This is a genomic window from Streptomyces lavendofoliae, assembly GCF_014649735.1.
Classification (GTDB): Bacteria; Actinomycetota; Actinomycetes; order Streptomycetales; family Streptomycetaceae; genus Streptomyces; species Streptomyces lavendofoliae.
The window spans coordinates 170750-228420 of the sequence record NZ_BMTP01000006.1 but is presented as its reverse complement, the minus strand read 5'-3'; the positions used below and the strand labels follow the sequence as shown (position 1 = coordinate 228420).

Sequence of the window (57671 nt, the reverse complement as noted above, 5' to 3'; positions counted from 1 at the left end):
GACCGCGCGCCTGAAGGTGCGCCTCGCCCAGGACGCCTGGAACACCCGCGACCCGGAGCAGGTCGCCCTCGCCTACACCGAGGACTCCGAGTGGCGCAATCGTGACGTCTTCCTGACCGGCCGGGACGAGATCGTCGCCTTTCTCACCGCCAAGTGGCGGCGGGAGCTGGACTACCGGCTCCGCAAGGAACTGTGGGCCTTCACCGGCGACCGCATCGCCGTGCGCTTCGCGTACGAGTACCACGACACCGCCGGACAGTGGTTCCGCGCCTACGGCAACGAGAACTGGGAGTTCGACCCGAACGGCCTGATGCGCAAGCGCTACGCCGGGATCAACGACGTGCCCATCGCCGCGCCGTCGGCCCGCATCCCCGTGTGACCGGCCGACGGACCACCGCCTGATTCGCGGGGAATGGTTCGGTCCGTGAGTCTTGGGAACGCGAGAAGTCGACCCTGACCGACCGCTGACCACACGAAAGGCGGACCATGACCGACCCCCGCGAGCCCCAGGACCCCGTCACCCGGCACCCGCGGCCGGATTTCCCGGAGCAGGAGCAGCAACACCCCGGCTGGACCGGCCCGATGGACCCGCCGCCGGACCACGGCGAGGACTCCTACCGGGGCACCGGACTGCTGCGCGACCGCGTCGCCGTCGTCACCGGTGGCGACTCCGGCATCGGGCGCGCGGTGTGCCTGGCGTACGCGCGCGAAGGCGCCGACATCGTGTTCACCCACCTCCCCGAGGAGGAGGAAGAGGCGCGCGAGACCGCGAGGCTCGTCGAGGAGGCCGGCCGCAAGGTCATCTCCACCCCCGCCGACAACCGCGACGAGGAGCAGTGCCGGGCCCTGATCCACCGGGTCGTCGAGGAGTTCGGGCGCATCGACATCCTGGTGAACAACGCGGCGTACCAGATGGCCCAGCCGGACGGCATCGAGGCCATCACGACCGAGCAGTTCGACCGGGTGATGAAGACCAACCTGTACGGCATGTTCTGGCTGACCAGGGCGGCCCTGCCGCACATCCCCCGGGGCGGCTCCGTCATCAACACCACGTCCGTGCAGGCGTACCAGCCCAGCCCGCCGCTGCTCGACTACGCCATGACGAAGGCGGCCATCGTCAACTTCACCCACGGCCTGGCCCAGATGGTCGCCGAGCGCGGCATCCGGGTGAACGCGGTGGCCCCCGGACCGGTCTGGACGCCGCTCATCCCGGCGACGATGCCCGAGACGGCCGAGTTCGGGAAGCAGTCGCCGCTCGGACGCCCCGCCCAGCCGGCGGAGATGGCGCCGGCGTACGTCTTCCTCGCCGCACCGGGGGCGAGTTACATCACGGGGGAGGTCGTCAACGCCACCGGCGGCACCCCGCTGCCGTGAACCCGGCGGCCCGCGCGCGAGAGCTGTGGCACGGGGCCGGCTGGGAGGCCGCCGCCGTCGGAGGGTCCGTACGCCGGGCCCTCACCGGCCCCGGCCCGGAGCGCGACCTGGCCGTCCAGGCCGTCAAGGCCGCCGGGGCGGCGATCCTCGCCTGGGCGGTGGCCGGCTGGTGGTGGCAGGCACCGCTGGCGCTCATGGCGCCCTGGACGGCTGTCGCGCTCGTGCAGAGCACCGTCTACCGCTCGGTGCGGACCGGCGTCCAGCAGGTGGTGCTCATCGCCGCCGGTACCGTGCTGGCGGCCGCCGCCGCCGGGCTGACCGGCGGCAACACCATGGCGGCCATGGCGATCGTGCTCCCCGTCACCGCGCTGCTCGGCAACTACTCCCGCTTCGAGGGCCAGGGCGTCTACGCCTCCACCACGGCGCTGTTCGTGCTGGTCTACGGCTCGTTCAGCGGGTTCGACATCCTGCACCGGCTGCTGGAGACGCTCCTCGGCGCGGTCATCGGCATCGGCGTCAACGCGCTCGTCCTGCCGCCGGTGCACCTGCGGCACGCCCATGAGTCGCTGTGCCGGCTGCCGAGGGAGGGCGGGGAACTGCTGCGGTCGATGGCCGAGGAGATGGAGCGGGGCTACGAGCGGCGCCAGGCCCAGGAGTGGCACGCCCGCGCCCGGCGGCTGCCGCAGCGGCTCGCGGACCTGCGCAACGCCCGGATGTGGACCCGGGAGAGCCTGCGCCTCAACCCCGGACGCCGTATCCGCAGGCCCGGCCCGGAGCTGCCCTCCACCCAGTGGGACGCGGCCTGGGAGCGCGTCGCCGACCACCTGACCGCGCTCACCGGCATGCTCGCCGAGGCCGCGGGGGACCGCCCCCGGCTCAGGCCGCCGCCGGACACGGTGCTCGGCGAGGTCCCGGCACTGCTGCACGCCCTGGCGGACGTGTGCGAGGCGGACTGCGAGACCCTGGCCGGCGGCCCCGGTGCCGGGTCTCCCGACGCCGCCCGTGACGGGACGCGTGACGCCGTTCGCGACGACCCCGGGGACGGCGGCGGCGTCCGGGGCGAGGCCCTGGAGCGGGCGTGGGCGGCGCAGCGGCGCCTGAAGGCCCGCCTCACCGAGCACGACGACGAGACCGCCACCTCGGTCGGGGGACTGGCGGCGGAGACCCAGCGTCTGCTCTACGACCTGGACGACGCCCGGCCCGTCCCGCGAGGAGTGTGAACTCCCGGGTACCACCGGCCGGCCGGTGGTACCCGGGCGGCGGCGTCAGGCCGGGCGGGAGTCGTCGCCGCGGCCGGAGCGCTCGTCGTGCGCGATCTCCTCGCGCATCTCCTCGGGCCACTTGCGGGTGTCCCGCGGCTCCACGTACGGCTCCTCCGACTCGGGCATGCCGCTGCTGATCGCCCGCTGCCGCGCCAGTTCCGCGTCCAGCTCCAGCCCCAGCAGGATGGCCAGGTTCGACAGCCACAGCCAGATCAGGAAGGTGATGACACCGGCCAGCGTGCCGTAGGTCTTGTTGTACGAGCCGAAGTTCGCCACGTACAGCGCGAAGCCGGCCGAGGCGATCAGCCACAGCAGTACCGCGAGGACGCTGCCCGGGCTCAGCCAGCGGAAGCCCTGGCCGTGGACGTTGGGCGCCCGCCAGAACAGCAGCGCGATCATCACGATCACCAGGACGATCAGCACCGGCCACTTGGCGATGTTCCACACCGTGAGCGCCTCGTCGCCGAGGCCGATGGCCTCACCCACGCGCGCCGCCAGCGGACCGGTGAAGACCACGATCACCGCGCTCACCGCGAGCAGCACCATCAGCACCAGCGTGAGCCCGATCCGCAGCGGCGTCAGCTTCCACACCGGGCGGCCCTCCGGCAGGTCGTACACGGCGTTCGCGGTACGGATGAAGCCGCCCACGTACCCCGAGGCCGACCAGATCGCGCCGATCAGGCTGACGACGGCCACCGCGCCACTGGCGCCCGGACTGTCCTGGAGCTGTTTCACGGCGTCCCCGAGGATGTCCCGCACCGGCCCCGGCGCCAGCTTCTGGAGGTTGTCCAGCACCGTCCGGGTCGCCGAATCGCCGATCACACCCAGCACCGAGACCAGGACCAGCAGCGCGGGGAAGATCGACAGGACGCTGTAGTACGTCAGGGCCGCCGCCCGGTCGGGGAGCTCGTCGTCCATGAACTCCTTGCCGGTCCGCTTGAGGACCGCCCGCCACGAACCCGCGGACAGGTCGGTCGGCTGGTCCGGCGTCCCGGCGCGTTTTTCCCTGTCATCACCTGTGTGTGCCATACCGCCACGGGTTACCCGACAGACCCGTCATAACCCGCCGCCGTCGCGCCGCGGACGCTCGCGTTGCGGCGCCGCGACCGGCGCGGCAGGGTCGAGGCAGCGACTGCGAGGAGACCCCCATGCCCATCGCGACCGTCAACCCCGCCACCGGCGAGACGCTCAAGACCTTCGACGAGCTCACGCCCGACGGGATCGAACGGCGCGTGGCCGCCGCCGACGCGGCCTTCCGCGAGTACCGCAGGACCACGTTCGCCGACCGGGCCCGCCTGCTCGACCGCGCGGCCGGCCTGCTGGAGGCCGACCAGGACGACATCGCCCGCACGATGACCACGGAGATGGGCAAGCCCCTCACCGCCGCCCGGGCGGAGGCGGCCAAATGCGTGAAGGCCATGCGCTGGTACGCGGCCAACGCCGAGCGGCTCCTCGCCGACGAGCGGCCCCCGGACGACGACGTCCGGGACGCCGGAGCGGCCCACGCGCGTGTGCACTACCGTCCGCTCGGCCCGGTGCTGGCCGTCATGCCGTGGAACTTCCCGCTCTGGCAGGTCGTCCGCTTCGCGGCGCCCGCGCTCATGGCGGGCAACGTCGGACTGCTCAAGCACGCCTCGAACGTTCCGCGGACCGCGCTCTACCTGGAGGACCTCTTCCGCCGCGCGGGCTACCCCGAGGGCTGCTTCCAGACCCTGCTCGTCGGCTCCCGCGCCGTCGAGGGCATCCTGCGCGACGACCGGGTGGCCGCCGCGACCCTCACCGGCAGCGAACCGGCCGGACGCTCCGTCGCCGCCATCGCCGGCGACGAGATCAAGAAGACCGTCCTGGAGCTCGGCGGCAGCGATCCGTACGTGGTGATGCCCTCGGCGGACGTCGAGAGGGCCGCCGAGGTCGCCGTCACCGCCCGCGCCCAGAACAACGGCCAGTCCTGCATCGCGGCCAAGCGCTTCATCGTCCACACGGACGTGTTCGACGCCTTCACGGAACGGTTCACCGCCGGCATGGCCGCGCTGACCGTGGGCGACCCCATGGACGAGTCCACCGACGTCGGGCCGCTGGCCAGCGAGGCCGGGCGCGACGGACTCCGGGAACTCGTCGACGACGCCGTGCGCCAGGGCGCGACCGTCCTGTGCGGCGGTGGCCGGCCCGGGAACCTGCCGCGGGGCATGGAACACGGCTGGTTCTACGAGCCGACCGTGCTGAGCGGCATCACTCCCGGGATGCGCATCCACCGGGAGGAGACCTTCGGACCGGTCGCCACGCTCTACCGGGTGGCCGACCTGGACGAGGCGGTGAAGGTCGCCAACGACACGTACTTCGGGCTCAGCTCCAACGTCTGGACACGCGACGACGAGGATGTGCGCAGGTTCGTCCGGGACCTGGAGGCGGGCGGCGTGTTCGTCAACGGGATGACCGCCTCGCACCCCGCGCTGCCGTTCGGCGGGGTGAAGCGCTCGGGGTACGGGCGGGAGCTGTCCGGGCACGGCATCAAGGAGTTCTGCAACGCCACCACCGTGTGGCAGGCCGCGTCCTAGGCGCCGTCACAGCGGCTGGACGACCTCGTGGGGCGGGGGAGGGGGCGGCGGCGTCCCGTCACCGAACGGGCGCCCGCCCAGCTCCTCCCGGTGGTGCGGGGCCCGCCAGCCGCGCAGGTCCGGGCCACGAGGCACGATCCGCGTCGGGTTGATGTCCTCGTGCACCACGTAGTAATGCCGCTTGATGTGGTCGAAGTCCACCGTGTCGCCGAAGCCGGGCGTCTGGAACAGGTCCCGGGCGTACGCCCACAGGACGGGGTCCTCACCGAGCTTGTTGCGGTTGCACTTGAAGTGGCCGTGGTAGACGGCGTCGAACCGCACCAGCGTGGTGAACAGCCGGACGTCCGCCTCGGTGATCGTGTCGCCCACCAGGTAGCGCTGCCCCGCGAGGTGCTCGGACACCTGGTCCAGCCGGGCGAACAGCCGCGAGTAGGCCGCGTCGTACGCCTCCTGGCTCTTGGCGAACCCCGCCTTGTACACGCCGTTGTTGACGTCCTGGTAGATGCCCTCCATCCGCTCGTCGATCTCGTCCCGGAGCTTCTCCGGGTAGAGGTCGGGCGCGCCCTCGCGGTGCATGGCCCGCCACTCGGTGGACAGGTCCAGCGTGATGCGCTGGTAGTCGTTGGTGACCACCTGGCCGCTCGGCACGTCGACGATCGCGGGGACGCTGACGCCGCCGTCGTACCCCGCGTCCCTGGCCCGGTACGCCTCGCTCAGGAAGCGGATGCCGAGGACAGGGTCCCGGCCGTCCGGGTCGAGGGTGAAGCGCCAGCTCCGCTCGTCCTGCACGGGGTCGGCCACGGCCAGTGACAGGGCTTCCTCCAGGCCCAGCAGCCGCCGCACCACCAGCGCACGGCTCGCCCACGGGCACGCCCGGCTGACGACGAGCCGGTACCGGCCGGCCTCGACCGGCCGGCCGTCCCGGCCGCCGGCGGTGAACCGGTCCGTGAATCGGCTCTCGGACCGCGTGAACTCGGCGGAATCGCGCACGGCGCTGTCCTTCCTCGTGACGGGAGCGTGCGCTCCGGGTACCCACCCGCGCCGGGGTGACCCGCGCCCGCCCGCCGTCTAGTCCGCCGCCGGGGCGCGCAGCGGCGCGGGGCGGCCGCGCCGGCGGCGGGCGCCGGGACGGAAGACCAGGATGATCAGCCGCGACCCGGGGGCCGCCAGGGGCTGGGCGGCGGTCATGGTGACCCAGCCGCGGCCGAGCGCGGGGTGGCACAACGGCCGCTCGTCGCCGTCGAGGTGGCTGTAGGCGCTCGCCGACTCGTAGAGCGGGGCCGCCACCGGGTCGGCCAGCACGTCCTGCTCGATCGCGCACAGGGTCTTGTCGGACGGGTCGGCGGCCAGCGCGACCCGCAACTGCGGCAGCACCACCGGCGCCCAGGCCGTCTCCCAGTCCGCCAGGACGGTGCGGGCGTCCGGCTCGACGGTCATCCACCGCATCGCGTTGGCGGGAACCCGGCGGTGCGGGAAGAGCGCCTCGAACGGGGCGTTGTGCGCGAGGACGTTCCACGAGCGGTCGTTGACGTACGCCGGATGGGAGACGCCGCCGAGGATGTCCCCCCACACGCCGGGCAGTTCCGCCCCGGAACGGAAGTCGAGCGGGCGGGGCGGGTCCTGGCCCAGGGCGTACCGCCAGAGCGCGATCCACTCCTGCTCGTTCATCCGGAACAGCCGTGCCACGTCGTGGAGGAGGTCGACCGGAGGATTCGGGTAACGCCCGGACTCCAGGCGCCCGTAGGTGTCCGGGGCGCGGTGCAGGATCTGGTCGATCTGCGCCTGCGAGAGCCCGCGTGCCCGTCTGCCCTGCCGGGTGGGGCGGGACAGGCCGTGGCTCTCCGGCGCGATCGACGCCCGGTGCTCGCTGAGCAGGAGACGCAGTGCAAGCTTGTCCATGACGCTTTTCTTCCCCAAGGGGCGGCCGCCGGTGATGCCGTGGCCGCCGTGGTGTGCCTCGGGCCGTTCCGGGGACGAAGCCGGAAGGGCCACACCGGTACGCTGGTCCGTCGTACGTCGGCGATCAAGCGTTCGCGTGGTGCGTACATGCGCACGGCGCACACACGCAGGCGTAAACGGGGGCAAGGGTCATGGACGAGGACGATTCCGCGCTCGTCGCCGCAGGGACCGGGGAGGGCACCGCGACCGGCGGCCGGGACGGGTTGTCGGCGGCCGCGAAGGCGCTGTACGCCGGGATCACCAGGGGCGAGCCCCTCGGCCCGGCGGACGGCCCCGCGCTGCGTGAGCTGCTCGCCTGGCGCCTGGTCACCGTCGACCCCGACCGGCCCGGAGCGCCGATAGCCCTCGATCCGCAGGAGGCGGGCCGGCGCCGGCTCGACGAGGGGCTGCGCGAACTCGCCGCCGGGGCCGCCCGCATGGCGGCGGTCCCGGACGTCGCCGACGAGCTGGCCCTGCACTTCGAGCGCGCCAAGTGGCGCTCGGGCGCGGGCAGTGAGTTCCTCGCCGAGCCCGAGCAGGTCGGTGCCCGCATCGGTGAGGCCGTCGGCGGGGCGGAGACGGAGCTGCTGACCGCCCAGCCGCTCGGCCCGCGCGGCGCCGACGCCCTGGAGGCCGCCGACGCCCGCGAGGCGCGCGCCCTGGCCCGGGGCGTGAGCGTGCGGACGCTGTACCGCGACGGGGAGCGGGACGACCCGGCCACCCGCGACCGGGTGACCCGGCTGACCGCGCGCGGCGCCCGCTTCCGTACGCTCGCCGGGTCCTTCCAGAGCTGTGTCGTGGTGGACCGGCGCCAGGCGTTCATCCCGGACCACGTGGTCAACTCCAGCCCCACGCACGCCGCCTGGCACGTGATGGACCGGGCCCTCGTGGCGTTCATCGCCGAGGGCTTCGAGGACGCCTGGCGCCGCGCCGACATCTGGCACGGCGACCCCCGGCGAGCGGCGCCCGCCGGAGGCGTCGGGCTGACCCACCGGCAGCGCGAGATCCTCATCGACACGGCGGCCGGGATCGACCAGCGCATCACCGCCCGGCGCCTGAACATCGGGCTGCGCACCCTGACCAAGGAACTCGGCGTCCTGAGGGCCCGGTGGGGCGCGCCCACGCTCGCCGCCCTCGCCTACCAGTGGGCCCTGTCCGCCGAACGCCACCGGATGACGGACGGGGCCACCGGCCGCCCGGAGTGACGGATCCGGCCAGGCGGGCGCGGTGGGAGCGCCCCGCGATGGCCGAGCTTTTTCACCGAAGAAGCATCAGAAGAAATCACCGGGGGATTGCTGCATCCTGGACGAGTTGATCGGCCCCCGTCCTCCCGGGCGCCGGCCGGTCCGCGAAACCGCTATTACGGGGGGCGTTGTCCGCGCCTCATGCCAGAAACGGGCAACGCAGGACACGGGCAGCGTGTCCTGCCGGGCATCGCGTGGATACCGCAAGGTCGAGCCAGGGCCTTTCGGGCCGCACCACCGGATCTTCGGTACGTCCCCCGTGATAGGGCGGCTTCCGGGCGCCCGGTCCACGCGGTCGTCTGCGGTGGTGCCCCCGTACGGCCGGGGGACGCAACGCCTCGCCCCGACGCCGCCGATGGTCCCCGCCGGGCACCGGGCGCCACAGGCCGGCGGCCCGCCCGCCGCCCCGCCCGGACGCGCCCGGGGCCGCCGTGGCGCGGTGGCGGTCAGCGGCTCACCGGTGCCTCGCGCGTACGGGTCCAGTGGAGCAGCTCCTCGGCGTGCCAGGTGTTGATCACCCGGTCGGCCGGTACACCGCACTCCTCGGCCCGCGCGCAGCCCAGCACCTGCCAGTCCAGCTGCCCGGGCGCGTGCGCGTCGGTGTCGACCGCGAGGAACACCCCCGCCTCCACGGCCTGCCGCAGCAGCCGCCGGGGCGGGTCCAGCCGCTCCGGGCGGCTGTTGATCTCCACCGCCGTGCCCGACTCGGCGCACGCCGCGAAGACCCGCTCCGCGTCGAACTCCGACTCCGGGCGCCTGCCGCCCACCAGCCGGCCCGTGCAGTGCCCGAGCACGTCCACCAGCGGGTTGCTCACGGCCCTGACCATGCGCCGGGTCATCGCCGGGGCGTCCATCCGCAGCTTGGAGTGGACCGAGGCGACCACCACGTCCAGCCGCTCCAGCAACTCGTCCTCCTGGTCCAGCGCCCCGTCCAGCAGGATGTCGCACTCGATGCCCGTGAGCAGCCGGAACGGCGCCCACTCCTCGTTCAGCGCCGCCACCACGTCCAGCTGCTCCCGCAGCCGCTCCGCCGACAGGCCGCGGGCCACCGTCAGCCGGGGCGAGTGGTCGGTCAGCACCGCCCACTCGTGGCCCAGGGCCGCCGCCGCCCGCCCCATGACGTCGATCGGGCTGCCGCCGTCCGACCAGTCGGAGTGCAGGTGGCAGTCGCCGCGCAGCGCCGCCCGCAGCTCCGCGCCCCGCTGCGGCGCGGCCTCCGCCTCGCCCTCCAGCTTCCGCAGGTACTCCGGTACCTCCCCGGCCAGCGCCTCCCGCACCACCTGCGCGGTCTTCGGGCCGACGCCCCTCACCTGCTCCAGGGTCCCGGCCGCCGCCCGCCGGGCGGCCTCGCCCTCTCCGAGCGCCGACAGCGCGGCCGACGCGGTACGGAACGCCCGCACCCGGTACGTCGGCGCCAGCGACCGCTCCAGCAGGAAGGCGATCCGGTCCAGTGCCTCGACGGGATCCATCACCAGGACCTCCTCGTCCCGCCCGACCGTGACGACGGGCCGATCTCGCACCACACCGCCTTGCCCTCGCCGCGCGGCTCCACGCCCCAGCGCAGTGCCAGGGCGTCCAGCAGCAGCAGCCCCCGTCCGGAGGTGGCCGCCTCTCCGGGTGTACGCCGCCGGGGCCACGCGCTGGAACGGTCCTGCACCGTGAGGCGCACCCGTCGCACCGGTTCCGGCAGCACCTCCAGTGTCAGGACCGCGCCGCCCTCCGTGTGCAGCAGCACATTGCCGAGCAGCTCCCCGGTCACCAGCTCCGCGTCGTCCGCGTAGGCGCGCATGCCCCAGTCCCGCAGCGCCCGCCGCACCACCGCCCGCGCCTCCGACAGGCCCTGCGGGTCCGCCTGGTGGATGTACTGGTGGATGCGCGGCGCGCGGGGCGTGCCCGGGTCCGGGCTGCGCCGCAGCACCAGCAGCGCCACGTCGTCCCCCGCGCCCCACCGCTCCCAGAACCGCTGCGAGAGGTGGTCGGCCAGCGCCTCCGCGCCGGGCGGCCCGCTGCTCACCGCCGCCTCCAGGGCGTCCATCCCCTCCCCGATGTCCGTGCCCGGCTGCTCGACCAGCCCGTCGGTGCACAGCACCAGCGTCTCGCCGGGCACCAGGTCCAGCCGGGTCTCGGGGAACTCCTCGTCGCCGAAGACGGACGCCACGCCCAGCGGCAGGCCCCCGGGCAGCTTCGGCCGGCCCACCCGCCCGTCGGTGTGCCGGATGAGGGGGCCCAGATGACCCGCCCGGACCGCCCGGACCGTGCCGGAGTCCAGGTCGACCTGCGCGTACGTGCAGGTGGCGAACCGTTCGGTGTCGAGTTCGGCGAGGAAGCGGGACGCCCGGGCGAGCACTGTGGACGGGGCGTGGCCCTCGCCCGCGTACGCCCGCAAGGCGATGCGCAGCTGGCCCATGATGGCGGCGGCGTGGGTGTCGTGGCCCTGGACGTCGCCGACCACGATCCCCACCCGTCCACGGGGCAGCGGGATCACGTCGTACCAGTCGCCGCCGACCTGCCGGCCGCTCCACGCCGAGTGGTACCGCACGGCGATCTCGCCGCCCTCGACCGACGGGATGCGGCGGGGGAGCATGGTGGCCTGGAGGCCGGTGGCCAGCTCCCGCTCCTCGTCGAAGAGGATGGCCCGCTGGAGCGACTGGGCCACGATGGCGGCGAGACCCAGCGAGAGGTTGCGCTCGTCGGCGCTGAACGCGGTGCGCCCCCGGTAGAAGAGGGCCATGCCGCCCAGGGTCCGCGCCTGGGCGACCAGCGGCAGGTAGGCCGCGGCGCGGAACCGCAGCCGCCCGGCGAACGGGGCGAGCACCGGATAGTCCTCGACCAGTTCCTGGAACGAGCTGCTGAACAGCGGGCGGCCGCTGAGCACGGTCTCGGCCAGCGGCATACCGGGCTCCAGGCGTCGCATCCGCAAATGTTCCAGGACGTCGAGGGACTCGCCGCTGAGCGCGATGATGTTCAGGGACCCGTTCTCGACGAGGCCGAGCGCGAAGCCGTCCGCGCCGAGCCGGGCGAGACCTCCCGGGCCGGTGAGCGCGGCCGTGACGTCGTCCACGGTCACCGCGCGGGACAGCGCCTGGGTGGTGCGCTCGACCATGTTCGTCTGGCGCTGCCGGCGCTTCTCCAGCTCCAGGACGAAGGCGGAGTGGGTGATCTCCGGTGTGGCGTCCCGGACGATGCCGACGATCCGGTGCGCCCGCCCGTCGCGGTCGCGGAGGATGCGGGCCTGGACGTGTGTCCACTGCGCCGATCCGTCGTCGAGCGGGACCTGGAAGCGCGCGGCGTAGGAGGACCTGCCGCTGCTCAGAGCCTCCTTGATCACGGCGTCCAGGCGGGCGCGCTCGTCGGGTTCCAGGCGGTGGACGAGGGAGGCGGGCCGGGAGTCGAAGGTGCCGGGTGCCAGGCCGAACACCAGCAGGCCGGCCTCGTCGATGTCGATGGTGCCCGCGTCCAGGTCCCAGTCGAAGCTGCCCGTGCGGTTCATGGCGAGCCGCTCGGTCGGCCCGATCTCACCGCTGTGTGCCCGGTTGTCCGTCATCCCCCTCATTGTCGAGCCGGTCGCGCGGGAACGCCAAGGCGTCGGCACCTCCCGGTGGGCCGAGCGGGCGCGGGCAGGGGCTCACGGGCGGTGCGGTGGCCTTACCGATGGGTAATCGGCGTCGGCCGGTCAGGAGGGTTGACGCCCCAACGGCCCCTCCCTATCTTCCTGTTCGAAGTGCTGGTCAATGTCCGATATCTCGAACAACTGAAGAATTCCTGGAGCACACACATGGCACCCATACGGCCGAGGCTCGTCCTCGCGCTGGCGGCCCTGATGGTGGGCACGCTCATGGCCGCGCCCACCCGGGCCGACGCACCACCCCCGGCCGACCACGCGATCACCGTCACCCCCGGCCGGCCCGGTCCGGCGATCGCCCCGACCATGTACGGCGTCTTCTTCGAGGACATCAACAACGCCGCCGACGGCGGCCTGTACGCGGAACTCGTCCAGAACCGCTCCTTCGAGTTCGGCCCCGCCGACAACCGGACCTACACCCCGCTCACCGCCTGGCAGCAGACCGCGACCGGCGGCGCCACCGGCACCCTCCAGGTCGTCGACGACGCCGAGCGCCTGAACACCCGCAACCGCAATCACCTCCGCCTCGCCCTCGCCGGCACCGGAAGCGGGGCCGCCCGCTTCGGCATCGTCAACAGCGGCTACGGGGCCGGCATGGCGCTGAGGGAAGGCGCCCGGCACGACTTCTCCGTCTGGGCCCGCACCGACGCCGCGGCCGGCACCCCTCTCACCGTCGAGCTGCGCACCGCCGACGGCACGGCCGTCTCCGCGCCGCTCGGAATCACCGTGCGCGGCGACCGCTGGACCAAGTACACGGGCACGCTCACCTCCCGGTTGACCACCACGAGTGGACGCCTCGCCGTCACCGCCGCCGGCAGCGGCACCCTGCGCCTCGACATGGTCTCGCTCTTCCCCCGCGACACCTACAAGGGGCGGCCCAACGGGCTCCGCGAGGACCTCGCCGAGAAGATCGCCGCCCTGAAGCCCGGCTTCCTCCGCTTCCCCGGCGGCTGCCTGGTCAACACCGGAAGCCACCAGGCGTACGAGGCCCCGAACTGGGAACGCCGCCGCTCCTACCAGTGGAAGGACACCATCGGCCCGGTCGAGCAGCGGGCCGTCAACGCCAACTTCTGGGGCTACCACCAGAGCTACGGACTCGGCTACTACGAGTACTTCCAGTTCGCCGAGGACATCGGCGCGATGCCGCTCCCCGTCGTGCCAGCCCTGGTCACCGGCTGCGGCGAGAACAAGGTCACCGACGATCCGGCGCTGCTCGAGCGGCACATCCAGGACACGCTCGACCTGATCGAGTTCGCCAACGGCCCCGTCACCTCAGAATGGGGCCGCAAGCGGGCCGCCATGGGCCACCCGAAGCCCTTCGGCCTGACCCACCTGGGCGTGGGCAACGAGGAGAACCTGCCCGACGCGTTCTTCACCCGCTTCACCGCGTTCCGCGAGGCCATCGCGGCCAGGTACCCGGACATCACGGTGATCGGCAACTCCGGCCCCGACGACTCCGGGAGCGTCTTCGACCGCGCCTGGCAGCTGAGCCGGCAGGCGGGCGTGGCCATGGTCGACGAGCACTACTACAACAGCCCGCAGTGGTTCCTGGAGAACAACCACCGCTACGACGCCTACGACCGCCACGGCCCGAAGGTCTTCCTCGGCGAGTACGCCTCGCGCGACAACCGGTTCCACAACGCGCTCTCCGAGGCCGCCTTCATGACCGGCCTGGAGCGCAACGCCGACGTCGTCCGACTGGCCTCCTACGCCCCGCTGCTCGCCGACGTGGACCACACGCAGTGGCGCCCCGACATGATCTGGTTCGACAACCACCGCTCCTGGGGGTCCACCAGCTACGAGGTGCAGAAGCTGTTCATGAACAACACCGGCGACCGCGTCGTACCCAGCCGTGCCACCACCACGCCCGCCGTCTCGGGACCGATCACCGGGGCCGTCGGCCTGTCCACGTGGGCGACCAGCGCCGCGTACGACGACGTGGAGGTCACCGCCGCGGACGGCACCGCCCTGCTGAAGGACGACTTCTCGGCCGGTGACACGCGCTGGACGCGGACCGCGGGGCGCGGCGACTGGGCGGTGCGGGACGGCGCGTTCGTCCAGGCCGACACGGCCGCCGAGGACACCCTGGTCACCGCGGGCGACACCGGCTGGCACGACTACGACCTGCGGCTGAAGGCCACCAAGAAGTCGGGCCGGGAGGGCTTCCTGATCGCCTTCGGCGTCCGGGACACCGGCAACCACTACTGGTGGAACCTGGGCGGCTGGAACAACACCCGCTCCGCCGTCGAGGAGGCGGTGGACGGCGGCAAGGAGACGCTGACGGAGAACGGTACGACCATCGAGACGGGACGCACCTACGACATCCACGTCAGGGTGCGCGGCCGCCAGGTCACCCTGTACCTCGACGGACGGGAGTGGGGGCGGTTCACCGACGACAAGGCCGCCGAGCCGTTCCGGCAGGTGGTCACCCGGGACAAGGGCGACCTCGTGGTCAAGGTCGTCAACGCGCAGGCCACGCCCGCCCGCACCCGCATCGACCTCGGCACCGCGAAGGTCGCCCCCACCGCCCGGCTCACCACCCTCACGGGCGCGCCGGACGCCGTGAACACCGCCGACGACCAGCCGGTCCGGCCCCGCGCGTCAACCCTGCGCGGGGTCGCTAAGGAGTTCACGTACACCTTCCCGGCCCACTCCGTCACCTTCATGCGGATCAGGGCGGGATAGCCACGGGGGTCCCCCGCACCGGCGAGGGCGGCGACGGCCCGCCCCCACGCGGTACGGCCGGGAAGGGCGCCACCCTTCCCGGCCCACCGCGCCGACCGGAGATCCCCACCGAGTCGTACGGCGCCACGCGCTCGAAGGGGCCGCGCAGGGGACACCCGTCCCCGGACGTACCCGGCCCACCGCGCCGACCGGAGATCCCCACCGAGTCGTACGGCGCCACGCGCCCGAAGGGGCCGCGCAGGGGGCACCCGTCCCCGGACGTACCCGGCCCACCGCGCCGACCGGAGACCCCCACCGAGTCGTACGGCGCCACGCGCCCGAAGGCGCCGCGCAGGGGGCACCCGTCCCCGGACGTACCCGGCGCCCGGTTGCGCCCGTTCCCCGAGGGCACCCCGAGGGCACCCGCGCCCCGAGGGCGCCCGGGTCGCTCCGCCCTACTCCGCTTCCGGCTCCTTGCGCAGGGCGCGGGAGAGGCGCTCGCCCACCGCCCGGTCGACGCCCCCGGCGCAGTCGACGCCCAGCGCCGCCGCCAGGTCGCGCAGGTGCAGGTCGGCCAGCGCCTCGGTGAGCTCGCCGAACGCCTCCGCCGCGGCCCGTCCACGCCGCACCCCCGAGACGATCGCGACGCCGCCCGCCACCCCCGCAGGCCACCACCAGAACGCCAGCACCAGGTATCCCGCGCCCCAGGCGCACAGCCGCGCCGCCGCGCTCAGCCGCAGACGGGCGGCGTGCAGTTCGGCACGCGTGCCGTCGGCGGCCAGGAGCCACAGGTGAGGCCAGGCCGCGTTCAGGTCCAGCCGGTGGGCGCGCCAGAGCCGCTGCCCGGGCGCCGCCAGCCGGTCACCCGTCCCGAAGGGGTGACGGGGCGGCGCCGAGGCGATGCGGCCCCGCTCGGCGTGGCGGCGCTCCGCGAGGGCGACGAGCCGGTCGGCCTCCTCCGCCCCCTCGATGCGCGCCCGGCCGGCCGTGACCAGCGCGTCGCGGAAGGCCGCGTCGGCGGCGCGCCAGCGCCGCAGCCGGCGGTCGGCGAGGCGCCGCAGCAGCGGTCCGCGCGGCTCCGCGCACCACAACAACTCCACGCCCGCGCCGAGGCTCTGCGCGGCCGCGCCCGTCACCGCGGCACCCGCCAGCACCCCCAGCGCCACCAGGACGACGGTGCCGGTGCTGCGCGAGGCGGGGGAGGAGGCCAGGGCGTCGAGCCAGGCCCGCAGCCTCCCGACGTCGGACCAGTGCTCGTGGCCCAGCACCCCGGCCGTGGTGAGCGCGGCGAGGAAGAGCAGCCCGGGCAGGGCCAGCAGGGTGAGCCACCGCTCGGCGATCCGGCCGCCCAGCGCGCTGAGGAAGGCGCTGGTCACCGCAGGGGCACCGGTCGCAGCGGCCGGTCGAAGACCCGGCAGCCGGGGTGCGGCGCCTCGGCGTCGGGCGCCTCGACCCGCCCGCAGCGACCGAGCGGGCAGGCCAGCACGTGCAACGGCGGGTGGCCCGGCCCCGCGACCGGAAGCGGCTGGAAACCGGGCGGAGTCGGCGGTGTCGTGCGGAAGGAGCCCAGGCCGGCGCTGTGCCCCGCCGCCAGCAACTCCTCCTCCAACTCGTCGAACACGTCGTCGAGTTCCTCGGGGTCCCGGCCGTCCCGCAGGCCGGAGGTGAGGGATTCGACGAGCCGCTGCCCCCGTGCACCGAGCCGCAGCGATCCGGAGGTGTCCGTCAGCCGCCGGCACAGCTCTCCCAGCCTGGCGTGGCCGGTTCCCCGCTCCCCGCGTCCACCGGTCTCGATCTCCACCGCTCCCCCTCGGATGCAGGATGCCGGACGCCGGATGCCGGACGTGGGACGCCGGGCGCCGGACGGCCGGATGTAGGTCGACGCGATTGTACGGCCGCCGAACCGCCGCGGTCCGGCGAGTCGTTCGCTATCGTGAGCAAGGGCCGCGCGGACCCGGAAGACCGCGGTCACGACCACGTGACACCGGGGGGTGGGCGTGTCCCGCACGAACCACGTACCAGCGGCGGACGGACCCGGCGCGGGAGCGCGGGCCGACCGGCTGATGACCCACCACCTCCGGACGGGGGACCGGCAGGTCCTCGGCGAGGCGATCGAGCTCTACCGGCAGTACCTCGCATCCCCCGGGCTCGTGGCGGAGGAGACCTCCGTCCGGGCGGGCAACTTCATGGTCGCCCTCATCTGCCGCTACCAGTGGCTGCAGGACCCGGACGACCTGGACGCCCTGGTGGAGCTGGGCGGGTGGCGGACGGCCCAGGAGCCGGTGCGCGCCCAGGACGTACGACTCCTGGCCCTCGCCCACCAGCAGCGGTTCGCCGTCCACGGGCGGCCCGGCGACCTCGACCGGGCGGTGGAGCTGTTCGAGTGGGCGGCCCGCCTGCCCCAGGAGGCCGAGACGGTGGCGCAATCACTGGCCGGACTCGTCGAAGTGCTCGACCTGCGGCACAGGCTGGCCACCCGGACGCCCGGCCGACCGGGCACCTCCGACCCGGCGGCGGACCTCCGGCGCGCCACGGAAGCCGGGCGCCGCGCGCTCCGGGAACTGCCGGCCGAATCGGGCGACCGCGCGGCCTACCTGAGCAACCTCGGCCGGACCCGTCACAGCGCGTATCAGCTGGAGGGGGACGCCGCCGCACTCCGCGAGGCCCTCGACCTGTGGCGCGCCGCGCTCCGGGCCGCGCCGCCGGGGGACGCCCACGCCCGGCCGGTCATCCTGCGCGCTCTGGCCCAGGGCCTGCGGGAGTGGTACGAACACGCCCCCGAAGAGGCCCACCGGTCGGAGATGCTGGGGGTCAACCGGGCGGCCCTGGCCGCATGCCCCGAAGGGCACCCGGACCGTGCCGAACTGCTCGCCGGCCTCGGCGTCGCCCTGCGCCTGGCCGGCGAGACCACCGACGACGCGGCGCTGCTGGAGGAGTCCGCGGCCCTGTTGCGTGAGGCTCTGACCCTGTCGCCCACCGGCACCCCCGAGCGCGCCTCGCGGCTGAACAGCCTCGGCAACACCCTGCACGCGCTGGCCCGGTGGACCGGAGACGCGGCGGTGCTCGACGAGGCCGTCGCCACCCTGCGGGCCGCGCTGGCCGCGCACGAACCCGGTACCGACCCGTACGCCGGGACCCTCGCCAACCTCGCCATAACCCTGCGGCAGCGCGCCCTCCAGACCGACGACCCGACCTCGCTGCGGGAAGCCGCCCACCTGGCCAGGGAAGCGCTGCACGCCACCCGGGCGGCCCCCGCCGCGCAGGCCGCACGGCTCGGGAACCTCGGAGTGGTGCTGCAGAGCTGGTACGACGCCACCGGGGACGCCGCGGCCGCCGACCAGGCGGTCGACGCCGCCCGGCAGGCCCTCGCCCTGTCGCCCGCGACCGGCCCGCCCGGCGCCCACCGGCTGAACCATCTGGCCAACGCCCTGCGGGCGCGCTGCGCGACCGGCGTGGACACGGCCGACCTCGACGAAGCCGTCGAGCTGCTGGAGGAGGCCGCCCGGCACGCCCCGTACGGCGACCCGGCGCTCGCGCTGGTCCTCGCCAACCTGGGCTCGGCCCGGCTGACGAAGTACCACGCCACCGGCGTACCCGGTCAGCTGGAACAGGCCCTCAGCGAACTGGGCCGCGCGGTGTGGGCGGTCACCGAGCGCACCTCGGCTCACGGCACGTACCTGCGGATGTACGGCGACGCGCTGCGCGCCATGTTCCACAGGGACGGCGACCCCGGAGTGCTCCGCGCCGCCGAGGACGCCTACCGGCAGGCCGCGGGAACCACGGCCCTGCCGGCGTACGAACGGGTGTCGGCGGCCTGGGAGTGGGGCGCGGCCGCCGCCGACGGCCACCGGTGGGCCGAGGCGCTGCCGGCCTACGAACTCGCCGTGCGGCTACTGCCCTTCGCCGCGTCCGGCCGGCTGCTCCGCAGCGACCAGGAGCGCGGCCTGTCCCGGGTGCGCGGTCTGGCCGCCGAGGCCGCCGCGTGCGCGGTCAACGCGGGGCGGCCGGAACACGCGGTGCTCCTGCTGGAACAGGGCCGGGGCGTCCTGCTGGGCCGGACCATGGCCACCCGCGACGGCCTGGTACGCCTGCGCGGCGCCCACCCCGCCCTCGCCGAACGCTTCGCCCGGCTGAGGGAACGGCTCGACGCCCTGGAGGCCATCGGCGCCGCGGACACCGCCCAGGGCCTGCTGCCCCCCGACACCACCGACCGGCGGCACGCCCTCGCGGCCGAACTGGAGGAGCTGGTCGCCCGGATCCGCTCCCGGCCCGGTTTCTCCGGCTTCCTCGCCCCACCGGCCCCCGAAGACCTGGCGGCGTGCGCCGACCGGGGCCCGGTGGTGCTCGCCTACTGCAGCGAGTACCGCAGTGACGCCCTGGTCCTGCGGGAGGACGGGGTCCTCCTCGTCCCGCTGCCCGGCGCCACCCCGGAGGCCGTCGGCGAGCAGGCGGACCGCCTGGCAGGCGCGCTGGCCGACGCGGCTGACCCCGCCCGTGACCGGGCGGCCCAGCAGGCGGTCCACGAGGTGCTGCGCTGGACCTGGGACCACGTCACCGGGCCCGTGCTCGACCGGCTCGGCCTGCACGGCCCCCAGCCGGGCGGCGAGTGGCCCCGGCTGTGGTGGTCACCGGGGGGCGCGCTCGCCTCCCTGCCGCTGCACGCGGCCGGGTACCACGGCCGGACGACCGGCGCGGTGCCGGACGGCGGAGCCGCCCCCGGCCCGGCGGTGCCCGGGGCGCGGACCGTGCTGGACCGGGTGGTCTCCTCGTACACCCCGACCGTCGCCGCCCTCCGGTACGCCCGGGTCCGCGCCGCCGCCCCGCGCCCGCGCGGCCGGCTGCTCGCCGTGGCCCTCCCGCGAACCCCCGGAGCCCGGCCGCTCGGTGGCGCGCGGCGCGAGGCGGAGGTTTTGCGCGGCCTGGTCCCGACCGACGTGCTGTACGGGGAGGAGGCCACCTTCGAGCAGGTGATGGACGCCCTGCCCCGCCACCCCTGCGTCCACTTCGCCTGCCACGGGGTCAGCGAGCCCGACGACCCCTCGAACGGGCGGCTCCTGGTGTACGACCACCCGGACCGTCCGCTGACCGTCCGGGCGATCTCCCGGCTGGACCTGCCGGCCGCGCGCCTCGCGGTGCTCTCCGCCTGCGAGACCGCGCGGGGCGGCGGCGAACTGGCCGACGAGGCGATCCACATCACCTCGGCGTTCCAGCTCGCGGGGTACCCGAGCGCCGTCGGAACGCTCTGGCCGGTGCACGACGCGGTGGCCGTCCGCGTCACGCGCCTCCTCTACCAGGGACTGCGCACCGGCGGGGCCGGCGGCCCGGAACTCGACGACACCAGGGCGGCCGTCGCCCTGCACGAGGCGGTCCTGCGCTGCCGCGCCGCCTTCGCGGCCGGCCCCAGCTTGTGGGCCGCGCACGTGCACGCGGGCGCCTGACGACACCGGCAGCGACGAGGAGGCGGTCACGATGACCCGATGGTGGCGGCGGGGAGCCGCGCGGGACGGCCAGGAGGCCGGCGCGCGGCCGCCACGGCCCCGGCACGAGCCGGGGAGCGGGGAGGGCGGCGGTCAGGGCGGCGACGGGGGCCGGGGCCGGGACGGCGGCCAAGACAGCGGGGGACACATCACCTTCTCCGAGGTCACGGAGGACGGGGAGCACGAGATCTTCCGTGTCGGCATCTCCCGCGAGCAGGCAGCCGCGATGCGGGCCCGGTCCGCCATCGACCGGCTGGGCCCCGAACACCCGGAGGCGCTCACCGCCATGCGCGCGCTCGCCCGGGTCCTCGCCTCGACCCCGGGGCGGGGCGAGGACGCCGTCGAGCTCTACCAGGCGGTGGCACGCACCCAGTGGACCGTGCTCGGCGACCGCCACGAGGAGACCCTGAGGACCTCCGCCGAACTGGCCGCCGCCCTCCACGCGACCGGTGACCTGCGCCTGGCCGAGGCGGCGTGGCGCGACACCTTCCGCGCCCGGGCCGAGACGCTCGGCCGCGACCACCCCGACACGCTGGCCTGCGCGGCCGCACTCGCCGCGGTCCTGGACGACCTGGACCGCGCCGCCGAGGCCGAGCCGCTGCTGCGGGACGTCCTGGAACGCCGCGTCCGGCTGCTCGGCCCCGACCACCCCGACGTCCTGACCTCCGCCAACGCCCACGCCGGCGCGCTGATCCTGTGCGGCCGGCACGAGGAGGCGGAGCGCGCCCTGCGCGCGCTCGTGCCCCGGCTGGAGGACCGGTACGGGCGCGACCACGAACGCACGACCGCGGCCCGGAGCAACCTCGGCGCCGTCCTGTGCCGGCTGGACCGGTACGCCGAGGCGGAGCAGCAGCTCCAGGCGGTGGTGCGGTCGCTCGACGCGACGGTCGGGCCGCACCACGAGACGACCTTCAGCGCGCGCAACAACCTCGCCGCCGTCCTGCACGGCATGGGGCGCTACCAGGAGGCCGTGCCCCTCCTGCGGGCCGTCCTGGACGGCCGCGTGGTCCTGAACGGCGACGACCACCCGACGACCGTCGCCACCCGGGACAACCTCGCCAACGTCCTGATCGACGTGGGCCGCCACGCCGAGGCGGCCGAGCTGTTCGAGCGGTGCGTCCGCGACTACCACCGCGTGTACGGCCCCGGCCACCCCCGCCTGCGGGCCGCGGAGGAGCAGCTCGCCTGGCTGCGCGAGGGCCCGGCCGACGACTGAGCCCCAAGATGCCCCGTGCCGACCTGCGCGTCGTGGCACGGCGGGGCACGCTTGAAGCGTGAAGAACCCCGAGGAGGCGGGCGCGGGCCTGCGGTCGCTGGGCTCCGCCCTGTCCGACGTCTTGCGGCGGACGGGCGCGGCCATCGGCATGGTCTACCTGCGGCCCCCCGGGGAGGGCGCCCTGCGGCTGGCGGTGCTCAGCGGTGTGTCCCTGGAGTTCGCCGCCCCCTGGATGCGGGTCGCGCCGCACGACCCCGTGCCCGTGGCGGACGCCGTGGCCGAGGGGCGCCTGGTGTGGATCGGGGACCGGGAGGAGATGGCCCGCCGCTACCCCCGGCCGGGGCTCGTCCTGCCGTACCCGTTCTCGCTGGCCGCCGCCCCCCTCGCCGCCGGCGGCACCACCTGGGGCGGCCTGGTGCTGCTGTGGCCCGGGGGTCACGCGCCGCGGCTGGCCGCGTCCGAGGAGGACGCCGTCCACGACGGCTGCGACCGGATGGCGCTGGTCCTGGCCCGGGCCGAAGCCGAGGGGCGGCCCGTGGTGCCGGGGCGCCAGCCCCGCATCGTCCGCCCCACCCGGCGCACCCCCGGGCCCATCGAGGCCACGGCGGCGGTGGAGTTCGTCCACCGCCTGCCCGGGGGGAGCTGCGCCCTGGACCTGAACGGCCGCGTCACCTTCCTCACCGAGGAGGCGGCCGACCTCCTCGGGGTGGACGCCGAGGAGCTGACCGGCGCCCTGCCGTGGGAGGTCCTGCCGTGGATGGACAACCCCGCCGTCGAGGACCGGTACCGCGCCGCGGTCATCAGCCGCCGGACCACGTCGTTCACCACACTGCGCCCGCCCGGCCACTGGCTCCGCTTCGAGCTGCACCCGGACGCCACCGGCATCAGCGTCCGCATCACCGCGGCGGCCGGCCCCGGGGGCGAGACCCCCGGCCCGGGGACCGCGGGGCAGCACGAGGAGCCGGAGCACACCGCGCAGTCGGCCCTGCCGAGCCGCGCGACCAGCCTCTACCACCTGATGCACCTGGCCGCCACGCTCACCGAGGCCGCCGGCGTGCAGGACGTGGTCGACCAGGCCGCCGACCAGATCACCCCCGCCCTCGGCGTCCACGCCCTCGCCGTACTCACCGCCGAGGACGGCCGGCTGCGGGTCGTCGGCCACCGCGGCTACGCCGACGCCGTCGGCCGGTTCGACTCCGCGCCGCTGGCGTCCGACACCCCCGCGGCCCGCGTCCTGGTCACCGGGACGCCGCTGTTCTTCGGCAGCCGGGCGGAACTCGAACGGGAGTTCCCGTCCGCCGTCGTCCTGGGCAGCGCGGGCGCCGCCTGGGCGTTCCTGCCGCTGATCGCCTCCGGCCGCCCGGTCGGCTCGCTGGTCCTCGGCTACGACCGGCCGCGGAACTTCCACCCCGGCGAGCGGGCCATCCTCAGCTCGCTGGCGGGCCTCCTCGCCCAGGCACTCGACCGGGCGAGGCTCTACGACAGCAAGCACGAACTCGCCCGTCGCCTCCAGGCCGGCCTCCTCCCGCACACCCTTCCGCACATCCCCGGCCTGGAGGTCGCCGCCCGCTACCTGCCGGCCGGCCACGGCACGGGCGTCGGCGGCGACTTCTACGACCTCATCCGGCTCAGCGGCACCACCGCCGCCGCGACCATCGGGGACGTCCAGGGCCACAACGTCGAGGCGGCCGCCCTCATGGGCCAGGTGCGGGCGGCCGTCCACGCGAGCGCCGGCGCGCCGCCCGGTGAGGTCCTCGCCCGAACCAACCGCCTGCTCACCGACCTCGACCCGGGGCTGTTCACCAGCTGCCTCTACGCGCACATCGACCTGAGGCACCACCGCGCCCTCCTCGCCACCGCGGGCCACCCGCCTCCGCTGGTGCGCCACCCGGACGGGCACACCGAGGCGCTCGACCTGCCCCCCGGCCTGCTCCTCGGGATCGACCCGGCCGCCGACTACCCGACGGCCGGGGTCACCCTGCCCACCGGCACCGTGCTGGCCCTCTTCACCGACGGCCTGGTCGAGGCACCGGGCGTCGACATCGACGACGCGACCGCCGAGCTGGCCGGCCAACTCGCCTGGAACGGGGACGCGAGCCTGGACGACCTGGCCGACGCGCTCATCGGCCACGCCCGGGAGTCGGCGCCCCGCCACGACGACATCGCCCTGCTGCTGCTCCGCACGGTCGCACCCGGCTGAGGCGCCGGCTCAGCGCGCCGAGAAGCCGTGCACCGTCGTCGAGCGGTAGGTGTCGCCGGGCCGCAGCACCGTCGACGGGAAGGCCGGCCGGTTGGGGGAGTCGGGGAAGTGCTGCGTCTCCAGGCACAGTCCGTCGCCCTGCCGGTAGGTGCGCCCGGACGGCCCGGCGAGGCTGCCGTCCAGGAAGTTGCCCGAGTAGAACTGCACACCCGGTTCCGTCGTCGCGATCGTCATCGTGCGCCCGGAGCCCGGGTCCCGCAGCGTCGCGAAGGGCTGCGGACGGGCCGTGAGGCCCTTGTCCAGCACCCAGTTGTGGTCGTACCCCTTGGCGAGCACCAGCTGCGGGTGCGCCGCGCGGATGTCCTCGCCGATCGCCCTGCCCCGGCGGAAGTCGAACGGGGTGCCCGCCACGCGGGCGAGTTCACCGGTCGGGATCAGCGTCGCGTCGGTCGGGGTGTAGCGGGAGGCGGCCAGCCGCAGCTCGTGGCCGAGGACGTCACCGCGGCCCTCGCCCGCCAGGTTGTAGTACGTGTGGTTCGTCAGGTTCACCACCGTGGCCCGGTCGGTGGTGGCCGCGTAGTCGATGCGCCAGTCCCCGCGCGGGGTGAGGGTGTACGTGACCGTCACCTTCAGCGTGCCCGGGTAGCCCATCTCGCCGTCGGCGCTCACGTACCGCAGCACCAGCCCGACGCCGGTGCGGCCGCTGAAGGGCCGTACGTCCCACACGCGCTTGTCGAAGCCCTCGGCCCCGCCGTGCAGGCTGTTCGGCCCGTCGTTGACGGACAGCCGGTGCTCGGTGCCGTCCAGGGTGAAGCGGCCGCCCGCTATCCGGTTGCCGTACCGGCCGATCAGCGCCCCGAAGAACGGCGACGACGAGACGTACGCGTCGAGGTCGCCGAAGCCCAGCGACACGTTGGCGTACCGGCCGTGGCGGTCCGGGATCTCCAGGGACTGCACGATGCCGCCGTAGGACAGCACCTTCAGCCGCGTGCCGCCGTTCTCCAGCGTCCAGCGGTGCACCTTCGTGCCGTCGGTGAGGGTGCCGAACGGTTCCTGCACCGGTTCACCGCCTGTCGAGGCGTGCGCGGTGGCCGGGGCCGCCGCCGTGAGTCCCGCGGCCGCCGCGGCCGCGAGCACCGTCCGTCTGCTCGTTTCCATCCGAACTCCCGAAGTTCTCGAAGGGGTGAACTACTTGCCGGCCCTGCGCTTGTTCCAGACGTCGAACCCGACCGCGGCGAGGAGCACCAGTCCCTTGATGACCTGCTGGTAGTCCGTGCCGATGCCGACCAGCGACATGCCGTTGTTCAGCACGCCCAGCACCAGGCCGCCGATCACGGCGCCCATCACGGTGCCGACGCCGCCGCTCATTGAGGCGCCGCCGATGAACGACGCGGCGATCGCCTCCAGTTCGAAGTTCAGGCCCGCCTGCGGGGTGCCCGCGTTGAGCCGGGCCGCGTACACGCAGCCCGCCAGCGCCGCCAGCACGCCCATGTTGACGAAGACGAGGAAGGTGACCCGCTTGTCCTTGACGCCCGACAGCTTCGCCGCCGCCTTGTTGCCGCCCAGCGCGTACACATGGCGCCCGATCACCGCGTTGCGCATCACATAGCCGAGGGTGATCAGCAGGGCGCACATGATGAGCATGACCACCGGGACGCCGTGGAAGCTGGCCAGCGTCAGCGTGAACGCGACCACCGCGGCCGTGATGGCGGTGCACTTCAGCGCCCACAGGCCGAACGGCGGCACGTCCAGCGCGTGGGCGAGCTGCCGCCGCCGGTCCCGCCACTCGCGCAGCAGCAGGAACACCACCGCGAGCAGACCCAGCAGCAGCGTGGGGTTGTGGTACTGCGTGTAGGGACCCGCCTCGGGGATGAACCCCTTGGCGATGTTCTGGAAGCCGTCGGGGAACGGGGCGATGGACTGCCCCTCCAGCACGATCTGCGTGAGCCCCCGGAAGAGCAGCATGCCGGCCAGCGTCACGATGAACGACGGGATGCCCACGTACGCGATGAAGAAGCCCTGCCAGGCGCCCGCGACCGCGCCGATCAGCAGCGACAGCACCAGCGCGAGCACCCACGGCATGTCGTGCCTGACCATCATCACCGCCGACATGGCGCCGACGAACGCGACGACCGAGCCGACGGACAGGTCGATGTGGCCGGCGATGATGACGATCATCATGCCCATGGCCAGGATGAGGATGTAGCCGTTCTGCTGGATCAGGTTGGAGACGTTGTTCGGCAGCAGCAGCGTGCCGTCGGTCCAGATCTGGAACAGCACGACGATGAACGCGAGCGCGATCAGCATGCCGTACTGGCGCATGTTGCCGCGCACCGCGTCGAGCAGCAGCGTGAGCGCCGTCGGTCGTGGCGGGTCCTCGTGTGGCCGGGAGCGCGGGGGAGTGGTCGTGGTGGTCATGGCGGGCCTCAGCTTCTGTTCATGGTCATCTGGCGCATCAGGAGTTCCTGGGTGGCGTCGGCGCGGGCGACCTCACCGGTCAGCCGGCCCTCGGCCATCGTGTAGATCCGGTCGCACATCCCGAGCAGCTCCGGCAGTTCGGAGGAGATGAACAGCACGGCCTTGCCCTGCGCCGCGAGCCGGTCGATGACGGTGTAGATCTCGTACTTGGCGCCCACGTCGATCCCGCGCGTCGGCTCGTCGAGGATCAGCACCTCGGGGTCGGCGTGGATCCACTTGCTGAGGACGACCTTCTGCTGGTTGCCGCCCGACAGCCGTCCCACCTGCTCGAAGACGGTCGGCGCCTTGATGTTCATGTCGGCGCGGTACCGCTCGGCGACGCTGCGCTCGTGGTGCTCGTCGACGACGCCCCGGCGCCGCATCCCCGGCAGCGAGGCCAGCGAGATGTTGCGGTTGATGTCGTCGATCAGGTTCAGGCCGTACCTCTTGCGGTCCTCGGTGACGTACGCGAGCCCGGCGTCGATCGCCGCGGGGACGGTCTTCGTCACCACCTCGCGCCCGCCCACCTCGACGGTGCCGCGGACGTAGTTCCCGTACGACCGGCCGAACACGGACATCGCCAGCTCGGTGCGGCCCGCGCCCATGAGGCCCGCGACGCCCACGATCTCGCCGCGCCGCACGGTCAGCGACACGTCGTCGACGACCGTGCGCTGATGGTCGACCGGGTGCCGCACGGTCCAGCCGCGCACGGCCAGCGCGACCTGACCGGCGTCCTCGCCCTCGTACGGAGTGCGGTCGGGGAAGCGCTGGTCGAGGTCGCGGCCGACCATGCCGCGGATGATCCGGTCCTCCGACAGCCGCGGTTCGGCGTCCGGGCTCTCGCGGACCGTCAGGGTCTCGATGGTGCGCCCGTCGCGGAGGATCGTCACCGAGTCGGTGATCCGCCGGATCTCGTTGAGCTTGTGCGAGATGATGATGCAGGCGATGCCCTGGTCGCGCAGCTCCAGGATCAGCTCCAGCAGCTTCGCGCTGTCCTCGTCGTTCAGCGCGGCCGTCGGCTCGTCGAGGATGAGCAGCCGCACCTCCTTGGCCAGCGCCTTGGCGATCTCCACCAGCTGCTGCTTGCCCACACCGAGGTCGGCGACCGGTGTCTGCGGTTTCTCCCGCAGTCCCACGCGCTTGAGCAGCGCGCTCGCCCGTCGCAGCGTCTCGTTCCAGTCGATCAGCCCGCGCGTCGCCCGCTCGTTGCCCAGGAAGATGTTCTCGGCGATCGACAGGTAGGGGACGAGTGCCAGCTCCTGGTGGATGATGACGATGCCGCGCCGCTCACTGGCCCGGATGTCCCTGAAGGCCACCGGCTCGCCCTCGAAGCGGATCTCGCCCTCGTACGAGCCGTGCGGATGGACCCCGCTGAGCACCTTCATCAGGGTGGACTTGCCCGCGCCGTTCTCGCCGCAGATCGCGTGCACCTCCCCGGGCCGTACCGTCAGGTTCACCTCGGAGAGCGCCGTGACCCCGGGGAACGTCTTGGTGATCCCGCGCATCTCCAGTACGGGCCCGGTCACTTGAGCTGCCCGGCGGTGAAGTAGCCCTCGTCGACGAGGAGCCGGGTGTTGGACTTGTCGATGCTCACCGGGTCCAGCAGGAACGACGGCACCGTCCTCTTGCCGTTGTTGTAGTCGGTGGTGTTGTTGACCTGCGGCTTCTTGCCGTTGAGTACGGCGTCGCCCATCCTGACCGCCTGCGCGGCCAGCTTGCGCGTGTCCTTGAAGACGGTCTGCGTCTGCTCGCCACGGATGATCGACTTCACCGACGCCAGCTCGGCGTCCTGGCCGGTGACCACCGGCAGCGGTCGGCTCTTCGTGCCGTAACCGGCGCTCTTGAGGGCCGAGATGATGCCGATGGATATCCCGTCGTAGGGCGAGAGGACCGCGTCGACGCGCTCCTCGCCGTAGTTCTTGCTGATGAGGTCGTCCATCCGCTTCTGCGCGGTGCCGCCGTCCCAGCGCAGCGTGGTCGCCTGGTTCATCCGGGTCTGCTTGCTGCGCACCACGAGCCGGCCGTTCGCGAGGTACGGCCGGAGGACCTTCATCGCGCCGTTCCAGAAGTACTTCGTGTTGTTGTCGTCGGGGGAGCCCGCGAACAGCTCGATGGTGCGGGACGGGCCCCCGGCCGTCGCCGGTCCGAGCTTCAGCGCGTCGACGATGTACCTGGCCTGCAGCTCGCCGACCCGCTCGTTGTCGAACGACGCGTAGTAGTCGACGTGCTCGGTGCCCATGATGAGGCGGTCGTAGGAGATCACGGGGATGCCCGCGTCCTCCGCCCGCTGGAGCACCTCGGTGAGGGCGGAGCCGTCGATCGCGGCGACCACCAGCAGCTTGCGCCCCTTGGTGATCATGTTCTCGATCTGCGCGATCTGGTTCTCGACCTTGTCGTCGCCGTACTGGAGGTCGGTGTCGTACCCCGCCTCGCGGAACTGTTCCGCCATGTTCTCGCCGTCGGCTATCCAGCGCTCCGAGGACTTGGTCGGCATGGCGAGCCCGATGGTGCCGCCCTTGCCGCCCGCGGGCTTGTAGCGGCTGCCGCCCCTGGCCTCCTGGCCGCAGGCGGTGAGCGAGACGGTGAGCAGGGCGGCGAGCGAGGCCGCCACCGCGGTTCTGCGGGAGATGCGCATGGATCAGTCGCCTTCCGGAGCGGTGGCCGGGACGGGGAATCGCGGGAGCTCACCCGGCAGCCGCGAGCCGAGCGGGGACATCCCGCCGTCCGCGCCGTGCCGGGCCAGCAGGTCCAGGACGAGCCGGCCGCGGCGGACCCGCTCCCGGGCGGTGGCGAGCGCGGTGTCGCGCAGCTGCGCGCCGTACGGGTAGATGCCGGGGGAGCGGCTCAGGCCGAACTTCAGGTACAGCGGGGCGCCGCGCCGGATCAGCTCGGCCACCTCGTACATCCGGACGTAGCCGCCGAGGTCGTCGGGCGCCTCGACGTACATGTCCATCGGGGCGCGGGCGGCCAGCCGGATCTCGGTGAGGTGCTCCAGCGTCAGGTCGGAGGGCACGTTGACCGAGTCGGCGCCGAGCCGCTCGTACACGGTGAACGAGGCCGGGTTGACCGGCCCGGTGAGCGCGGACAGCTTGAAGGTGGTGTCGGCGGGCAGGTGCCCGGCCGTACGCAGCCGGTGCAGCGTCCACAGCACCCCCTCGTCGGCCACGAGCAGGCAGCGCACGCCCAGCGCCGTGGCGCGGCACGCGTCCTCCACGCAGCCGGCGAGCGCGTCGTGGCCGCGGGCGCGCAGCCCGGCGCCGCCCGAGTCGGTGCGGGTCCCGGCGCCGATGTCCCAGGTGCCGCGCGGGCCGGTGAACAGGCACAGCTCGATGTCGCGTTCCGCGCAGGACTTCACCATCTCGGTGATCTCGGCGTCGGTGAGCATCCACACGCCGCTGCCCTGGCTGATCCGGTGTACCGGTACGTCGAGGCGGGCGCTCTCCTCGAGGACGACGGCCAGCGCCTCGGGGCCCTCCACGGAGGGGATCTCGGTGCGCCAGGTCCCGCCGTCGGGGAAGGCGTGCGGCGAGGTGTCGGCCGGGTCGGCGGCGGGCGCCGGATGGCCGATGGCGGCCAGGGCCTCGGCGCCGGGGCGGCGGGGCGCTGGTGCGGACGGGGCGGTCACAGGACTCCTTGGGTGTTCGGTATTCCGGACGTCGTTCGTGACGTTGGGTGTACGGCGGTACGGGGGCGGACAGGGCGCCCCGTACCGCCGTACGGTTCGGGGAGGCGCGGCGGGCGGCGCGGGGAGGCGCGGCGCGGGCCCTCAGGGGCGCAGCAGCACCTTCCCGGTCTTCGGGTCGCCGCCGCCCACCAGGGCGACCGCGTCGGCGAACCGCTCCAGCGGATATTCGTGAGTGATCAGCGGCGCCGGGTCGAGCAGCCCGAGCCCGAAGGCCCGTACCGCGTCGGACCAGGCCGAGGAGGGGGCACCGAAGACGCTGCGGATCTCCAGCTGGCTCAGCGACAGGTGCACGGGGTCGATGCCGGCCGCGCCGGGCGTGAACATCCCGGTCAGCACCACCCGGCCACCGCGGCGCGCCAGCCGGCACGACGAGGCCGCCGTGGTGGGCGCCCCCGCCGTCTCGACCACCAGGTCGAACCGGCCCTCCAGCCGGGCCGCGCCGTCCGGGTCGAGCGACCGGCTCGCACCGCACCGCAGCGCCTGGTCGCCCCGCGCCGCCCTCGGGTCGACCACCGCCAGCTCGGCCGGCGACGAGGCGGCCAGCAGCTGCACGGCCAGCAGCCCCAGCGTCCCCGCGCCCACCACCACGACCCGCTCACCGGGTTGTGGCCGCCCCGCCCGAACCGCCGCGGCGATCACGGCGGCGGGCTCCAGCAGGGCCGCGGCCCGCAGGTCGGCGTCGTCGTCCAGCAGGTGCAGCAGCCGCGCCGGGACGATGACGTGGTCGGCGAACGCACCCGGCTCGGTGAAGCCCGTCTCGGCGTACCCGCTCGCGCACAGGCTCGTCTCGCCGCACCGGCAGCGCTCGCACGCCCCGCACGCGCGGAACCCCTCCGCGACCGTCTTCCGGCCGGTGAGCGCCGGGTCGACGCCCTCGCCGACCGCCTCGACCGTGCCGGCCCACTCGTGGCCCGGGACGACCGGATACCGGACGTACCCGGGGTCCCGGTGCCCGTCGTACACCTCGCGGTCGCTCATGCAGATCCCGGCCGCCGCGACCTTCACCAGGACCTCGCCCGGCCCGGGGGCGGGGACCTCCCGCTCGACGAGCCGGTGCGCGCCGGGCCGCTCGACGAGCACCGCGCGGCTGGTCCGGGTGCCGGACTCGCCGCTCGGGGGGCGGCTCACTTCGGCGCCCTCTTCTCCCAGCCCTCGGCCCACAGGTCGAACCGGGCCCGCTGCTGCGGGAATTCCGCCGCCGCGTCCACGTCCAGTTCGACGCCGAGGCCGGGAGCGTGCGACACCTCGAAGCACCCGGTGGCCGGATCGACCTGCGGGGCGCCCTTGACGACCTTCTTGATCTCCGCGTCCGCGAAGTCGTTGAAGTGCTCCAGGATCTTGAAGTTGGGGGTGCAGGCCGCCAGCTGGAGGGAGGCCGCGGTGAGCACGGAGCCGCCCACGTTGTGCGGGGCGACCAGTGTGTAGTGCGTCTCCGCGGTGGCCGCCAGCTTCCGGGTCTCCAGGATGCCGCCGATGTGCCCCAGGTCCGGCTGGATGATGTCGGCCGCCTGGGACTCGAACAGCTCCCGGAACTCGATCCGGTCGTGGATGCGCTCACCCGTGGCCACCGGGATGTCCACCTTCTCGGCGACCTTCGCCAGCGCCTTCAGGTTCTCCGGCGGCACCGGCTCCTCGAGCCAGGCCGGCGCGAACGGCGCGAGTTCCTTCGCCAGCCGCACGGCCGTCGCCGGGCTGAAGCGCCCGTGCATCTCCAGCATCAGTTCCGCGTCGGGCCCGATGGCGTCCCGCACGGCCTCGATCAGCGACACCGCGTACCTGGTCCGCTCCGCGTCCAGTTCGAGGTGCCCGGTCCCGAACGGGTCGATCTTCAGCGCCCGGTAGCCGCGCGCCATGACCCCCTTGGCCGCCCGGTGGTAGGCCTCCGGGGTCCGCTCGGTGGTGTACCAGCCGTTGGCGTACGCCTTGACCTTGTCGGTCACCTTGCCGCCGAGCAGCTGCCAGACGGGCACCCCCAGCGCCTTGCCCTTGATGTCCCAGCACGCCATCTCGACGACCGCGATGCCCGACATGACGATCTCGCCGGCCCGGCCGTAGTCGCCGTACTTCATCCGGCGTACGAGGTCCTCCACCGCGAAGGGGTCGGAGCCCGCGATGTGGTTGGCCTCGGCCTCCTTGAGGTAGCCGACCAGCGCGTCGGTGTGCCCCAGCATGCGCGTCTCACCGACGCCGGTCAGCCCCTCGTCGGTGTGGACGAGTACATAGGTGAGATTGCGCCAGGGGGTCCCGACGACATGAGTGCTGATTCCCGTGATGCGCACGGCAGTTGCCCTCTCCAGGTCGTTCGATATTTCGTCACACGTTCGAAATCTTGGCGTGACCGTAATCAGCCGTCCGGAAGGTGTCAATGGTTCGCGCGGCTTCGCCCCGAACGGGTTTCGCGTCCGGCCCATTGCCCGCGAAGTCGCCGGTGGTTAGCCTGTGTTCGTCATACCGATCAAAGGCCGAAGTTTCGAACGAAGGGGTGGGTGGACGGTATGGGACGTCTTGTCCCCGCTGTGACCAGGGCGCTCGACATCCTGGAACTGTTTCTGGAGGGTGACGGCACCCTCTCCGCGCCGGAGGTCACCCGCAGGCTCCAGCTCCCGCGCACCACCGTCCACGAGCTGCTCACCACCCTCGCCGCCCGCTCCTACCTGGTGCCGCTGCCCGAGCAGCCCGGACGCTACCGCCTGGGCGTCCGCACCTACCAGCTCGGCAGCCGGTACGCCGAACAGCTCGACCTGGCCGCCGAGGGGCAGCGGGTGGCCCGCGAGGTCGCCGAGACCTGCGACGAGACCGTCCACGTGGCCGTCCTGGAGGACACCGACGTCATCTACATCGCCAAGGTCGACTCCACCCACGCGGTACGTATGGTGTCGGCGGCCGGACGCCGGCTCCCCGCCCACTGCACGTCCGTCGGCAAGATGCTCCTCGCCTCCCTGCCGCAGCACGAGCTGGACGCCCGCATCGAAGGGCGCGACCTGGTCGCGATGACGGCCAACAGCCTGACCGACCCCGACGCGCTGCGGGCCGAACTCACCGCCGTCCGCGAGCGGGGCGTCGCCACCGAGCACCGCGAGTCGAACCCGGACGTCAGCTGCGTCGCCGCCCCCGTGCGCGACGGCGCGGGCCGGGTCGTCGCCGCCCTGTCCATCTCCGTGCCCATGATCCGGTGGACCGAGGAGCGCGAGGCCGAGCTGGCCGAACTCGCCGCCAAGGGCGCCGACGACCTCTCCGCCAGCCTCGGCCACCGGGGCGCGGCCCGGTGACCGCCGTCGAGGTCGCCGTGCGGGAGCACGCCGAGCTGGGCGAGGGCCCCACCTGGGACCCGGCCGCCCGGCGGCTGGTCTGGGTCGACATCCTCGGCTCCCGCGTGCACACCTACGACCCGGCGAGCGGCCGCCGCACCGTCATGGCCACCGAGCAGCACGTCGGCGCCGCCAAGCCGCGGACCGGCGGCGGACTGGTCGTCAATCTCCGGGACGGCGTCGGGCTGTACGACGAGGGCGGCGCCGCCTTCCGCTGGCTGGTCCACGGCCCGGTCCCCGGGCGGCGCGGCAACGACGCGGCGGTCGCCCCGGACGGGTCCCTGTGGGCCGGCACGATGCGCTACGACGAGGCGGCCGGCGGGGGTTCCCTCACCCGGTTCGCCCCCGACGGGAGCGCCACCCCCGTCATCCCCGGCGTCGCGGTCAGCAACGGCACCGGCTGGAGCCCCGACGGCACCCACCTCTACTACGTCGACAGCCCCACCCGGCGCGTCGACGTCTGCCGGCTCTCCGAGGACGGCCGGCGGGTGGAGGAGCGGCGCCCGCTGGCGGCCGTCGAACCGGGCGCGGGCTTCCCCGACGGCCTCACCGTCGACGGCGAGGGCTGCGTCTGGGTCGCCCTGTGGGACGGCGCCGCCATCCGCCGCTACACCCCGGACGGCACCCTCGACCGGACCGTCGAGCTGCCCGTGCGCCGCCCCACCGCCTGCGCCTTCGGCGGCCCGGGGCTGCGGGACCTGTACATCACCACCGCCCGCACGGGGCTGGACCGTCCCCACCCCCTGTCCGGCTCCCTCCTGGTGCTCCCGGACGCCGGACAGGGCGCGGCGGCCGTCCCCTTCGGGGGCTGACGTGCACGGGCAAGCGCTTGTTAGGATCGCGCCCTCGCACGGAGAAGGGGCCCGTGCGGCCATGACCAGCAGCCACGCAGTGCGCGACGACGCGCGGGAAGGGGACGCCGTGGGGACATCCGCCGATGACGCCGCCACGGAGTTCCACGACTTCTTCGAGCGTCACTACGCCGAACTGGCCCGCCTGGCGCACCTCCTGACCGGGGAGGCCGACGCGGCCGACGACATCGCCGCCGACGCCCTGCTCGCCCTCTGGCACCGCTGGGACCGCGTCCGCGCCGCCGAGCACCCCGCCGCCTACGCCCGCGGCGTCGTCGCCAACCTCGCCCGCAGCCGCATCCGCAGCGCCGTACGGGAACGCCGCCGCATCGCCCTGTTCTGGTCCCAGATCTCCCCGCACACCGACGGCCCGGACATACCGTCCGTCGTCGACGTCCAGGGCGCCCTGCGGACGCTGCCGTTCCGCAAGCGCGCCTGCGTCGTGCTGCGCCACGCCTTCGACCTCTCCGAACGGGACACGGCCCTCGCGCTGGGGATCTCGGTCGGTACGGTGAAGAGCCAGACGTCCAAGGCCATGGCCCAGCTAGAACGGCTGCTCGGCAACCGGGCGGCGACGCACCTCGTGGGGAAGACATGGACCAGCTGAAGCAGCGCCTGCGGGAGGCGGCACAGGCGCACCAGCCCGACCGGGCGCGCATCCTCGCGCGCGTCGAGCGTGGCATGGCCGCCCCCGCCGCGGACGCACGCCCGCACCGCCCCGCGACGCGCACGTCCTGGGCCCGGGTCGCGGGCGCCGGCGCCGCCGTGGCCGCGGTGCTGGCCGCCGGCGGCTACACCGCGACCGCCGTGCTGGGCCCCGACCGCCCGGACCACGGCGTCGCCGTCCCGTCCCGCGTCCCCCTGTCGGCGAGCGGGGCCGTCGACCCGCACAGCAACCGCTTCTGGGCGCAGAGCAACATCACGCTGACCACCGCCCGGCCGCTCACCGCCCTCACCGTCGACCTGCGGATCGCCCAGACCGGCGGTGTCGCCGGCACCGGCCACTGGCGCACGCTGCCGGCCGAGGACTTCACGGTGTCCGTACGCGAGGACGGGGACGGCGCCCTCCACTACACCTGGACGCTCCGGCCCGGCCGCACCGCGCCGGCGGGCCGCCACGTCTTCGCCGGCCAGTACAACCACGCCGAGGGCGCCCGTTCCGCCCGCGCGGACCGCTACACCGTCACGGCCACCGAGGACGGCGGTGAACGAACCTCGGTACGCGGCGGCTTCTCCCCGTGACCGCGAGGAGTCCCCGGCCGGGCGGCAACCCTTCCGGGGGTGGCGGCGACCAGCACGCACAAGGTCGCACCCCACACGAAGGAACGGGACATGAGCCAACGAGCCGCCGCACGGCGCATCCCCAGGCGTTCCGGCCGCCGGGCCCTCGCCGCCCTCACCGGCGCGGTCGCCCTGACCGGCACCGCCCTCACCTCCGGTCTCACCCTCCCCACCGCCTCCGCCGCGGCCGCCTGGCCGACCCCCAGCGGCAGCAAGGCGGTCCCCGCGACCATCGCGGTCCCCGCCTCCACCCCCTACGACGGGGGGATGAAGCGCCACTACGGCACCGGTGACCTCGGCAGCGGCGGACAGGACGAGGGCCAGGCCCCGCTGTTCACCCTGGCGGACGGCGCGGTCCTCAAGAACGTCGTCCTCGGCTCCCCGGCCGCCGACGGCGTCCACTGCCTCGGCAGCTGCACCCTCCAGAACGTCTGGTGGGAGGACGTCGGCGAGGACGCCGCCACCTTCAAGGGCAAGTCGTCGAGCGCCGTGTACACGGTGACCGGCGGCGGCGCCAGGAAGGCGTCGGACAAGGTCTTCCAGTTCAACGGTGCCGGCAGGCTGACCATCACCGGCTTCCAGGTCGCCGACTTCGGCAAGCTGGTCCGCTCGTGCGGTAACTGCTCCACCCAGTACAAGCGCACCATCGTCGTCGACAACGTCGACGTCAGCGCGCCGGGCGGCAGCATCGCCGGCATCAACACCAACTACAGTGACACCGCCACCCTCCGCAACATCCGTATCCACGGCGACAGCAGCAGGAAGATCAAGCCGTGTGTGCGCTACACCGGCAACAACACCGGTGCGGAGCCGGTCCAGACGGGCAGCGGCCCGGACGGCACGTACTGCCGGTACACCGCGTCCGACATCACGTACTCCTGACGCGCCGGCTGGCGGGTGGGCGGAGAGCGGGCACCCGGCGGCGCGGGCACCCGGCGGCGCGGGCACCCGGCGGCGCGGGCACCCGGCGGCGCGGGCACCCGGCGGCGCGGGCACCCGGCGGCGCGGGCACCCGGCGGGCGCACCGTCCCGCACGCGCCTCCGCGTTCGCGTCACGCGGTGACCGGCCGCCGTGACCGGCGTCCGGCTGCCGTGACCGGCCGCCGCCCGCCCACCGCCATCCGTCGCCACGGCGCGTCGTCGCGAGGGGTGACAATGAGCCGGTGACAGACGGTTCGGAAGCAGACGCCCCCGCGGGCGGTTCGGTGACGGGTCCGGTGACGGGCGACGCGGAGGCGCGGCACACGGGCGCGTGCCCCTACGGGGTGCTCGGCGCGACCCGGGTAGTGCGCGCCGACGGGTCCGAGGTCCCGGTCGCCGGGGCGCGGTTGCGGGCGCTGCTCACCGCCCTCGCCGCGGCGGGCGGGCGGGCCGTCCCGGTGGGGCACCTGGTCGGCCATGTGTGGGCCGGCGCCCCGCCGGCGGACGGCCCGGCCGCGCTGCAGGCCCTCGTCGGGCGGCTGCGCCGGGCGCTGGGGCACGGCGCCGTCGTGTCCTCACCGGGCGGCTACCAGCTGGACGCCGACCCCGGGGACATCGACCTGTTCCGCTTCGAACGGCTCGCCGCCGACGGCGCCGCCGCACTGCGCGCCGGGGACCCGGGGACCGCCGCCCGGCTGCTCGACGCGGCGCTGCCGCTGTGGCGCGGGCCCGCCCTGGCCGACCTGCCGGACCGGGGAGGCGACCCCCTCGCGGTGCGGGCCGAGCGGCGCCGCACCGAGGCGCGCCGCGACCGGCTGGCCGCTGAGGTCGCGCTCGGCCGCGCCGGGGCCGCCCTGGCGGGTCTCGCCGCACTGGTCGCCGAGCGGCCCCTGGACGAGCCGCTCGCCGCGCTGCGCATCAGGGCACTGCGGTCCGCCGGCCGCCCCGCCGAGGCACTGGCGGCGTACGAGGAGGTCCGCGCCCGGCTCGCCGCCCGCCTCGGCACCGGCCCCGGCCCGGACCTCCGGGCGCTGCACGCCGAACTCCTCGCGGCGGACCCCGCCCCGCCGCGCCCTCGCGAGACCCGCCGCCCGCCGGGCAACCTGCGGGCCCGGCTCACCTCCTTCGTCGGGCGTTCCGCCGAACTGGCCGCCCACGCCGGGGAACTGCGCGAGCGGCGGCTGGTCACCCTGCTCGGGCCCGGAGGCGTCGGCAAGACCCGCCTGGCGCTGGAGGTGGCCGAGGCGGTGAAGGGGGCGGAGGACACCTGGCCCGACGGCACCTGGGTCGCCGAACTGGCTCCCGTACGCGACGCGAACGACGTCCCCGAAGCCGTACTGAACGCCCTCGGCGTGCGCGGACCACTGCGGTGGGGCACCGAACCGCCTGCCCAGGACCCGCTCACCCAGCTCCTCGACCACTGCGCCCGGCGCCGGCTCCTGATCGTCCTCGACAACTGCGAGCATCTCGCCGGGGCGGCGGCCGCCCTCGCGGACACCCTGCTCGCCCACTGCCCCGGCGTCACCGTCCTCGCCACCAGCCGTGAACCGCTCGGCGTCCCCGGCGAAGCCGTACGCCCCGTCGAACCGCTGCGCCAGGACGCAGCGCTCCGGCTGCTCGCCGACCGCGGAGCAGCCGCCCGCCCCGGCTTCCGCACCGACGACGACCCGGGCGCCTGCGCCGAGATCTGCCGCCGTCTCGACGGCCTGCCGCTCGCGCTCGAACTGGCCGCCGCACGGCTGCGCGCCCTGTCACCGCGCCAGATCGCCGACCGGCTCGACGACCGGTTCCGCCTCCTCGACCGCGGCAGCCGCACCGCGCTGCCCCGGCAGCAGACCCTCCGCGCGGTCGTCGACTGGTCCTGGGACCTGCTCACCGCCCACGAGCGGGCGGTCCTCATGCGGCTCGCGGTCTTCGCCGGCGGCTGCTCCCTCGCGCAGGCCGAGGAGGTGTGCGCCGAACCGGACACCCTGGGCGGCCTCACCTCCCTGGTCGACAAGTCCCTCGTCGTCGCCACCCCCTCGCCGGCCGGTGACGGCATGCGCTACCGGCTCCTGGAGACCGTCGCCGACTACGCCGCCGAACGGCTCACCCAGGCGGGGGAGCGGGAGAGCACCGCCCGCCGCCACCTCACCGCCGTGCGCGAGCTGGTCCGTACCGGCGCCCACCACCTGCACGGCCCGCTCCAGACCGCGTGGCTGGAGAGGCTCGACACCGAGCACGACAACATCCGCACGGCCCTGCGGACCGCCGTCGACCTGGGCGAGGAACAGGAGGGACTGTGCCTGGTGCTGTCCCTCAACTGGTTCTGGCAGCTGCGCGGTCACGTCGGTGACGCAGGCGTCTGGTCGGCGGAGGTGGCCGCCCTCGGCCCGGACCCGTTCGTGCCGGACGCGGGAGCCGGGGTGCGCCGCGCCGTGCCGCTGCTCAGGCGCTGCACCGACCAGCCGCCGCCGTGGCCGGAGGAGCAGCTGTGGGAGGCCCGGCGCGGGGTGCGGCTGATGGCGCTGGCCTCGGACGGCAGCCAGGGCGCCGCCACGCTGGAGAAGCCCGGGAACCGCGCCTATCTGAGGGCCGTCGCCGACGCCTACCGGCCGGGCATGCCGCAGAACAGCCGCCAGCCCGGCACGATGTGGTTCTTCGCCCGGCTGCTGCTCGGCGAGTTCAACGGACTGGCCGGGGCGATGGACGCCCAGGTGGCGTGCTGCCGGGCGTACGGCTCCGACGCCGACCTCGGCTTCGCCCTGCTCCTGCGCGCCAAGGTGATGCCGGACGGCGGCGACGACGCCGAGGAGGCCCTGGCCCGCTTCGAGGCGGCCGGCGACCCGTGGGGCATCGCCGAGGCGCACTGCGCCCGCGGCGAGCACCACGAGCGGGAGGGCGGCTACGGCCGGGCCGCCCGGGCCTTCGAGCGGGCGGCCGAGGCGGCCGAGCGGACCGGCGCGCGTGGCCTGGCCCCGGTCTTCCGCGCCAAGCTGGCCCACCTCCGGCTCCAGGACGACGCCGGACCCGAGGAGCGCGAGAGCGCCGAGCGCATGCTGCGGGAGGCGGCCGAGGACCCGGCGCAGGAGGGCGTCGAATCCATCGGCACCGCCCGCCTGCTGCTCGCCCAGCACTACGGCCGTACCGGTCGCGTCGCCCTCGCCCGACAGCAGCTGGACGCCATCGAGGCGGGTCTGCCGGCCGGTACGGCGGAGCTGTTCACCGGCATGCTGCTGGGGCTCCGGGGCTGGCTCGACTGCCTCGACGGCGACCACGCGCGCGCCCGGGAACGCCTCGCGACGGCCGTGCGGCGGATGGAGCCGCTGGCCTACCTGGTGGCGCCGCGCCTCATCCTCGGCCAGTTCCCGGCCGCCGCCTGGGCCATGGCCCGCCAGGGCGACCCCCGGGACGGGGGACGCCTCCTCGGCGCGTACGACCGGCACGCCGACGGCCCCGGCGTCACCGGCTTCCGCCAGTTCTCCACCGACGCGGCGCAGGAGATCCGGCTGCGCGCCGAGGCGGAGCTGCGCACCGTCCTCGACCACGAGACGTACGCCCGAGCCCACGCCGCCGGCCACGGCCTGACCGTGCGGGAGGCCGCGGCCCTCGTACGCTGACGGCTCGGGCCCCGCACAGGGGCGTCACGCCGTGCACGTCTACGGCTCCGCACCGACGGGAACCGCCTGGCCGGACACTCCCGGCGCCCGCCGTGTCCCCGCGGGGCCGCCCGATCGGTGTAGAGGATGCGATCGGGGTACCCGGCGACGACAATGTCTGCAGGACGAACTAGGAGGCGGCATGAACGCTGAGCCCGATTCGACCTCCAAGCGAGAGGGCGTCACGCCCGACAGGCTTCTGCACAGCGGCGCCGAAGGCGAGTTCAACGCGGAAGACCTGGTCCTCGCTTCAGGACGTGACGTCAACCCGAAGAATCTGGCATGGGCGGAACGCAGGCTGGCCGAGAAGGGCAAGGCCGCCCTCGACGAACTGCTTCCCTGACCCTCCGACCCCACGGGCCACGCGGCTGCCCGCCGGGCACCGCGTGGCGGCCCCGCCCCGCCCGCACCACGGCCGGCCGGCACAGGCGCGCCGACACGCCCGGCACACGCCCGGCCCGGCCGCGGGCCATGACGGCCCTGACCGCACCCGGGCAACCCGCACACGGGGACGGGCGCGCCGGCCGGGCACCCGGCGGCCCGCCACCCGCGGTGGGGTGACGGGCCGCTCCGGGTCAGCGCGCCGGTGACGCGGGAGGCGGGCCGCCCGCCGGCACCGCCGCGAGCCGCAGCGAGGAGCGGCCCTCGTCCCAGGCCGCGAGCACCCGGTCCTCCCAGCGCTCGTCCAGCCACACCGTGGCCCGGATGCCGAACGCCATATCAGCGGCCAGCTCCGGCTCGCGGTCCAGCAGGTCGCCCAGCACGTCCCGGCGCATCACCTGCTCGTGGACGGCGTCCGCCTCGATGTGCTCGGTGAAGAACCGCACGCACCGCTCCTCGGCCCCCAGCCGCTCCAGCGCCTTCGCCATCCGGCGGGCGCCCGGCGGAGAGGTGATCTCCAGCACCGCGAAGTTCCCCGCCGCCGCGCCCCGCAGGGAGCGGTGCAGCCCGAACAGCGACATCACGTTCACCGTGGCGAGCGTGGTCGCCGGGGCGAGGTCCAGGTAGCGGCCGTACGAGGCGTCCAGCCCGGCGCCCTCCATGAGGTCCGCGAACAGCCGGGCGTGCACCCGCTCGCCTCGGCCCGCGCCGAACTCGTCGTAGGCCACCGCCACCAGCGAGGCCTTCGCCTGCCCCTCCAGGCGCGGGATCAGCCACGCCTGCGGATCCGACTCCTTGAGCTGGTACAGCGAGCGGTGCACGAGGTACTCCCGCATCAGCTCCCAGGTACCGTCGTCCCCCATGAGCCGGTGCGACACCCCGTGGCCGTCGACCGGCTCGACCAGCAAGGGCTCCAGCGCCGCCGCCACGTCGTCGTCGCCCGGCACCGCCTGGCGCAGGGCCGCCAGGAACGCCCGCTCCATCGGCCGGCGCAGCGCGAGCAGCGCGGGGTCCCACTCCCGCTCGTCGTCGACGCCCTCCAGGGCGCGGTAATGGGGCTCGTACGACAGGTACAGCGCCAGCTGGAGGTCCTCACCCAGCGGGTCGGCGCCGGCCACGTCCACCTCGGATGCCGCCCCGCCCCGCAGGACCCGCAGGACGGCGGCCGACAGGGGACCCCGCTCCTCCGGCAGGGGAGCGGGCGCGGAGGCGCGGGACGCGGACGCACCGGGCGCCGCCGCCCCTGGCGCGGACCCCCCGTGCCGCGAACCACCCGGCACGGGCGCCTCGGGCCGGTCAGCGGTCGCCGTCATTCGCCCTCCTCGACGTCCATCTTCTCCAGCGGCCGCACCGCCGGGCCCTGCACCACCTTGCCGTCCACGTCGAACCGCGAACCGTGGCACGGGCACTCCCAGGCGCACTCCTCGTCGTTGAAGTGGACGACGCATCCCAGGTGGGTGCAGCGCGCCGACACGGCGTGCAGCGAACCCGCCTCGTCGCGGTGCACCGCCAGCCGCCGCCCCCCGACCCTCACGACCGCGCCGCCGCCGCGCGGGATGTCGTCCGTCGAGTCGGCGTGCGCCCCCGGCACCCGGTCCCCGATGAAGTGCTTCGCCACCTGGGCCTGGAGCCGCAGCATCGCGGGCGCCTCGCGCACCGGGTGCAGCCGGACCGGGTCGTACAGGCTGGTCCAGGCGGGCTCACGGCCCCGGATGCGGGAGGCGATCAGGTCACCGGCCATCACACCGTTGCTCATGCCCCAGCCGGCGAACCCGGTGGCGACGTACACGTGCCGGGACCCCGCGTGCAGACGGCCGACGTACGGCACGTGGTCCGTGGTGACGTTGTCCTGCGTCGCCCAGCGGTGCGTGAGCTCGACGCCGTCGAAGTGCTCGCGCGCCCAGGACGACAGCTTCTCGTAGTGCTCGCCGACCTCGCCCTCGCCGACGGCGCCGGGGGTGAACTTCTCGCCCGTGACGATCAGCATCCGGCGCCCGTCCTCGCCCAGCGGCGCCGTCCTGACCGAGCGCGTGTTGTCGTCCCACGTCAGGAACATCCCGCCCGGGTCCTGCCCGGCCGGCAGCGGCCCGGCCACCACCAGTTCGCGCTTGGGCTCCAGCCGCGTGAACAGCAGCGCCCGGTCGAAGACCGGGTAGTGGGTGGCGACCACGACCTCCCGGGCCCTGATCGTGTGCCCGGCGCTCGTCGTCAGCTCGCACGGCGTGCCCTCGCGCAGGCCCGTCACCCGCGTCCGCTCGAAGATCCGCCCGCCCAGCACCTCCAGGTCGGCCGCGAGCGCCAGCAGGTACTTGCGCGGGTGGAACTGCGCCTGGTTCTCCACCCTGACCGCGCCGACGACCGGGAACGGCAGCGGCACGTCGGTCTCGTACGTGGCGTCCAGGCCCGCCTCGCGGGCCGCCTCCGCCTCCTCGCGCAACTGGCCCGCCTTGTCGGGATCGACGGTGTACGTGTACGCGGGGAGCCGTTCCAGGTCGCAGTCGATGCCCAGTTCCTCGCTCACCTCCGCCACCTTGTCGATGGCGATCTGCTGCGAATGGGCGTACAGCCGGGCGGCCCGCCTGCCGTGGATCCTGGCGATGTCCGCGTACACCATGCCGTGCAGGGCGGAGAGCTTCGCCGTGGTGTGGCCGGTCACGCCCGACGCGACGCGGTCCGCCTCCAGCAGCACCACCTGGTGCCCGGCGCGGGCCAGCTCCCATGCAGTGCAGAGCCCGGCGATCCCGCCGCCCACCACGGCCACCTCGGTCTCGACGGGACCGTCCACGGCCGGGCGGGCCGGCCCGGGCGCGTACTCCATCCACAGCGAACCGGATCCGGAACCGGACTCAAAGCTCATCGCACACTCCTCACACACAGATCACCAGCGTTTCGCCGGGGAAGTCCGAGGTACCCGCTGTGCATGCGTCTACTCAGACCGCGCGGTGTGTACGCGCCCCAGGAGGACACGGAACTGCTCGCCCAGGCCGCCCGCAGTGAGCTGCGGATCCTGTGTGAACAACCCCGTGTCGAGGTGCTCGACGTCGGAACCGGAACGGGCGCCCTGGCGCTGCTCGCCGCCGAGTGCGGAGCGGCGCGCGTGACCGCCGTCGACATCTCCTGGCGGGCCGTACTCGCCGCGCGGTACAACGCCTGGCGCCGGGGACTGCCGGTCGTCGTCCGGCACGGCGACCTGACCGGTCCCGTCGGCGACCGGCGCTTCGACCTGATCCTGTCGAACCCGCCGTACGTCCTGTCCCCGCGCCCCGCGCGCGGGGCGGACCGCACCTGGAACGCCGGGGTGGACGGGCGTCAGGTCATCGACCGGCTCTGTGACCGCGCCCCGGACCTGCTGCGCGAGTCGGGGGTCCTCTTGCTGGTGCAGTCGGCGCTGTCCGGTGTGGACGCGACTCTCGACCGGCTGCGCGACGGGGGCCTGTCGGCGCGGGTCGAACTGCGCACCACCATCCCGTTCGGGCCGGTGATGGCCCGGCACGCGGAGTGGCTGGAGAAGCAAGGGCTGATAGACCCGGAAGAGCGCAAGGAAGACCTGGTGGTGATCCGTGCCCAGCGAAACTGAACACGGCACCGGACGCGCAGCCGAACGGGTGGTGATCGATCCGGAGGGGCCCCTCCTGATGGAGGGGCCCGTCGAGATCCGGCTGCCGGACGGCACGACGGCGTGTTCGGACCGCTTCATGGTCGCGGTGTGCACCTGCCGCCGCAGCCGCCGCTACCCCTGGTGCGACACCAGTCACCGGCGCCGCACCCGCGGGGAGGATTGAAACGCCCCGGCCTGCGCACCCGTACCGCATGACCCACCCGAACCACGATCAGGACCCGGACCGCGGCCCCGTCCCGAACCCGGCCCCGAATCCGGACCCCGACCCGGACCGCACCACGGGCCTCGAAGCCGGTGGCGGCGTCCCGCCGGGCGAGACGCCGCCCGCGGAGTCGAGCATGCCGGGGGCCGGCCCGAGGGAGACGCACAACCCGACGACCGGCTGGGCCAAGGCCCCGATGGTGCTGATCCTGCTGGTCGTGGTCCTCGTGGCGGCGCTGTTCGCCGCCATAGCCGTGATGATCGCCCTCTGAGGGTCCCGTTCGCCCGGGTCGTGGGGTCGTACCCGCGGGTACGACCCCACGACCCGGGCGAACCGGAGACCGGGCGCGCACCGCTCTGGGCACGCCCCGGGCGCCGGGGTACCGTCGGACGATGGGCACGGCCACCGGCGAAGGCGGCGCGGACCCCGGCCTGTTCGGGCCCGGCTCCGTGACCTGGCAGCTGCACGGCGACCCCATGATGTGGGTCGCGGGCGTCCGCGCGCTGTACCTCCAGGCGCTGCACCCCGACGCCGTGCGCGGAGTCATGATCAACAGCAGCTTCCTGGACGACGCCTGGGGCCGGCTGATGCGGACCGCCGGCTTCGTCGGCACCATCACCTACGGCACCACCGGCGCCGCCGAGAAGGCCGGGGCCCGCGTCCGGCGGATCCACCGCCTCCTGGGGGTCGACGACCCCGAGCTGCTGCTGTGGGTCCACTGCGCCGAGGTCGACTCCTACCTGGACGTCCTGCGCCGCTCCGGGATCCCCCTGGACGCCGCCCACGCCGACCGCTACGTCGACGAGCAGCGCCGCAGCGCCCGGCTCGTGGGCCTGGACCCGGCCGGGGTGCCCGGCTCCACGGCCGCGCTCGCCGCGTACTTCGACCGGACCCGGCCCCGGCTCGCCGCCGGCGACGACGCCCGTACCGTCGACGCCTTCCTGCGCCGCCCGCCGGTGCCCGCCCCGCTGGTCCCCGCGCGCGCCCTGCTCTGGCGGCGTGCGGCGGACCTCGCGTACCACTCGCTGCCGCCCCACGCCCACGCCCTGTACGGCCGGCCCGCGCCGAGCGCCGGCACGGTCACCCGCCGTCTGACCGCGACCGGCAACCTGTTGCGCTGTGTTCCCTCCCGTATCCGCTGGCAACTCCCGCCGCGGCACGTCCTGCGAGCCGTGGCCAGACTGGGACCCGACACCCGCCCGGCCCCGTACAACATCCGCACGCCGGACGCCATACTGGACGGGCCGGGGAGGGCTTAGCGGGGGCGACGGGCGGATCGCCGGGAACTCGACGGGGGCGATGGCACGCGATGGGGGACACCAGGCTGCTCCAGGGACGGTACCGACTGGAGGAGGTGATCGGACGCGGCGGGATGGGCGAGGTGTGGCGCGCCACCGACGAGGCGCTCGGACGCCGCGTGGCGGTCAAGCGCCTCAAGCCGCCGGGACCGCGCCACGACCGCGACTTCGTCACCGTGCTGCGCGAGCGGTTCCGCCGCGAGGCACGCGTCGCCGCCGCGCTCCAGCACCGAGGCATCACCGTCGTCCACGACTTCGGGGAGTCCGAGGGGCAGCTCTACCTGGTCATGGAGCTCCTCGAGGGCCGCAACCTGAGCCAGCTCCTGGAGGCCAACGCCCAGCACCCGCTGCCGGTCCACGACGTCGTCGACATCGCCGAACAGGTCGCCGACGCGCTCGTCCACACCCACCGGCAGGGCATCGTGCACCGGGATCTCAAGCCCGCCAACATCATGCGGCTGGACGACGGCACCGTGAAGATCTGCGACTTCGGGATCGCCCGCCTCGGCGGCGACATCGGCTTCACCTCCCGCCTCACCGGCACCGGTATCGCCATGGGCACCCCGCACTACATGTCGCCCGAGCAGATCAGCGGCGGCCCGGTCGACCACCGCAGCGACCTGTACTCGCTCGGGTGCGTCCTGTACGAGATCGCCACCGGCGCCCCGCCCTTCGACCTGGACGACCCCTGGGCGATCCTCGTGGGGCACCGCGACACCCCGCCCGAGCCCCTGCGCAACCGCCGGGCGGAGCTGCCCGAGTCGTTCGAGCGGGCCGTCCTCGATCTGCTCGCCAAGACGCCCGACGACCGCCCCACCGACGCCGCCGACCTCCGGCGCCGCATCACCGGCGCCCGGCCGGCCCCGACCGCGGTGCTCGACGCCCCCTTCCCGCTCGCCCCCGCCCACCCGACCGCCCCTCGGCTGCCGTCCTGGACCCGGGGCATGACGACCGGGCACAAGGCGGTCGGCGCGGTCCTGCCGCACATGATCTCGCCCCCGGGCCCGGTGGCCGGTCTCACCGGCGAGTGGACCGCCCCCACGGCCGCCGCCACCTCCGCCCCCGTCCCCTCCACCGGCCCGCGCGGTACGGCCCGGCCGCCGTCCGGGCGCGTGGCGGACCCCGCGCCGCCGCAGGCGCTCGCCCACCTCGCGGACCGGCACGGCGCGGCGCTCGGCCTGGGGCGCCTGGGCCGCTGGGAGGAGGCGGCGGAGGCGCACGGCGCGGTCGCCGACGAGCGGGAGCGGGTTCTGGGCCCCGACCATCGCGACACCCTCACCAGCCGGTACGAGGCCGGGTACGCGCTCAGCCGGACCGGCCGGGACGCCGAGGCGCTGCGCCAGTTCGTCCGGGCCGCCGAGGGCCGGACCCGGGTGCTCGGCCCCGACCACCCCGGCACCCTCGCCGCCCGTGAGGAGACGGCGTACGCGCTGGGACGGCTGGGGCGCCACGTGGAGGCGCACGGGCTGTACACCGCCGTCCTCGACTCCCGTACCCGCGTCATGGGCGCCGACCACCCCGACACGCTGCGCTGCCGGCACGACCTGGCGATCAGCCTCGGCAGGCTCGGGCGCCCGGAGGAGGCGTACCGGGCGGCGTGCGACGTGGCCGCCGCCCGCGCCCGCCTGCTGGGGCCGGAGCACCCCGAGACCCTGGCCTGCTACCGGGAGGTCGCCGCGGGGCTCGGCCGGCTCGGCCGCTGGACGGAGGCGCTCGCCGCGTACCGGCACGTCGCCGAGGCCCGGGACCGGGTGCTCGGCGCCACCCACCCGGACGCCCTGGCCAGCCGCGACGACGAGGCGCGGTGCCTGCGGCGGCTGGGGCGGCACACCGAGGCCGTCGAGCTGTACCGGCGGCTCGCCGAACGGCGCGGCGGCGGCGGTGGGCGAGGCGGCGGCGGGAGCGACGGGCAAGGCGGCGGCGACCGGACCTGGAGGACCGGCGCTGACGCGTGCTACGAAGGGCCATGACCGTACAGCGCTCGTACGACGCCGTCATCGTCGGCGGCGGCCACAACGGACTGGTCGCCGCCGCCTACCTCGCCCGCGCCGGACGCTCCGTCCTCGTCCTGGAGCGCCTGCCCGGCACCGGAGGGGCCGCCGTCTCCACCCGGCCCTTCCCCGGAGTGGACGCCCGGCTGTCCCGCTACTCCTACCTGGTGTCCCTGCTGCCGTCGAAGATCGTGCGGGACCTGGGCCTGCGGTTCGCCGTCGCCCGTCGCACCGTCTCCTCGTACACCCCGGCCGAGCGCGGGGGCCGGGCGACCGGCCTGCTGGTGGGCGGACACGGGACGCGCGAGTCGTTCGCCGCGCTCACGGGCTCGGACGCCGAGTACACGGCCTGGCGGCGGTTCCACGCCATGACCGGCCGTGTCGCCGAGCGGGTCTTCCCCACCCTCACCGAGCCGCTGCCCACCCGCGCCGCGCTGCGGGCCCGCGTCGCGGACGACGACGCCTGGCGGAAGCTCTTCGAGGAGCCCGTCGGCGTCGCGATCGAGGAGTCCTTCCACGACGACCTGGTACGCGGGGTGGTGCTCACCGACGCCCTGATCGGCACGTTCGCCGACGCCCACGACCCCTCCCTCGCGCAGAACCGCTGCTTCCTGTACCACGTGATCGGCGGCGGGACGGGGGAGTGGAACGTCCCGGTCGGCGGCATGGGCGCCCTCACCGACGCCCTGGCGGACGCGGCGCGCTCGGCCGGCGCCGACCTCCGCACCGGCCACGAGGCGGTGCGTATCCGGACGGACGGCCGGGACGCCGAGATCGCCTTCCGCACGGCGGAGGGCGAGGGCAAGGTCGCGGCCCGGCACGTCCTCGCCGGCACCTCGCCGCACGTCCTGGCCGCCCTCCTCGGCGAGCCCGCCCCACCGCCCGCCGAGGGAGCCCAGCTGAAGGTCAACATGCTGCTGAAGCGGCTGCCCCGGCTCAGAGACCGCTCCGTCGATCCGCAGGACGCGTTCGCCGGGACGTTCCACGTCTCGGAGGGGTACGAGCAGCTGGCAACCGCCTACCGGGAGGCGGCGGCCGGCCGGCCGCCGAGCGCGCCGCCCTCCGAGCTCTACTGCCACTCGCTGAGCGACTCCTCGATCCTCGCTCCCGGCCTGGCGGCCCGTGGCCACCACACCCTCACGCTCTTCGGCCTGCACGCCCCGGCGCGGCTCTTCACCGCCGGCAACGACGCCGCTCGTGCCGCGCTCCTGGCCGCCACCGTCGCCGAACTCGACACCCATCTGGCCGAACCGCTCGCCGACTGCCTCGCCACCGACGCGGACGGCCGTCCGTGCATCGAGGCGAGGACCCCGCTCGACCTGGAGCGGGACCTCCGGCTGCCCGGCGGCCACATCTTCCACGGCGACCTCGCCTGGCCGTACGCCACCGGGTCCACCGGGCGATGGGGCGTGGAGACCGCCCACGCCAACGTCCTGCTGTGCGGGGCGGGGGCGGTGCGGGGCGGCGGGGTCAGCGGCGTCCCCGGCCACAACGCGGCCATGGCGGTGCTGGGCCGCTGAAGCCCCGGCGCCTGGTCGCCAGGACACACGGATGGGCGCCACAAGGGCGCCCATCGGTGTGTCGCTCGTGGTGTCAGCCGACGTCCCAGCAGGTGGCGTCGAAGTGCTTGACCTTGACGTCACCGGCCTTCACGTGACCGCCGGAGGCCCAGCAGCCTTCCACGTCCGAGCCGTGGGCGGCGGCGGGAGCAGCGGCCATGAAGCCGACCGCGAGCAGACCGGCCAGAACGAGCGAGATGCGCCGAAGCATGAGCTTCTCCTTCGAGTTGGGGACTCGACACGACTGTTCATCAGCCGCGCCCCCACCGCACGTCGAGGCGCCCGGGTGGGTGGTGCGGAGCCCCGTTCCGGCGAATCCCCGGCGGACCGGCGGGGTCCCGACCATGCCCGCGCCCGGACACGCCTCGGCCCCGGCGGTCGCGGGAAACACGGTCGCCGGGGCCGGAGGTACGTGGACGGAAGGGCCGGGTCAGGTCCGGGTCGGCGGGTCCTGGTCGCGGTTGCCGCCGAACCGGTCCTTGAGCCGATCCTGGGCGGTGTCGACCTGACCGCTGTACTTGCCCCGGGTCTTCTTGTCGACCATGTCACCGCCCCGGTCGATACCCTGACCGGCCTTGTCCTCGTGCCCCTTGAGCATCTGCTTGAGCTTGTCCATCACGGACATAGGGTCGTCCTCCTCGCCGAGTGACCCCCCGCCCCTCAGTTTCGCCCGCCCGGGTGCGACCCGCATCCCCGGCGCCCCCGACCCGGTCAGTCGGCGGAGGCGGCCCAGCCGTGCGCCTCGATGCGGGAGCCGTCCGCGGGCCGGGTCTCGTCGAACAGGGTGCGCGAGCCGTCCTGCACCCGGATGCCGTCCACGTACACCCCCCGGCCGACGTACGACCGGTCGGTCGCGTACCGCCAGCGCAGCCGGACCGGGGTGCGCCGCCAGGCGGACAGGTCGGCCTCCAGCCGGTGCCAGGCCCGGCCCGACCACCCGCTCACCGACCCGGCCGGGTGCGCGAGGGGCTCCTCCCCGGGACGCGTGGTCACGAAGGGCACCGGCCGCCACGTCGCGCCCGCGTCACCGGACGCCTCCAGAAACAGGCCGTCCGCGACCGGCTCGGTGTCCCACCACACCGAGCACCGCAGCCGTGGACGCGGCGAGGCGGGGGTCAGGTCCGGCAGGGTCAGCGTGACCTCCGCACCCGACGCCATCCCGGCGTACCAGGCTGTGCGGCCCCGCGTCGGGCGTACGGGGACGGCGCGGGCCAGGTGGTTGGCGGCGGCGACACGCGGCGCGGAGCCGGAGCGCCAACCGCGCACCGGGTGGACCGAGTTGCCGAGGACCACCAGGAACGAGTCGGTGGTGGGGTCGATCACCAGGCTGGTGCCGGTGAACCCGGTGTGGCCGGCGGTGTGCGGGGTGGCCATGGCACCCATGTACCAGTGCTGGTAGAGCTCGAAGCCCAGCCCGTGCTCGTCGCCGGGGAAGGCGGTGTTGAAGTCGGTGAACATCAGGCGCACCGACTTCGGCTCCAGGATGCGGGCGTGCCCGTAGACGCCGCCGTTGAGCAGCGTACGGGCGAGGACGGCGAGGTCCCAGGCGCAGGAGAAGACCCCGGCGTGGCCGGCGACGCCGCCGAAGGCGTACGCGTTCTCGTCGTGGACCTCCCCCCACACCAGGCCGCGGTCGAGGCCCGACCAGGGCGGCCGGGCGTCCTCGGTGGCGGCGATCTTCGGTCTCCAGGAGGCGGGAGGGTTGAACCGCGTGCGGTGCATCCCGAGGGGAGCGGTGATCTCGTTCCGCAGGAGGGCGTCCAGGGAGTGACCGGTGATCTCCTCCAGGATCAGCTGGAGCGAGATGAGATTGAGGTCGGAGTAGAGGTAGCGGGTGCCGGGCGGGTTCGCGGGCGCCTCCTGCCACAACAGCCGCAGCCTCCCCTCCCGTGTCGGCTCCTTGTACAGCGGGATCCACGCCCGGAAACCGGAGGTGTGGGTGAGCAGATGGCGGACCGTGACGTCCTGCTTGCCGCCGCCCCCGAATTCCGGCAGGTACGCCGTGACCCTCTCCTCCAGCTCCAGCGCCCCGCGCTCGATCTGCTGCACGGCCAGGATCGAGGTGAACAGCTTCGAGACCGACGCCAGGTCGAACACGGTGTCGTCGGCCATCGCGATGCGCCGCTCCGGCGGCAGCTCCACGCCCGTGTCGGTCCTCTCGTCGTACGCCGCGTAGCGCACCGCGTGCCCGATGGCCCGGTGGAGCGCCACCGTCGCCCCCCGGCCCGCCAGCAGCACCGCCCCCGCGTACCACGGGTGCTTCGGGGAGGGGTCGAGGAACCGCTCGGCGTCGGCCACCAGCCGGTCCAAGTACGCGGGCAGCAGTCCCGCCCGTTCGGGAGAGCCCAACCGCAGGGTCGGCCGGCCTCCGCCCGCCGTGCTGCCGGCGGCAGCCGCCGCGGCCCCCGGAACCGAACCGATCACCAGCGCACCTCCCAGGGTCAGCATCCCGCCGCCGAACCGGCGACGGCTCATCCCCTCCGTCAGTCCCACCACGCTCCCCCTCCCCGCAGCGTCCTCCCGGACGTCGCGCGAAAGCCCGTCGACGGCTGGTCGACGAGTCGTGACAGCTCGTCGACCGCTCCGCGAACCGGACGCTCCTGAACCTTCCTGCACCGTTCTGAAAGAATCCTTCGGCACCACGCGCACCAGGTGAAACTTTCTTACCGAGCCCCCGTGGCGTCAAGAACCGGCCGCCCACAAACAATCTGACGGCCAGTCAGAATGGATGTCCACAAGGCCGTTCCGCCCGCCGCCTCCCGCCGTCCGTGCGCCGCGCCCCGGACGATCCCGCCCGCGACCCCCTCCCGACCGGCGGCACCCCGCCCGCCCCCGCCCCTGCTGTCCCCGTCCCGCTCCGGTCCTCGGGTCCACCGGCTCCGCGCGGGCACGCCCCGGCCCCTGTGCCGTCCCCGGTTCGGCCTCCCCGCCGCGCGGCGCGCGGGACGCTCTGGCAGCGTGGCGGCATGAGTACCGGCACGGGCGCGGGCACCGACACGGACACCGGCACGGGCGACCGGGGCACCGGCCCGGCCGGGGCGCGGCTCGCCCGCCGGTGGACCACCTGGGTGCCGGTGGCCGCCGTTCTCGTCATGGCCGCCGGATGGGGACGCGACCTGCCCGGCCCGGTCGTCGCCGTGGCCGGGCTCTGTCTCATCGGCTCCGTCCTTTCGGCCGTCCACCACGCCGAGGTGGTCGCCCACCGCGTCGGCGAGCCGTTCGGATCGCTCGTCCTCGCCGTCGCCGTGACCGTCATCGAGGTGGGCCTCATCGTGATGCTGATGGCCGACGGCGGGGACAAGGCGTCCACCTACGCCCGGGACACCGTCTTCGCCGCCGTCATGATCACCACCAATGGCATCGTCGGCCTCTCCCTGCTCGTCGCCACCCTCCGCAGGCGCGTGGCGGTCTTCAACGCCGAGGGCTCGGGCGGCGCGCTCGCCACCGTCATCACCCTCGCCGCCATGACACTGGTGCTGCCCAGCTTCACCACCGGCCGGCCGGGCCCCGAGTTCACCGGAACGCAGCTGGCCTTCGCCGCCGTCGCCTCGCTCTGCCTGTACGGGATCTTCGTGGCCGTGCAGACCGTCCGTCACCGCGACTACTTCCTGCCCGTCGCCCGGGACGGCGTCGGCACCGGGGACGACGAGCACGCCCCGTCCCCCACCCGGCGCGAGACGTGGTGGAGCCTGGGGCTGCTGGTGCTCGCCCTCGTCGCCGTCGTCGGCAACGCCAAACTGGTGTCGCCGGCCATCGAGGACGGGGTCGAGTCCGCCGGCCTGCCCAAGGCGGTCGTCGGTGTGGTCATCGCCCTCATGGTGCTGCTGCCCGAGACCCTGGCGGCCGCGCGGGCCGCCCGCCGCGACCGGGTGCAGACCAGCCTCAACCTGGCGTACGGGTCGGCCATCGCCAGCATCGGCCTGACCGTCCCGGCGATCGCGCTCGCCTCGGTCTGGCTGTCCGGGCCCCTGGTCCTCGGTCTGGGACCGCTGCACCTGGCCCTGCTGACGCTCACCGCGGCGGTGAGCGCCCTGACCGTGGTGCCCGGACGAGCCACCCTCCTCCAGGGCGGCGTGCACCTGGTGCTGTTCGCCGCCTTCGTGTTCCTCTCGTTCAGCCCCTGACGCGGACCACCCTGAGCGTGGGATCGGCCATGATGTCCCGCTCGCAGTGGCGTGCCCGTACCCACCGCTCGCCCGAGAACAGCTCCGTCTGGTCGCCGGAGTGCGCCGATGCCGGGTCGGACGACTGGGAGTACGCCAGCAGCGTCCGCGCCACCGGGCACCGTCCGCCGTCCCAGCCGACCGCCTGGACATGGCTCGTCCCGTGCACCACCTCCGTGTAGGACCCGGCCGCCGCGTCCCACACCGGTTCGATCTTGTTCCACACGCCGAGCGCCTCGGTACCGCCTGGCACCGGGAGGCGCTTCCCGCCCCGTACCACGAACTGGTGGGCGCCGAGCGGCGCGTCCAGCGGCGTCCCGGCCGCGCGCAGTTCGGCCACGGCGTCGCGCAGGGCCTTCGCGAAGGCGGGGGAGGAGGTGTCGAGGGTGTGCGGGGTACGCACCGGGTCGGCCGCCGAGAAGGGCACCCGCCACAGGGCGGTGGCGGGCACGGTCGCCGTGAGCTTCCGCCAGAAGCGGTCGAAGAGCAGTGCGCCCCGGCTGCCGGTGTCCATGGTGCGGTCCCAGCGCCGGAGGGCGTCGCACGCCGCGGGGTCGTCCGGCAGCACCGCCGGGCACGCCTCAGCCGCCCCGGCCGCAGCCAGGTCACCGGCCGGCACCCGGTTGGCGAACTGCTGCCGTCGCAGGTCGGCCACCGTGAGCCGGCCCCGGGCCGCCATCGCCGCCACGTCCTCCAGGCCGCCGCGGGTCCGCAGCGTCCGCGGCGTCGCCACCGTCCCGAACACCCGCTCGTACCCGGTCAGCGGCCGCTCGGCGTTGGCCAGCCACGCGCTGTCGTTGGAGTTGACCGCGTACGGCGCGTCCTGGAGCACCGGCATCCGCGACGGCCCGAGGATCCCCGGCTGTACCGCGCCCGGGTCGGCTCCCAGGGCGCACTCCGTCCGCGATCCGTCGAGTACGGCGACGCCGGACGCCGGATACGTCGCCCGGCCCAGCGGGGTGGAGCAGCGTCGCGCGACGTCGTCGGTGACGCGGGGGAGCACCTGCGACTGGGTGAACAGGGTGTGGCCGCCCGCGTCGGCGGCGACCGTGTTCACCCACGGCAGCCCCTGGGTCCGGCGCAACACCGCCAGGACGTCGCGGGCCGAGCGTGCCTTGGCGAAGCCCAGCGCGGTGTCCGTGGCTCTCAGGTTGGCCGCGTTGGGGTCGTGCAGCGCGTACGCCGTCGTCGCCGACCACGGCAGTGGGAGCGACGTGCCGAGGGAGGTGACGACCGGCCCGTACCGGGTCCACCACTGGGTCCGCGTCACCGGTGCGCCGCCCTTGACCGGCACGGTGACCGTCCGCCTCGTCATCCGCTCCGGGCGGCCGTCCACCAGGTAGGCGGTGGGGTCGGCCGGGTCCAGCGTCAGCTGGTGGAGGTTGAGCGGGACGCCCGTGGCGACCGTGTGGCTCCACGCCACCTTGTCGGTGAAGCCGATGTTGACGACCGTTCCGCCGAGCAGCGATCCGCCCGAGACGTTCAGCTCCCCCGGGATGGTCTGCTGCGACTGCCAGAAGCGCCGGCCGCCGTGCCAGGGGTAGTGCGGGTTGCCCAGCAGCAGGCCGCGGCCGTTCGCGGTCGTCCCTCCGCCGAACGCCACCGCGTTGGACCCCATGTCGGCGCTGTCGGCGGCGAACAGGTCGTGGGCCGCCCGCGCGGTACGGACCGGGTCGGCGGTCTCCGGTCCGGCCGGGTCGGCGGTTCCCGGTCCGGCCGGACCGCGGAGTGCCGGGGCGGGCGTCGCGGCGGCGCGAGGCGCCGGGCGGGCGGGTGATGCGGCGGGGTCGCCGCCCGGTGGACGGGCGGTCGTGATGCCGTCGACGGCGCGCCCCTGCCCGCCCAGCACCGCCAGGGCGAAGCCGCGCCGGGCGACGTCCAGAGCGGTGACCGGGCGGACCCATTCGGCGCCCGCGCACGCCGGGTCGGTGATGCGGTTCCGCGCCAGCCAGGCGTTGTACCCGGCCGCCCAGCCGCGCATCAGCTCCTCGGCCTCGCGGCTGGGCCCGGCCGGCGCGGGAACGGCGAGCAGGCGCTCCACGGTGCGCGCGTCGCGCACGCCCCGGAAGTACAGGTCGCTGGAGAGGTTGTCCGTCGCGGAGGACAGGGCCCTGTCGGCGGCGCCGTCGGGCCCGAAGTGGCGGGAGCGCTCACCGCGCACGGTGACGAAGCCGTCGGCGAGCACGCACACCTGGTCGGCGGCCTGCGCCCACCCGGTACCGAAGCCGAGGTCGGCGTAGCCCCGGGCGACGATGTGCGGGATGCCGTACTCGGTGTAGCGGATCACGGCCGACAGACCCCCGCCGGACGGACCGTGGCGTTCGTGGGGTACGGCGGGGCTCGCGGTGCCGGCCGCCGTCGCGAGCGCGACGGCGGCCGGTACGAGGTGTCTTCTCAGGCGGGTGCGGAAGAGCAACGTGCCTCCCAACGGGACCGGAATGACAGCGCGTCGGGTCATGCACCCATCCCGGCGCCCGCCCTGTCAACATCCCGTCCGGAGAACCGGCCCCGCTTCCGGAGCCGCTACCGGCCCGTCCCGCCCGGGGGACGCCGGCCGTCGGCCGTCAGCTCCGGGTGAGGCGTACGCACTCGGCGACGACCTCGCGCAGGCTCCCCGTCCGTGCCAGCAGGTCCCGCTGGATCCGGGAGCCGGTGCCGGTCTTCAGCAGCCCGGCGAGCGCGTCCTGCGCGGGCAGCAGGTCACCACTGTCCTCCAGCGCGTCCCTGACGTGGTCGAACAGGGCCCGTACCACGGCCTCCGCCGGCGCCGGACGCATCGTCTCCGGATGGATCAGCTCGTCCTCCAGCCCGGACCGGGCCGCCCGCCAGACGGCCAGCCGCAGCAGCGCCACACCGTGCCGCGCCGGCGGTTCGCCGTCCCGCCACTGCCGCGCCGCCGTCTCCACCAGGGCGCGGATCAGCGTCGCCAGCAGCACCGTCGTCGACGCGTCGAGGCAGACGTCCGCCACCCGGATCTCCACCGTCGGGTACGACGCGGACAGCCGGGCGTCGAAATAGATCATGCCCTCGTCCCGCAGCACCCCGCTCGCCACCATGTCGGCGACCTGCTCGTGGTAGCGGTCGGCGGAGCCGAAGATCTCCACCGGGCCGGCCGACGGCCAGCGGCCCCACACCCGGTTGCGGTAGCTGGCGTACCCGCTCTCCTCACCCTGCCAGAACGGCGAGTTGGCGCTCATGGCCAGCAGCACCGGCAGCCACGGCCGGATGCGGTCCAGGACCGCAACACCCTCCTCGTCGGACTCCACCGACACGTGCACATGGCAACCGGACGTCAGCTGCTCCTGGGCGGTGAGACCGAAGTGCTCCTTGAGCCACTGGTGGCGTTCCCCGGTGCCGATGGTGGGGCTCACCGGAAGCGGTGAGGTCGCCAGCGCGGCGACCGAGGCGTCCAGCCCCTCGGCGAGCCGTGCCGCCTCCGCCCGGCACCGCCGGATCTCTTCCCCCAGATCACCCATCACCGTCTGCGGGCTCGTGGCGAACTCCAACTGCTGCCGCTGGAGCTCGCTCTCGAACACCTCCTCGTCGCTCCGGGGGTCCCGGGCCGCGGCCGCCAGAACGGCCGTCGACAAGGCCCTCGGCTCCCCGGTTCGGCTGTCCACCAGAAGGAGCTCCTCCTCGACACCCACGCTGCGCACCATCGTCCTGCCTCTCTTACGGAATGACCGTCGTCTGCCCCCGATCCGAACCCCCACGCATCGGCCGTACCGCCGTACCGCCGCACACCGGTCCGGGCCCGGACGCGGGTGCGGAACGGACCGTACGGGGCATACGGGCAGAGCAAGATCATCCGCGTACGAGAGACGAGAAGGGAGCCCGCTGATGGCGATACCCGTCCGCAGGCCACGCACCGACCGTCCCAGCCGCCGCGCGGGCTTCAGCCTGCGGGAGACCGCGCTCGGCTTCGGTCTGGTCGCCATCTTCCTGTGCGGTGCCGGAGTGATGGCACGGGCCGCCGTCGGCGACTCCGCCGACCTGCCCGCCGCCCTGCTGGCCGTGGCGGGCACCCTGCTGGTGGCCTCGGTCCTGGTCCGCGCCGCCCGGCTGCGCCGCGTCGCGGTCGCCCCGCCCCCGCCCCCCGCGCTACGCGTGGACTACGCGGCCCTTGACGCGGACGCCTTCGAGCAGGCCGTCGCGGACCTGTGCGTACGGGACGGCTGCCTGGACGTCGAGGTCGTCGGCGGCGCGGGGGACCTGGGCGCCGACGTGGTGGCGACAGCCCCGGACGGGCGGCGCGTCGTCATCCAGTGCAAGGCGTACGGACCGGACAACAAGGTGGGCTCGCAGGACGTCCAGCGGTTCGGTGGCACCTGCTTCGCCGTCCACGAGGCCCATGTCGCCGCCGTCGTGACCACCAGCGAGTACACCGAGCCCGCCGCGCAGTACGCCGCCCAGTGCGGCATCCTCTGCGTCGACGGCGCGGGCCTCGACGCCTGGACGGACGGCACCGGCCCGGCGCCCTGGCTCCAGCCCGTCCCGTCCCCCCTCCCGGACGCCGGCTGCTAGGGCCTGCCTTCCGGATCGTGCCGGACTCGCGCCCCGCGGCACGCGCGTCTGCCGCGTTGTCGCCGGTCATCAATGGCCCCCTTGCCCTTCGGGCAACGGGGGAGACTCCCTCCTCCGCCTTGGGTCCGCACGCGCCGGACCCCGCTCCCTGACCGGCCTGATCCCGAGGACAGGCCCTGGGCCGACCGCCCCCTGTCCGGCCTTCCCGCCGGGCCGTCCCGCCGCGCCTGCCGCCGGCTCG

Annotated in this window: 45 protein-coding genes (1 of these 45 cut by a window edge); 24 read left to right on the top strand and 21 right to left on the bottom strand. The window is 74.4% G+C overall.

Annotated features, from left to right (window positions below; translation table 11 throughout):
* The 3 genes from IE109_RS13840 to IE109_RS13830 form a co-directional block, all read left to right on the top strand.
* A protein-coding gene (locus IE109_RS13840; RefSeq protein WP_189551129.1) for a nuclear transport factor 2 family protein crosses the window boundary here: on the top strand, positions 1-379 show its 3' portion. 32 nt of this gene lie to the left of the window's left edge; only the last 379 of its 411 coding nucleotides appear in the window; its start codon lies off the left edge, out of view; its stop codon occupies positions 377-379.
* Positions 380-486: 107 nt separating this feature from the next.
* Positions 487-1374 carry an SDR family oxidoreductase gene (locus IE109_RS13835; RefSeq protein ID WP_189551128.1) on the top strand — a complete coding sequence of 296 codons (888 nt, stop codon included), beginning with the start codon at positions 487-489 and terminating at the stop codon, positions 1372-1374.
* Positions 1371-2594 carry an FUSC family protein gene (locus IE109_RS13830; RefSeq protein WP_229890997.1) on the top strand — a complete coding sequence of 408 codons (1224 nt, stop codon included), beginning with the start codon at positions 1371-1373 and terminating at the stop codon, positions 2592-2594. Before IE109_RS13835 ends, IE109_RS13830 begins: the two co-directional genes overlap by 4 nt.
* A 45-nt stretch (positions 2595-2639) precedes the next feature.
* On the opposite strand, the gene IE109_RS13825 is transcribed toward IE109_RS13830, so the two are convergent.
* Positions 2640-3665: a YihY/virulence factor BrkB family protein gene (locus tag IE109_RS13825; protein ID WP_189551127.1), complete on the bottom strand. Its 1026-nt coding sequence runs from the start codon at positions 3663-3665 to the stop codon at positions 2640-2642.
* Positions 3666-3784: 119 nt separating this feature from the next.
* Here IE109_RS13825 and IE109_RS13820 point away from each other — a divergent pair, with 119 nt between their 5' ends.
* Entirely contained in the window at positions 3785-5191 is a 1407-nt protein-coding gene (locus IE109_RS13820) for an NADP-dependent succinic semialdehyde dehydrogenase (protein ID WP_189551126.1), read from the top strand.
* Positions 5192-5197: 6 nt separating this feature from the next.
* On the opposite strand, the gene IE109_RS13815 is transcribed toward IE109_RS13820, so the two are convergent.
* Both IE109_RS13815 and IE109_RS13810 read right to left on the bottom strand, forming a co-directional pair.
* Positions 5198-6181 (bottom strand): glutathione S-transferase family protein, encoded by a 984-nt coding sequence (locus IE109_RS13815; protein WP_189551125.1) that lies wholly within the window; start codon positions 6179-6181, stop codon positions 5198-5200.
* Between the two features lie 78 nt (positions 6182-6259).
* On the bottom strand, positions 6260-7090 hold the full coding sequence (locus tag IE109_RS13810; protein WP_189551124.1) for an MmyB family transcriptional regulator: 831 nt from the start codon (positions 7088-7090) through the stop codon (positions 6260-6262).
* A 191-nt stretch (positions 7091-7281) separates the two neighbouring features.
* Between IE109_RS13810 and IE109_RS13805 the strand changes: the two genes are divergently transcribed.
* A complete protein-coding gene (locus IE109_RS13805) occupies positions 7282-8334 on the top strand; it encodes a hypothetical protein (protein ID WP_189551123.1) in 1053 nt (350 codons plus the stop codon).
* Positions 8335-8819: 485 nt separating this feature from the next.
* Here the strand turns inward: IE109_RS13805 and IE109_RS13800 are convergent, their stop codons facing one another.
* The gene (locus IE109_RS13800; protein ID WP_189551305.1) at positions 8820-9842 is read right to left on the bottom strand and encodes a PHP domain-containing protein; all 1023 of its coding nucleotides are present in this window, start codon (positions 9840-9842) and stop codon (positions 8820-8822) included.
* Positions 9842-11917 carry a SpoIIE family protein phosphatase gene (locus IE109_RS13795; RefSeq protein ID WP_189551122.1) on the bottom strand — a complete coding sequence of 692 codons (2076 nt, stop codon included), beginning with the start codon at positions 11915-11917 and terminating at the stop codon, positions 9842-9844. The genes IE109_RS13800 and IE109_RS13795 overlap by 1 nt, the downstream gene beginning before the upstream one ends.
* A gap of 231 nt (positions 11918-12148) precedes the next feature.
* On the opposite strand from IE109_RS13795, the gene IE109_RS13790 reads away from it, so the two are divergent.
* On the top strand, positions 12149-14680 hold the full coding sequence (locus IE109_RS13790) for an alpha-L-arabinofuranosidase family protein (protein ID WP_189551121.1): 2532 nt from the start codon (positions 12149-12151) through the stop codon (positions 14678-14680).
* 434 nt (positions 14681-15114) lie between these two features.
* On the opposite strand, the gene IE109_RS13785 is transcribed toward IE109_RS13790, so the two are convergent.
* Together IE109_RS13785 and IE109_RS13780 are read right to left on the bottom strand one after the other, a co-directional pair.
* A complete protein-coding gene (locus IE109_RS13785; protein ID WP_189551120.1) occupies positions 15115-16035 on the bottom strand; it encodes a hypothetical protein in 921 nt (306 codons plus the stop codon).
* Positions 16032-16460: a hypothetical protein gene (locus tag IE109_RS13780; RefSeq protein ID WP_229890995.1), complete on the bottom strand. Its 429-nt coding sequence runs from the start codon at positions 16458-16460 to the stop codon at positions 16032-16034. Before IE109_RS13780 ends, IE109_RS13785 begins: the two co-directional genes overlap by 4 nt.
* Positions 16461-16656: 196 nt before the next feature.
* Between IE109_RS13780 and IE109_RS13775 the strand changes: the two genes are divergently transcribed.
* The 3 genes from IE109_RS13775 (at position 16657) to IE109_RS13765 (ending at position 23552) form a co-directional block, all read left to right on the top strand.
* Positions 16657-20097, top strand: a complete 3441-nt coding sequence (locus IE109_RS13775; RefSeq protein ID WP_229890993.1) for a CHAT domain-containing protein — start codon at positions 16657-16659, stop codon at positions 20095-20097.
* Positions 20098-20128: 31 nt separating this feature from the next.
* Positions 20129-21352 (top strand): tetratricopeptide repeat protein, encoded by a 1224-nt coding sequence (locus IE109_RS13770; RefSeq protein ID WP_189551119.1) that lies wholly within the window; start codon positions 20129-20131, stop codon positions 21350-21352.
* A 148-nt stretch (positions 21353-21500) separates the two neighbouring features.
* Complete coding sequence (locus tag IE109_RS13765) at positions 21501-23552, top strand: SpoIIE family protein phosphatase (RefSeq protein ID WP_189551302.1); 2052 nt, start codon at positions 21501-21503, stop codon at positions 23550-23552.
* A 9-nt stretch (positions 23553-23561) separates the two neighbouring features.
* Here the strand turns inward: IE109_RS13765 and IE109_RS13760 are convergent, their stop codons facing one another.
* The 7 genes from IE109_RS13760 to IE109_RS13730 all read right to left on the bottom strand — a co-directional run bounded on the left by IE109_RS13760 (position 23562) and on the right by IE109_RS13730 (position 31973).
* A complete protein-coding gene (locus IE109_RS13760) occupies positions 23562-24710 on the bottom strand; it encodes an aldose epimerase family protein (RefSeq protein ID WP_189551118.1) in 1149 nt (382 codons plus the stop codon).
* Positions 24711-24740: 30 nt separating this feature from the next.
* On the bottom strand, positions 24741-25970 hold the full coding sequence (gene mmsB, locus IE109_RS13755) for a multiple monosaccharide ABC transporter permease (RefSeq protein WP_189551117.1): 1230 nt from the start codon (positions 25968-25970) through the stop codon (positions 24741-24743).
* Between the two features lie 8 nt (positions 25971-25978).
* The gene (mmsA, locus tag IE109_RS13750) at positions 25979-27535 is read right to left on the bottom strand and encodes a multiple monosaccharide ABC transporter ATP-binding protein (RefSeq protein ID WP_189551116.1); all 1557 of its coding nucleotides are present in this window, start codon (positions 27533-27535) and stop codon (positions 25979-25981) included.
* Positions 27532-28644, bottom strand: a complete 1113-nt coding sequence (chvE, locus tag IE109_RS13745; protein ID WP_189551115.1) for a multiple monosaccharide ABC transporter substrate-binding protein — start codon at positions 28642-28644, stop codon at positions 27532-27534. The genes mmsA and chvE overlap by 4 nt, the downstream gene beginning before the upstream one ends.
* A gap of 3 nt (positions 28645-28647) precedes the next feature.
* Complete coding sequence (locus tag IE109_RS13740) at positions 28648-29634, bottom strand: hypothetical protein (RefSeq protein WP_189551114.1); 987 nt, start codon at positions 29632-29634, stop codon at positions 28648-28650.
* A 141-nt stretch (positions 29635-29775) separates the two neighbouring features.
* Complete coding sequence (locus IE109_RS13735) at positions 29776-30822, bottom strand: zinc-dependent alcohol dehydrogenase (protein WP_229890991.1); 1047 nt, start codon at positions 30820-30822, stop codon at positions 29776-29778.
* Positions 30819-31973, bottom strand: a complete 1155-nt coding sequence (locus tag IE109_RS13730; protein ID WP_189551112.1) for a mandelate racemase/muconate lactonizing enzyme family protein — start codon at positions 31971-31973, stop codon at positions 30819-30821. The genes IE109_RS13735 and IE109_RS13730 overlap by 4 nt, the downstream gene beginning before the upstream one ends.
* A 216-nt stretch (positions 31974-32189) precedes the next feature.
* Between IE109_RS13730 and IE109_RS13725 the strand changes: the two genes are divergently transcribed.
* From IE109_RS13725 to IE109_RS13695, 7 genes are all read left to right on the top strand, one after another.
* Positions 32190-32963 (top strand): IclR family transcriptional regulator, encoded by a 774-nt coding sequence (locus IE109_RS13725; protein ID WP_189551111.1) that lies wholly within the window; start codon positions 32190-32192, stop codon positions 32961-32963.
* Positions 32960-33814, top strand: a complete 855-nt coding sequence (locus tag IE109_RS13720) for an SMP-30/gluconolactonase/LRE family protein (protein WP_229890989.1) — start codon at positions 32960-32962, stop codon at positions 33812-33814. The genes IE109_RS13725 and IE109_RS13720 overlap by 4 nt, the downstream gene beginning before the upstream one ends.
* Positions 33815-33923: 109 nt before the next feature.
* Positions 33924-34460, top strand: a complete 537-nt coding sequence (locus IE109_RS13715; protein WP_189551300.1) for a SigE family RNA polymerase sigma factor — start codon at positions 33924-33926, stop codon at positions 34458-34460.
* Positions 34448-35095, top strand: coding sequence for a hypothetical protein (locus tag IE109_RS13710; protein WP_189551110.1), 648 nt, complete (start codon positions 34448-34450; stop codon positions 35093-35095). The genes IE109_RS13715 and IE109_RS13710 overlap by 13 nt, the downstream gene beginning before the upstream one ends.
* A 90-nt stretch (positions 35096-35185) precedes the next feature.
* The gene (locus tag IE109_RS13705) at positions 35186-36016 is read left to right on the top strand and encodes a pectate lyase (protein ID WP_189551109.1); all 831 of its coding nucleotides are present in this window, start codon (positions 35186-35188) and stop codon (positions 36014-36016) included.
* Positions 36017-36351: 335 nt separating this feature from the next.
* Complete coding sequence (locus tag IE109_RS13700; RefSeq protein ID WP_189551299.1) at positions 36352-39654, top strand: ATP-binding protein; 3303 nt, start codon at positions 36352-36354, stop codon at positions 39652-39654.
* 181 nt (positions 39655-39835) lie between these two features.
* Positions 39836-40036 carry a hypothetical protein gene (locus IE109_RS13695; RefSeq protein ID WP_189551108.1) on the top strand — a complete coding sequence of 67 codons (201 nt, stop codon included), beginning with the start codon at positions 39836-39838 and terminating at the stop codon, positions 40034-40036.
* Between the two features lie 232 nt (positions 40037-40268).
* Here IE109_RS13695 and IE109_RS13690 read toward each other — a convergent pair whose 3' ends face one another.
* The gene (locus IE109_RS13690; RefSeq protein WP_189551107.1) at positions 40269-41387 is read right to left on the bottom strand and encodes an iron-containing redox enzyme family protein; all 1119 of its coding nucleotides are present in this window, start codon (positions 41385-41387) and stop codon (positions 40269-40271) included.
* Positions 41384-42931: an FAD-dependent oxidoreductase gene (locus tag IE109_RS13685; protein WP_189551106.1), complete on the bottom strand. Its 1548-nt coding sequence runs from the start codon at positions 42929-42931 to the stop codon at positions 41384-41386. The genes IE109_RS13690 and IE109_RS13685 overlap by 4 nt, the downstream gene beginning before the upstream one ends.
* Before the next feature lie 63 nt (positions 42932-42994).
* Here IE109_RS13685 and IE109_RS13680 point away from each other — a divergent pair, with 63 nt between their 5' ends.
* From IE109_RS13680 to IE109_RS13655, 6 genes are all read left to right on the top strand, one after another.
* Positions 42995-43651: a HemK2/MTQ2 family protein methyltransferase gene (locus IE109_RS13680; RefSeq protein ID WP_189551105.1), complete on the top strand. Its 657-nt coding sequence runs from the start codon at positions 42995-42997 to the stop codon at positions 43649-43651.
* Entirely contained in the window at positions 43635-43856 is a 222-nt protein-coding gene (locus IE109_RS13675; protein ID WP_229890987.1) for a CDGSH iron-sulfur domain-containing protein, read from the top strand. Before IE109_RS13680 ends, IE109_RS13675 begins: the two co-directional genes overlap by 17 nt.
* A 28-nt stretch (positions 43857-43884) precedes the next feature.
* Positions 43885-44166, top strand: coding sequence for a DUF6480 family protein (locus tag IE109_RS13670; protein WP_189551104.1), 282 nt, complete (start codon positions 43885-43887; stop codon positions 44164-44166).
* Between the two features lie 121 nt (positions 44167-44287).
* On the top strand, positions 44288-45154 hold the full coding sequence (locus tag IE109_RS13665; protein WP_189551103.1) for an oxygenase MpaB family protein: 867 nt from the start codon (positions 44288-44290) through the stop codon (positions 45152-45154).
* A 50-nt stretch (positions 45155-45204) separates the two neighbouring features.
* Positions 45205-47163: a serine/threonine-protein kinase gene (locus tag IE109_RS13660; RefSeq protein WP_189551102.1), complete on the top strand. Its 1959-nt coding sequence runs from the start codon at positions 45205-45207 to the stop codon at positions 47161-47163.
* The gene (locus IE109_RS13655) at positions 47160-48704 is read left to right on the top strand and encodes a phytoene desaturase family protein (protein WP_189551101.1); all 1545 of its coding nucleotides are present in this window, start codon (positions 47160-47162) and stop codon (positions 48702-48704) included. Before IE109_RS13660 ends, IE109_RS13655 begins: the two co-directional genes overlap by 4 nt.
* A 73-nt stretch (positions 48705-48777) precedes the next feature.
* On the opposite strand, the gene IE109_RS13650 is transcribed toward IE109_RS13655, so the two are convergent.
* From IE109_RS13650 to IE109_RS13640, 3 genes are all read right to left on the bottom strand, one after another.
* Entirely contained in the window at positions 48778-48954 is a 177-nt protein-coding gene (locus IE109_RS13650; RefSeq protein ID WP_189551100.1) for a hypothetical protein, read from the bottom strand.
* A 219-nt stretch (positions 48955-49173) separates the two neighbouring features.
* Positions 49174-49368, bottom strand: coding sequence for an antitoxin (locus IE109_RS13645; protein ID WP_189551099.1), 195 nt, complete (start codon positions 49366-49368; stop codon positions 49174-49176).
* Positions 49369-49454: 86 nt separating this feature from the next.
* Positions 49455-51218 carry a serine hydrolase domain-containing protein gene (locus IE109_RS13640; protein WP_189551297.1) on the bottom strand — a complete coding sequence of 588 codons (1764 nt, stop codon included), beginning with the start codon at positions 51216-51218 and terminating at the stop codon, positions 49455-49457.
* Positions 51219-51835: 617 nt separating this feature from the next.
* Here IE109_RS13640 and IE109_RS13635 point away from each other — a divergent pair.
* Complete coding sequence (locus tag IE109_RS13635; RefSeq protein WP_229891040.1) at positions 51836-52867, top strand: calcium:cation antiporter; 1032 nt, start codon at positions 51836-51838, stop codon at positions 52865-52867.
* Here IE109_RS13635 and IE109_RS13630 read toward each other — a convergent pair.
* Positions 52857-55364, bottom strand: a complete 2508-nt coding sequence (locus IE109_RS13630; protein WP_189551097.1) for a penicillin acylase family protein — start codon at positions 55362-55364, stop codon at positions 52857-52859. The genes IE109_RS13635 and IE109_RS13630 overlap by 11 nt on opposite strands.
* 106 nt (positions 55365-55470) lie before the next feature.
* Positions 55471-56562, bottom strand: a complete 1092-nt coding sequence (locus tag IE109_RS13625; protein ID WP_189551296.1) for a glutamate--cysteine ligase 2 — start codon at positions 56560-56562, stop codon at positions 55471-55473.
* A 184-nt stretch (positions 56563-56746) separates the two neighbouring features.
* On the opposite strand from IE109_RS13625, the gene IE109_RS13620 reads away from it, so the two are divergent.
* Complete coding sequence (locus IE109_RS13620; RefSeq protein WP_189551096.1) at positions 56747-57430, top strand: restriction endonuclease; 684 nt, start codon at positions 56747-56749, stop codon at positions 57428-57430.
* The last annotated feature ends 241 nt before the right edge of the window (positions 57431-57671 follow it).

Coding starts and splice junctions, on each gene's coding strand:
- IE109_RS13835 (WP_189551128.1), top strand. CDS start 487: ATGACCGACCCCCGCGAGCCCCAGGACCCCGTCACCCGGCACCCGCGG.
- IE109_RS13825 (WP_189551127.1), bottom strand. CDS start 3,665: ATGGCACACACAGGTGATGACAGGGAAAAACGCGCCGGGACGCCGGAC.
- IE109_RS13820 (WP_189551126.1), top strand. CDS start 3,785: ATGCCCATCGCGACCGTCAACCCCGCCACCGGCGAGACGCTCAAGACC.
- IE109_RS13810 (WP_189551124.1), bottom strand. CDS start 7,090: ATGGACAAGCTTGCACTGCGTCTCCTGCTCAGCGAGCACCGGGCGTCG.
- IE109_RS13805 (WP_189551123.1), top strand. CDS start 7,282: ATGGACGAGGACGATTCCGCGCTCGTCGCCGCAGGGACCGGGGAGGGC.
- IE109_RS13800 (WP_189551305.1), bottom strand. CDS start 9,842: ATGGATCCCGTCGAGGCACTGGACCGGATCGCCTTCCTGCTGGAGCGG.
- IE109_RS13795 (WP_189551122.1), bottom strand. CDS start 11,917: ATGACGGACAACCGGGCACACAGCGGTGAGATCGGGCCGACCGAGCGG.
- IE109_RS13790 (WP_189551121.1), top strand. CDS start 12,149: ATGGCACCCATACGGCCGAGGCTCGTCCTCGCGCTGGCGGCCCTGATG.
- IE109_RS13770 (WP_189551119.1), top strand. CDS start 20,129: ATGACCCGATGGTGGCGGCGGGGAGCCGCGCGGGACGGCCAGGAGGCC.
- IE109_RS13765 (WP_189551302.1), top strand. CDS start 21,501: ATGGTCTACCTGCGGCCCCCCGGGGAGGGCGCCCTGCGGCTGGCGGTG.
- IE109_RS13760 (WP_189551118.1), bottom strand. CDS start 24,710: ATGGAAACGAGCAGACGGACGGTGCTCGCGGCCGCGGCGGCCGCGGGA.
- mmsB (WP_189551117.1), bottom strand. CDS start 25,970: ATGACCACCACGACCACTCCCCCGCGCTCCCGGCCACACGAGGACCCG.
- chvE (WP_189551115.1), bottom strand. CDS start 28,644: ATGCGCATCTCCCGCAGAACCGCGGTGGCGGCCTCGCTCGCCGCCCTG.
- IE109_RS13725 (WP_189551111.1), top strand. CDS start 32,190: ATGGGACGTCTTGTCCCCGCTGTGACCAGGGCGCTCGACATCCTGGAA.
- IE109_RS13710 (WP_189551110.1), top strand. CDS start 34,448: ATGGACCAGCTGAAGCAGCGCCTGCGGGAGGCGGCACAGGCGCACCAG.
- IE109_RS13705 (WP_189551109.1), top strand. CDS start 35,186: ATGAGCCAACGAGCCGCCGCACGGCGCATCCCCAGGCGTTCCGGCCGC.
- IE109_RS13695 (WP_189551108.1), top strand. CDS start 39,836: ATGAACGCTGAGCCCGATTCGACCTCCAAGCGAGAGGGCGTCACGCCC.
- IE109_RS13690 (WP_189551107.1), bottom strand. CDS start 41,387: ATGACGGCGACCGCTGACCGGCCCGAGGCGCCCGTGCCGGGTGGTTCG.
- IE109_RS13685 (WP_189551106.1), bottom strand. CDS start 42,931: ATGAGCTTTGAGTCCGGTTCCGGATCCGGTTCGCTGTGGATGGAGTAC.
- IE109_RS13680 (WP_189551105.1), top strand. CDS start 42,995: ATGCGTCTACTCAGACCGCGCGGTGTGTACGCGCCCCAGGAGGACACG.
- IE109_RS13670 (WP_189551104.1), top strand. CDS start 43,885: ATGACCCACCCGAACCACGATCAGGACCCGGACCGCGGCCCCGTCCCG.
- IE109_RS13665 (WP_189551103.1), top strand. CDS start 44,288: ATGGGCACGGCCACCGGCGAAGGCGGCGCGGACCCCGGCCTGTTCGGG.
- IE109_RS13660 (WP_189551102.1), top strand. CDS start 45,205: ATGGGGGACACCAGGCTGCTCCAGGGACGGTACCGACTGGAGGAGGTG.
- IE109_RS13655 (WP_189551101.1), top strand. CDS start 47,160: ATGACCGTACAGCGCTCGTACGACGCCGTCATCGTCGGCGGCGGCCAC.
- IE109_RS13650 (WP_189551100.1), bottom strand. CDS start 48,954: ATGCTTCGGCGCATCTCGCTCGTTCTGGCCGGTCTGCTCGCGGTCGGC.
- IE109_RS13645 (WP_189551099.1), bottom strand. CDS start 49,368: ATGTCCGTGATGGACAAGCTCAAGCAGATGCTCAAGGGGCACGAGGAC.
- IE109_RS13640 (WP_189551297.1), bottom strand. CDS start 51,218: ATGAGCCGTCGCCGGTTCGGCGGCGGGATGCTGACCCTGGGAGGTGCG.
- IE109_RS13635 (WP_229891040.1), top strand. CDS start 51,836: ATGGCCGCCGGATGGGGACGCGACCTGCCCGGCCCGGTCGTCGCCGTG.
- IE109_RS13630 (WP_189551097.1), bottom strand. CDS start 55,364: ATGACCCGACGCGCTGTCATTCCGGTCCCGTTGGGAGGCACGTTGCTC.
- IE109_RS13620 (WP_189551096.1), top strand. CDS start 56,747: ATGGCGATACCCGTCCGCAGGCCACGCACCGACCGTCCCAGCCGCCGC.